Here is a 56,559-nt window from a genome sequence, read left to right as displayed (position 1 = left end):
GCCATTGTTCGCGCAGCCGGTATTGCATCTGCTCGAATACGCCTGCACCAACCCAGCGCGAAAACGCCTTGTAGACCGCCTGCCAGGGTGGGAACGTCTCAGGTAATAGTCGCCAAGCACAGCCTGTGCGCAGCACGTAAGAGCACGCATCCACGAGATCCCGGCGCCTGTAATCCACAGACGTGCCTCGCTGTCCCGGCGCACGATCGAACAAATCAGCGACCAGTTCCCAGTCGCCGTCTGTGAGGTTGGTGCTGTACGGAGATACGTCCTCGCGACGATGGGCTGCCGTGTAGCCATACCGCTTTACGACCTCGGCTGGCGTCGCGCACGCCCGCCGTTATGGATTTTGTCTACACCCTCTACGTATCGTTGACGTCCCGGCACCTGTCGCCAGCGTGTAGCAATGATGATTATGAAGAATTGTTTAGATGGAAACGGTCACACATTTCCTTCATCTCCGCCAAGTAAGCACACATCTGCTTCGTTAACAGTCACACGTTTCCTTCATCGGACGTCCGGGAAGCTTGATGGCGAGACGCTGGCGGTGGAATAACACGGCGCAGCGAAGAGAAAAAAAGACAGGCGGGAAGCAGTAAATCAGAAGCAATAAAATTTAATATCAGGGGCGCTAGCGGCGTCGTTCCGGGGAACAATTAAAGTATAATTAAAACAACACACACCAAACCTAGGGGATCAACATGAAAAACGTTAAAAAGTCGCTCAAGAACGCCGGCCTGTGCCTGGCGGCAGTGCTGCTGGCAGGCAGTGTCCAGGCCGCCGTCATTTTCACCCCAGGCGTCGCCCCAGCCCCGGCAACGGTGGAAAACGTGCGCTTCGATCCGACCAGGACGGGTGTCGTGAACGGACCGGGCACCACTGTCACCGGCGTCACCGCGCGCACCGACTACCTAGTCGATTTCTCCGCGGACGAACTCCTGATCGCCTTCGAGAACCCGGCCGCACTGCCGGCCGTACCGCCCACCGTACGCGCGACCGACGGCGCGCTGCGTTCCCTGGACATCGACGTCCGCGATGGTGCCTTCTCTACCGTGTTCTATAATCTGTTCGTCAGCGCAGTGGGGGGTAACCCGACCGGGCGCTTCGCCGACATCCTTGTCGGCAGCTTTGACGGCACCACCACGAGCTACCGTCAGCAACTGCGAAACGGTTTCAACCTGCTGACGATTACGGCCGACAACGAGACGCTGCTGCGCGACGTATCGATCTTCGCTAACTCGGACTTCGCCGATATCCGTCAGATCCGGTTCGGCGGCTTGCAGGCAGCGCCGATTCCGGAACCGGGCATCTTCATGTCGTTCAGCCTGGCGGGCTTTGCCCTTTGGCGTGTATGCGCGCGCCGCCGCAGCGGCCCGCGCGCCGATCATCACTTGGCGCAGGCGTAAGGCGCTGGCGTATTGACGACTAGGCCAGACGGTCGAGTATGTGGTGTCCGAACAATTGACGATTCACTTTGAAGAACAAAATGGATCATTCAACGGCACAGAAGCATATGACTGTCTACAAACGATTGGGCGAGGTCATCAATGAAGCGGATAGCATCGTTCACACGCTTCCTAACGCTGAGCGGGCTGAGCACTTACGCGGTCTGGGCAGCATGATAGGGGACCTTCGGTTTCAGCTTCAGCTTCCTATTGTGCGGGAGCATAAAGATCTGGATCCCGATGGTGATCGGTTCCAAAGCAAATCACTGGACGCGTAATTACGGTTGGCTGCTTCGGGGCGAAAGCGGTCTGTCGAGCTAGGCCCGGAATCGGCAGGGCAGGTCTTGACCGTGGCCCTGATCGACAAGGGCAGCATCGTGATCGCGCTGCTGCTGGTCTGGTTATTTCTGCAAGAGGCGCTCACTCCGGCCAGGCTGGCGGACAGCGGTTTCATCGTGGTGGGCCTGCCGGCAGTCGCGCGCGGATGAGCCGTTTGCGTGCTCAAGCCGTCCGGCGTGTCTGCTACACTGATTTGTTCATTAAACCAGCATAGTGCACCCGATTGATCCAGACTCCAGTCCCCCAGGGCCTGCCGCCCGTGCTTGCCGGTCCTATCCTGCGCCGCCTCGAGCCGGGCCGCCTGGTGCTATGGCTGGTCGGCAGCGCGCCGCTCGACTTGACCCTGGTGTTGGAGCCCAAAACAGGCGCGCCCCGGCGCTTGGCTCTTGACGCGCGCCGCTGTCGTGTGGTGCGCGTCGGCAGCCACGCCTGCGTGCACCTGATCGATGTCGCGCTGCCCGAGCCGCTGCCGCAAGACACGATCATCGAGTATGACCTGCTCGTCACGCAGGGCGATGGCAACGAGGCTGGCATCGCGCATTGGGCGCCGCACCTGCTGCATGCCGGCGCGACGCGGCCGAACATGGTGCTGCGCAGCCGCAGCGACAATATTCTGTTTGGCTCGTGCCGCAAGCCGCATCATCCCGCGCCTGACGGCCTGGCGCGCGCCGACGCCTTGTTGGCCGATCACGTCGAACGGGCCGACGAGCGGCCCGCCATGCTCATGCTGTGCGGTGACCAAGTGTATGCCGACGATGTGGCGGGCCCGATGCTGGCGGCGATCCACGCGCTGATCCGGCGCCTGGGCCTGTATGGCGAATGCCTGGACGGCGCGGTGGTCGCCGACAGCGAGGCGCTGTATCGCCATGAGGCCAGTTACTACCGGCGCGAAGAGCTGCTGCCGGCGTTCAAGTCCAACGATGCGCTGCGCGACCGCTTCTTCGGGGGCAGCGAAAAGCCAATCTTCACCACGGCCAGTGCGCACAACCACCTGGTAACCCTGGCCGAGGTGATGGCCATGTACCTGCTGGTTTGGTCGCCCGTGCCATGGCAGCTGGTGGCGGATGCGCCAGCGCCCCTGCTTGCGCCCAGACATGCAGACCGCTGGCGGCGCGAGTCTAAGGTACTCGTGGGCTTTTGCCGCGACCTGCCGCAGGCCGCCCGGCTGCTGGCGCACGTGCAGACCCTGATGATCTTCGACGACCATGACATCACCGACGACTGGAACCTGTCGGCCAAGTGGGAAACCACCGTCTACGAGCACCCATTCTCGCGCCGCATCGTGGGCAACGCGCTGATCGCCTATATGCTGTGCCAGGGCTGGGGCAACCGCCCCGACGTGTTCGAGACGGCGCTGGACGATATGGCGGTGCTGACCGCCACGGCCGCTCTTGATGACCGGCTGGACGCGCCGGTACAGGACGCGCTGATCAAGCGCCTGCTGTCTTTCCGCCAGTGGGATTTCGTCGTAAGGACCAAGCCCACGATCATCGTGCTCGATACCCGCACCCGGCGCTGGCGCAACCGGCGCCGGCCCGGGCATCCATCGGGCCTGATGGATTGGGAATCGCTGACCGAGCTGCAGCACGCGCTGCTGGACGAAACGGCCGCCGTCATCGTCTCGCCGACGCCCATGTTCGGGGTCAAGCTGATCGAGGTGGTGCAAAGGGTCGCCACCTTCGCCGGCCTGGCCTTGACCGTCGACGCCGAGAACTGGATGGCGCATCGCGGCGCGGCCAGCAGCATGCTCAATATTTTCCGCCATTCGCGCACGCCGGGCAATTACGTGGTCCTGTCGGGCGATGTGCACTACTCGTTCGCCTACGATGTCGAGGTGCGCGACTCGGACCGCACGCCGCATATCTGGCAGATCACCAGCAGTGGCATCAAGAACGAATTCCCGCGCCGCCTGCTCGACTGGCTCGATCGCCTCAATCGCTGGTTGTATTCTCCACGCTCGCCGCTCAATTGGTTCACCCAGCGCCGCGATCTCGCCCTCACGCCGCGCCTGCCCGACGCGCGCCAGCATGGGGAGCGCGTCTGGAACGGCTCGGGCATCGGCCAGGTGTGGCTCGACGCCCAAGGGCGTCCGGTGCGCATCATGCAGCACAACGCCGATGGCCGGCCGTCGACCCGCTTCCTGGCACCGGAACAGGAAGCATCCCTTGCGGCGGCTACCGAGCAGCCTTTAAGGAAGCACTGATTTATTCGTGGCGGTGGTCTCGGCCTGCAAAAAACGTCCTGCTGCGTTGCAAATCCTCGCAATACCACGCGGTACGGCTGTGGTTTTTGCCTTGCCGACCGCCTTTTCCATGGCCAATCCCATCGGCAGCCATGACGATTAGTTCAGCCCAAGCATCAGGCGACGAAACATGGAGTCACTGGCCGGCAACTTCTCGTAATGAATGCCTGATGGCTTGCCGATGAATCATCCCGCAGCAATGCCGATGCTATTTGCCGAAGCGAGCTCTGACCCTCCTGACGACGCTGCCCAATAGCCGCGTCGGGGAATTTCTGCCGCATCACTCGATATCGGCCGGCTATTCGTTGCCATTATGGAGACGTCAAGTCCAAGCCGAGCCTCCTGGCAAGGACGAAGGTGACGAGCACCAGGCCCAGGAGCGATAGCACGAAGACTGCGGCCACCTTGCTGGCCGCGCGTAGCACCGCGCGCTTCTCCTTCTCCTTTTCCTTCTTCCCTTGATCGTAATGCCACTTGATGGCGAAGAACATGCCCGTTCCTACCACGAGAATCTTGAACGTAACCAAGACTATAGGGATCCATTCCATCTTTTTGAGTATTTCCAGGCTCTTACTTGACACTATCATACAGCCTGCTGCGTTATATCCTTCCAGGTTGGCCACGCGACCTTGTCGCTACCCTTCCGCTCGAAGGCTATCTGTACGATAGCGACGCCTATGGCTTGGACGTGTGGGCGTTGAAACTAATGATGGAGCAGCGCATTCCGACCCGTGATGGACTTGAAGGCCTTGTGGCCGCGAGAGACTGGAAAATCGCCCGCTGTAAAGAGCACCTGAGTGTGCTCGCGAGCCTGGCTTCTTGAACGGGAAGCGCCGATGGCGTACTGAACCTCCGCTTCGGCTCGAACGCGGAGGTCCTGCGAATCACGCCAGCTTGGCCTTGAAAAACCCCACCGTACGGCTCCAGGCCAGCTTTGCCGCCGCCTCGTCATAGCGTGGCGTCGTGTCGTTATTGAACCCGTGCTCGGCGCCTTCGTACACAAAGTGCTGGTACTCCACCTTGTTTGCCTTGAGCGCCGCCTCGTACGCCGGCCAACCAGCCAGGATGCGCTCATCCTTGCCCGCATCGTGGATCATCAGGGGCGCTCGAATCCTGGGCACATCGGCAGCCGGTGCCTGGCTGCCATAGAAGGGCACGGCTGCGCCCAGATCGGGAATGACCGTAGCCAGATGGTTGGCGATGGCGCCGCCATAGCAGAAGCCGACCACGCCGACCTTGCCGGTCGACTGCGGGAGTGATGTGAGCGCACCCGCCGCGGCGACGAAATCGGCCCGCGATTTCACCTGGTCCAGTTGCTGGAACAGCACGCGTGCCTTGTCTTCCTCACCCGGATAGCCACCCAGCGGATGCAGCGCGTCCGGAGCGAAAGCGATGAAGCCCTCCAGTGCCAGGCGGCGCGTGACGTCCTCGATATGGGGATTCAGGCCACGATTTTCGTGGACCACCAAAATCGCAGGCAGCTTGCCTTTGGCATTGGCGGGAATGGCCAGATAGCCGCGTAGCGTGCCGTAACCTTGCGGCGAAGGAAACTGCTCGTGGCTTGTCTTCAAGCGGCTGTCGGATGGTGTGACCAGGGGCGCGGCGAAGGAGGGCGACAGTTGCGCCAGCAAGCCGGCCGCCGTCAGGCCTCCGACGGCATGGCGCGAAGCGGCGGCCAGGAATTCGCGGCGCGACAAGCGCCCATGGACGTAGCCGTCGAATAGTTTCAGTACCTCGGGGTCGAAATCTTTTGCTGTCAATCGCGTCATGTCAGTAGTCTCTCTGGTAGGGGATCGCCTCGCTAGCATACGTCCCCCGCTCGAGGATGTTCGATATTTTTATTGACATCGGCTGACAACGCGCCTACTGTATTAATCAACTAATACACTAGACGCCATGATCACCCACACCGCCCAGCTGTTTTCGATCACCACCGGCTCTTCCGAGCCGATCTACCGCCAGCTTGTCGAGCAGGTGCGGCGCCTGGTCGCCGCCGGCCAGATGGCGCCCGGCGACGGCATGCCGTCCGTGCGTGAAGTGGCGCAGGTGCTGACCCTGAACCCGATGACCGTCTCCAAGGCCTACAGCCTGCTCGAGATGGAAGGTCTGCTGACGAGAAAGCGCGGGATGGGGATGAGCATCGCCGAGCGCGCCGGCACCAAACACAACACCCACGAACGCGCCGAACTGCTGCGCCCGATCCTGGAGCGCGCCGCACACGAAGCACGCCAGCTCGAACTCGATCCCGATACCGTCCTGTCCCTCTTCACCCACATCCTGAAGGAACAAGCATGAACACCCCGATCGTCCAGCTTTCCTCGATCCGCAAGCAATTCGGCAGCGCACCCGTCCTTGATGGCCTGGACTGGCAAGTGATGCCGGGCCAGGTCATTGGCCTGCTGGGCCGCAACGGCGCCGGCAAGTCGACCCTGCTCGAATGCCTGCTGGGATTGCGCGAGCTCGATGGCGGCGCGGTGCGCATCTACGGCGAGGACGTGCGCAATCTGCTTGATGCGACCCGCGCCCGGATCGGCTATGTGCCGCAGAAATCGGACCTGTTCGACTGGCTGACGCCGCGCCAGATGCTCGACTACTTCAAGGCGCTGTACCCGCGCTGGAACGAGGCCAAGGTGAAGGGCCTACTCGAAGGCTGGGGCTTCGACGGGCTCATGCAGAACAAGGCGATCAGCAAGCTCTCGGGCGGCGAGCAGCAGCGCCTCTCGATCATCCGCGCGCTCGGGCCCGACCCGGAACTCCTGATCCTGGACGAACCGGTGTCGAGCCTCGACCCGGTCGGGCGGCGCGACTTCCTGCGCGAGCTGATCGACGGCGTCATCGAGCACGGCACGACGGTCGTGTTCTCGACCCACATCCTGTCGGACCTGGAGCGGGTGGCGCTGGATATCGCTTTCCTGAAGGACGGCAAGATCGCGCTGCAGGGCCAGCTCGACGAACTGCTGGAGGGCGCGCGCCGCGTGGTCGGTCCTGGCGCGGTGCTCGACGGCGTGAGGCTGGCCGGGGAAGTACGGCGCCAGCGCGGGCGCGACGGCTCGGTCAGCGTGGTCACGCACGGCGGCGCGGCGCTCGGCACGGTCGGAAGCCAGCCCGGCGTGCGCGTCGAGACCATGAGCCTGGAAGACCTGTTCATCGAGGTGACGGGATGAGCCCGGTACTGAACGATTTCGCTTTGCTGTGGCGCGCGGCGCTGGCGCGAAGCCATCGGCATGCGAATGTGTGGCTGTGCGGGGGTGCGCTGCTGCTTGCGCTCGCCGTTGGGGCGCTGGTGTTTTTGAAGTCGGAAGACATGCTTGACGCGCTGATGGTCGGACTGCGCGTCGCCTACCTCGTGCTGGCGTTCGGCTGGATCATGTATTTCATCCCCGGTGCGATCAAACTCAATACGCCGGCCAATGCCGCCCTGGTGCCGCGCATGCGCCGCCGGGCGCGCCAGTTGACGGTGCTGGCATGGATGTCGGCCACGGCCATCAGTACGCTGGTGGCGCTGGGAACCCCGATCCCGGCGCACATCGCCTTTCTCGGCGTCGGGGTCTGGCTGATCGCAATGGGCCTGACGAGCGCCGGTCACCGGGCCGGACCATGGATCCAGTTCATGCTGCCGATGCTGTTCATCGCCAGGCCCGCCATTCCACCGGCATGGCTGGCGCAGCTCGACAATCCGTTTGTGCTGACGGTGCTGACCCTGCTGATGCTGGCCCTCGGCGCCTATACGCTCGACACGATGTTCCCGCACGGCGGCGACCGCCATTTCAAGCTGCGCCAGGCCCAGAAGCGGGTGACGGACCAGATGACGATGGCGGGGCAGTTCCGGCAAGCGCGCATCCCGCGCCTGAGCATGCGGGCATATGGCGCAGCCCTGCGCCGCGATTGCGCCCGCCGCGATGGCGGCGCGCTGCTGATGCACGTGCTCGGCCCCAGCGTGCACTGGACGCAGCGATTCCTGGTACTGGCATCGATCGTCGGCGGCGCAGCTGTCTTCATGGTTTTCCTGCGCCACCGGGCAAGCGCCGAGACGCTGGCAGTGATCGCCGGCGGCAGCTGGATCGGCGTGTCGTGGGCGCTGGTGTTCCAGGTGTTCGACTACGAGCGGCGCCTGGTGCGCCTGTCGCTCACCCGCAACGAGCAGGGCCTGGTGCGCCTGGCGCCGCTCACCCCGGGTGCCCCGGCGGCGTTCAACCGCCAGTTCGGCAGGCGGCTGCTGTGCGCCGGGCTGGTCGAGTGGGCCGGCGTCTCGGGTGCCGTGCTGGCCGTCGTCGCCATCAACGGTGCGTCTGCCGAGATCGTCTGGATGCAGGCCTGCATCTGCTGCCTGACGCTACCCCTGCTCGCGTCGACGCTGCGCGACCACGCCCATCGCAGCGGCAGCGGCGGGTGGAGGCTGGTCCTGGGGCTGCTCGCGTCGCTGAGCGTGTGTTTCCTGGCCGGTGCAGTCGCCAGCCGCATTGTCGGCAGCGCGGTGCTGCCGGGGGCCGCGCTGGCATCGGTCGCGTTGGCGGTGCTTGCCATCGTCTGGCGCTGGCGCCGGCTGGTCCTCGCCCCACACGCCTTCCCGGTGGGCCGCCTGGCCTGATCAGTGTCCCTTGCGCTGCACCAGCGCACTGCCCACCCCGTGCCGCCGGCCTTCGCTGACCGCCGTCACGGTGCCGTCCGGATTGAAGACGATCGCATTCGCCGCGCCGATTTCTTCCGGCGGGTTTTCCCAGGTGTGTCCAAACGCCTCCAGCGCGCGCGCCTGCTGTGAACCCGCAAAGCCCGGTTCCACCGAGGTCGCAGCGCCGTTGCGCTCGGAGATGCGCGGCGCGTTGATCGCCGCATCCATCGGCATGCCGAAATCGATGTGGTTCACGATCGTCTGCAGGACAGTGGTGATGATGGTCGAGCCGCCCGGGCTGCCGATGGTGAAGGCCGGCTTGCCGTTCTTCAGGGCGATGGTCGGCGCCATGCTGCTGCGCGGACGTTTACCGGCTTCCGGCACGTTCGGGCGCGGACCGGAAAAGTCGAAATCCGTCATCTCGTTATTGAGCAGGAAGCCATAACCGGGCACCACTATGCCGCTGCCGCCCCAGGATTCGATGGTGAAGGTGTAGGACACGACATTGCCCTCCTTGTCGGAGACGGTGAAGTGGGTCGTATGCGCATTCTCGCGCTGCAGCATGCGCGGCTCCGGGCGCAGCGGGACGCTCTGGTCTTCCTGGTAGAGGTAAGGGTCGCCGGCGGCGACGTTGGCGCTAGCGCGTATCGGGTTGATCTGTGCGCGGCGCTGCGCCGCGAACTCCTTCGAGAGCAGGCCGGCCACCGGCGCATCCACGTATTCCGGATCGGCGAGATAGGCATTGCGGTCGGCAAAGGCGAGGCGGCTCGCTTCCAGGTACAGGTGCTCGGCGTTGGCACGCGGCATCGCCTTCAAATCGTAGCCTTCCAGGATATTCAGCGCCTCGGCCACGGTGACGCCGCCGCTGCTCGGCAGCGGCATGCCGTAGAGTTCATAGCCGCGGTAGGTGCTGACGACCGGCTGGCGGATGCGTGCCTCGTAGTTGGCCAGATCCGCCAGCGTCATGCGGCCGCCGCGCACCGCAGCGTCGCCCGCCACGGGTGGCTTGTTGACGGCGTCGACGATCGCGCGCGCCATCGGTCCCTCATAAAAAGCGCGCTGGCCGCGTACGGCGATCTCACGGTAGGCCTTGGCCATGTCCGGATTGCGCAACATCGTGCCGGCCGCAACAGCCTTGCCGCCCCTCAGGTAGAGCGCGCTGGTGCTGCCGAACTGCTGAAATTTTCTTTCATTTTCGCGCGTCAAATGAGAGAAAATTTCACTCACCATAAAACCTTTGGTGGCGACGTCGATGGCCGGCGCCAGTACCTGCTTGAAGTTCATCGTGCCGTAACGCTCGAGCGCCTCGTGCCAGCCGCGCACCGTGCCCGGCACGCCGACGGCCGCGCCACTGGCCACTGCCTTCTCGAAATCGATCTCCTTGCCGTTTTCCAGGAAGGTCGCCGGCGTGAATGCCGCCGGCGCCGTTTCGCGGTGGTCGATCGTGATCACGCGCTTGTCCCTGGCCAGGTAAATGACCATGAAGCCGCCGCCGCCGATGCCGCAGCTGAACGGGTCGGTCACGCCCAGCGTCGCCGCCGCGGCGACCGCCGCATCGATCGCATTGCCGCCCTTGTCGAGGATGGCGAGCGCCGACCGCGAGGCCTTTTCGTTGATGGTGGCGACGGCGCCGCCGCTGCCGGTGGCGACCGGCGTTTTGGCAAGCGCGAGCGGCGCTTGCAGGATGATGGAGAGGGTGAGTAGGGAGGTGAGGGCGGTGGCGGATCGGGTCATGGAGTGGTGGGCAAGTTGGAAGGGGCGATGCTGATGGTGGCGCGGTAGGTGATCGACGTGTCGGGTGCGGTCGGCGCGGGGATGGCCTGTTCGTCGAGGACGATGCGATGGCCGGCCAGGGCTGCCGGTAGCGCCTGCGGCTGTTCGGGTGAGAGCGTGAACATCTGTGGCGCATCGGCGCCGCGCCGGATGCTGAAGCGGTAACTCAGCTTGCCCGCCCAGACGCAGTGCACGCCTGGCGGGCAGCGGCTGTCCTCGATCGCTTCGAAGCGCAAGCTCACCCCCGGCGCGACCTCGACGGCTTGTCCACGCTCGAGCGTGAATGGGCCGCCAGGGCGCGGCGCTGCCGGGGCGGCGCAGGCGACGAGGGTGGCGCAGACGATGGGCAAGGCGAGGAGATGGCGCATCGGGAACATGGTCGTGTCGGTAGGGGGAGCATAGCAAAAACGCCACGCCGCGGGTGCATGTCAAAGCGTCATACAGCGGTCATATTCGGGGGCTAGACTGCGCCGGTCACTTAAATTAACTCAGCCCACCCCGGAGCCACGACAAAATGAAAATCAAGCACATGTTCAAAACGATGATTGCCGGTGCAGCTGCCGCGATGGTGATGTCCTCGTCCTTCGCCGCGGATGTGACGGGCGCAGGCGCCACCTTCCCGTACCCGATCTACGCGAAGTGGGCGGAAATGTACAAGGCAGCCACCGGCACCGGCATGAACTACCAGTCGGTCGGCTCGGGCGCGGGTATCAAGCAGATCAAGGCGAAAACGGTCGACTTCGGCGCCTCGGACATGCCATTGAAGGCCGCCGAACTCGAAGAAGCAGGCCTGATGCAGTTCCCGGCCATCATGGGCGGCGTGGTCGCGGTCGTGAACGTCGAGGGCCTGACGCCAGGCCAGCTCAAGTTGACCGGTCCGGTGCTGGCCGACATCTATCTCGGCAAGATCACCAAGTGGAATGCGCCGGAAATCGCCGCCCTGAATCCGGGCGTCAAGCTTCCGGGCGACGACATCACCGTCGTGCACCGCGCCGACAGCTCGGGCACCTCCTTCCTGTTCACCGATTACCTGTCGAAAGTGAACCCGGAGTTCCAGTCGAAAATCGGTGTCGGCACGGCCGTGAAATGGGCGACCGGCGTGGGCGGCAAGGGCAACGAAGGCGTGGCCGCCAACGTGCAGCGCATCAAGGGTTCGATCGGCTATGTCGAGTGGGCCTATGCCAAGCGCAACAAGCTGTCGCACACCCAGCTGAAGAACAAGGATGGCCAGTTCCTGCAGCCTGACGACGAAAACTTCAAGGCTGCCGCCGCCAGCGCCGAGTGGACCAAGACCCCGGGCTTCGCCGTGATCCTGACTGACGCCGCCGGCAAGAACAGCTGGCCGATCACGGGCGTGTCCTACATCCTGATGCACCGCGCACAGGCTGACGCCGCCAAGGGCAAGGAAGTCGTGAAATTCTTCGACTACGCCTACAAGAACGGCACCGCCGCCGCAGCCGAGCTGGACTACGTGCCAATGCCGGCATCGGTCGTCAAGCTGGTGCAGGGCGCCTGGAAAGCGCAGCTGAAGGACGCATCGGGCACGGCGATCTATTGATTCACAAGCGGGCGCAGGCCCGCATCGGCACGACAGGTAGCTTGACGGCGGTCTTCACAGGGACCGCCGTTTTTTTTATTGGTACAGGTGCCGAAGCTTTTATTTCATGCGTTATAGTCATCTTGACGGTGAGGCCACATGGATAAAGGTTGATGTGATGAAGAATCCTCTGCAAGGTGCGCGGCCTTCGTATGTTTTCTCCAGCCTGGCGATACTGGCTTTCTCAGCCTGCCCGCTGCGAACCTCCGCCCAGGCGCCGGATGCGGCCTGGGCCGCATTCCAACAGTCTCACTTCCCCGGCAAGCAACTGGAAGCCGCGCCTTTTATCCGCCTGACAGCGCCTGCGCGCGCGTCCAGCGGCGACCAGGTTCCTTTCGCTTTCAGCATCGATCATCCGATGACTGCACAACGGTACATCAAATCGGTCACCCTGTTCGTCGATGCCAATCCGGTGCCCTTGACGGCGGTGTTTCACTTTCATCCGCAGAGCGGAAAGGCCGAAATTTCCACCAGAATCCGCTTTGAATCGGAGTCGCCGGTGCACGTCGTCGCCGAATCGAACGATGGCCGCTTGTATGTGAATGCCATTACCGTGAAAGCATCCGGCGGTTGCGGTGGTACCAGCCTCGGCGACAATGCGGCGGCGATGGCGGCGGCAGGAAAAATGAAAATCGCGCTGGACGGGCCATTCAAACGTGGAGACGTCAACAAGGCCAGGCTGTTGATCAAGCACCCGATGTACACCGGTTTGCAGCGCGACCTGTCCACGAATGGATACCGGCCGGCTTGGTTCATCAACAAGATCGACATTACCTATAACGGCAAACCGGTCATGACGGCCGACACGTTCATCGGCATCAGCGAAGATCCCTCCATTCAATTCGGCTTCGTCGCCGACGGGCCCGGTGCCCTGCAAGTCGTCATCCGCGACAATGCAGGCGCCACTTTCCGCCAATCGCTGAATGTCGAGGGCTAGATGGGGCGGCTGCTCCACGTGGCCTGGCTGCTGGCAGCCGCCGCTGCCGCGCACGTTAGCGCAGCGCCACTGCAGGTCGAGCAAGTCGCGCCGGGCGTGTATGTGCACATCGGGCAGCACAAGGATTTCGAAGACGGTTACGACGGCGATATTGCCAACATCGGCTTTGTGATCGGCACCGACGCGGTCGCGGTGATCGATACGGGCGGCTCGTATGCAGTCGGCATGGCCTTGAAAGAAGCGCTGCGCAAGATCACCGGACTGCCCATTCGCTATGTGATCAATACGCATGGGCATCCCGACCACGTATTCGGCAACGCCGCCTTTATCGACGCCGGTCCTGCGGGGGCCGGCGCGCCGCCGCGATTCATCGGCCATGCCATGCTGCCTCAGGCGATGGCGTCGCGCGGCGACGCTTACCTGCGCAATGTGAAAAAACAATTGGGCGGCGCGGCTGAGAAAAGTACGCTGATTCCTCCAACTGAAACAGTCCAACATCGCTTGAGCCTGGATCTGGGAAATCGACAGCTGGAATTGACCGCCTGGCCGAAGGCGCATACGAACAATGACCTGACCCTGTTCGACGTCAGCAGCGGCACATTGTGGACGGGCGATTTGCTGTTCATCGAGCGCACGCCGTCCATCGATGGCGATGTCAAGGGCTGGTTCTCGGCCATGGAGGCACTAAAAAAAATAAAAGCTGTCACGACCATCCCCGGACACGGACCCCTTACCCGCGATAAAAACCGGGCGCTGGACAGGCAGGGCGCCTACCTGGCGACCTTGTTGCACGACGTGCGCACCAGCATTCGGCAGGGCACCGACATGACCGCGACGATGGCAACGGCGGCCGCCTCTGAACGAGCGCGTTGGCAACTCTTCGATGTCGTCAACCGGCGCAATGTCAACGTGATTTATCCGGCTCTGGAATGGGAGTGAGGATGCGCAGACGGGAGTTTATTCAGTTGGCGCTGGCCGGATCGGCCTGGTCATCGGGGGCCGCGGCATTCGGCAAACCCCTGGGGCGTCTCGTCGTCGTCGGCGCGGGCTATGGCGGCGCGACGGCGGCCAAGTATGTGCGCATGCTCAGCGGCGGGCGCATCGACGTCATCCTGGTCGACCAACACGCTGACTTTGTTTCTTGCCCGGTCAGCAACCGCGTGCTGGGCGGCCAAAAAACGCTCGCGCAACTCACTTTTGGCTACGATTTGCTGCGGCAACACCATGGCGTGAAATTCATGCGCGGCAGCGTAACGGCGATTGATGCGGGCAAGTCGCAGATCGTGATGGCAGGGCAAAAACTGGCGTACGACCGGCTGATTGTCGCCCCCGGCATCGACTTCATCTACGATGACTTTCCCATGCTCGCCGGCGCGCAGCAGCAGATTCCCCATGCGTGGAAAGCAGGGCCGCAAACGCGCAATCTGCAGCGGCAACTCATGGCGATGCCGAATGGCGGCGTCTTCACGATCGCTATTCCAGCGCAGCCTTATCGTTGCCCGCCCGCGCCCTATGAGCGCGCGTGCCTTGCCGCGTTTTACCTGAAGATGCACAAACCGCGGTCCAAAGTCATGGTGCTCGATGCCAACCCCGTCATTACCTCGAAACGCGCCCTGTTTGAGCGGGCGTGGCGCGATCTGTATCCGGGCATGATCGAGTACGTACCGGGCAGCGAGTTGCAGGGGGTCGAGGTGGCATCGAAGACCGTCAAGACCCCGTTCGATACGGTCAAATCCCATGTGCTGAACATCATTCCGCCCCAGCGGGCGGGCCGGATTGCCCAGGATTGCGGCCTGGCCAATGTCGAGCGGCGCTGGTGCGAGGTCGACTTCGTCAGTTACGCGTCAAAAGTCCTGCCGCGTGTGCATGTGATTGGCGATGCGATCGATTCCGGCTTGCCCAAATCGGCCCACATGGCCAATGCGCAGGCAAAGATATGCGCGCGCGCGGTCGTGGACCTGATGCTGGGACAGGCGCCCGACCCGCTACCCGCTTTTGCGAACACCTGCTACAGCTTTATCGACGACAAGCAGGCGATGCGCATATCGACGCTCTACCGCTATGATCCGGCTAAAAAGAGCATGGAAGCTGACGGCGGCAGTTTTCTGTCGGACCATCCATCAATACAAGAAGGGGGCGATGCCGATGCATGGGCGCAGGGGATCTGGGCCGATGTGCTGACTTAAAGTGCCTGTTACCGATACTTTCCGATAAAGCAATATGCGCCGTAGACCGAGCTCGACGAAGGATCGTTATCAGCCAGGGGCGGACCAAGGCCAGCCGCGAGTCTCGAATTTACGAACGGACCAAACCTAAGGTTTACCCTGTGCTGTTTCGACCAGTTCTACTATATTGGCTGGCTTTGTGAGGTGAACGTCGAAGCCAGCGGCATGGACTTTCTTACGCGACATTTCGTCACCCCACGCGGTCAACGCGACAAGCTTCACGCCTCGCAGCGTTTGATCCGCGCGAATGGCCTGAGCTACTTGGTATCCATCCATCACTGGCATGCCAATGTCGAGGAATATCACATACGGATGATTGGCGCGAGCAGCAGCCAAGCCTTCGGGTCCGCCATATGCAACTTGCACATCGAGTCCATACATCTGCAACAGTTGTGCAGTCATATCGGCAGCGTCAGCGTTGTCATCAACGACGAGAACTGTCTTACTTGATCTCTTGCTCATCTTTGGTTGTACTTTCCCGGCGCCCGGTAGCATGCTTGCTCATTCCGAACCAATTGTCACATGCCGTGGGAATTCTTGTCACAGATATTGTATTGCGCACTTACTTTGCCGGCAGTGACACAAGAATCTACAGCGGAGCAGGCAAAATGCTATCGTCCTGTTATTTACAAATTAGGCAGTCCAGCTGTCTTTCTCTACAATGCAAGATCTAACACGCGTCAGCAGCCATATCCCGGGCCTGGGCTTCGTTTCCGGCGGCGGCGACATGGGTGCGGTATTCCGCAGCTTCGATTGGGCTTCCACGCCGCTGGGCGCACTGGACGCTTGGCCGCAATCGCTGCGCACTGCAGTGAGCATCTTGCTCAATGCGCGTCACCCCATGTATATCGCGTGGGGTCCTGACCTGCTACTCCTCTACAACGACGGCTATCGCGAGATCCTTGGCGCCAAGGCTGCGGATGCGCGACAGGTGCTGGGCAAACCGTTCGACCAAATCTGGCCGGAAGTATGGGAGCTGGTGGGTCCTATGCTCGCGGCAACGTTGGAAGGGAAAACGTTCTGGTTCGAAGACCAGGAGTTCACATTGACGCGCAATGGGTTTGCGGAGCAAGTGTTCGCGAGCTTTTCGACCAGTCCGATTCGTGCGGAAGCCGGTGAGATCGCGGGAGTGCTCTGCATCTGCACTGAAACAACGGGGAAGATCCGTTCGCAGCAGGATCGCCTGCGCCTTCTGGACGCAATCGGCGAAGCGACCCGTCTTGCCGACGAGCCAAAAGCCATCATGGAGCACAGCACGCGTCTGCTCGGCGAGTACCTGAGCGTGACGCGCGTCGCCTACGCAGATCTGGAGCCGGACAATGACCGTTTCACGATCCGCCACGATTGGCGGGTCGACGGGGCAATCAGCACCGTCGGCGAGTATTCGCTCGACCTGTTCGGCTCGCGCGCGAGGTCCGACATGCGCCTTGGCCGCACGTTTCTGGTCCATGACGTTGACAGCGAACTGAACGCGCAAGACGGGGCCGACATGTTCAACCAAATCGGTATCAAGGCAATCATCTGCTGCCCCCTGGTCAAGCAGGGCCGGCTTGTGGCCATGATGGCGGTGCACCAGCAGCAGCCGCGTGCCTGGACGGCTGACGACGTCGCCCTTGTCGAGGCCGTCGTCGACCGGTGTTGGGCCCACATCGAGCGTGTGCGTTCGATGGAAGCGCTGCGTGAAGCCGACCGGCGCAAGTCCGAATTCCTCGCCACCCTGGCACATGAGTTGCGTAATCCGCTCGCGCCGATTCGCAATGCGCTCGAACTGCTGCGCCTGGCCGGCGACAAGCCGGCGATGCTCGAACGGGTACGCGGGACAATGGAGCGCCAGGTCGACCAGATGGTCCATCTCATCGACGATTTGATGGAGGTCGCACGCATCTCGAACGGCAAGATGGACTTACAGATCAAGCGCGTCGATTTGCAGTCCGTCATCGCGAGCGCAGTGGAAACCAGCCTTCCGTTGGTACAAGCCGGGGGGCACCAGCTCGCGCTCGATGTGCCGGACGAACCGCTGTGGATCAACGTCGATACGGTGCGCCTGAGCCAGGTGCTCAGCAATCTCCTGTCGAATGCGAGCAAATATACGCTCAAGCACGGCCGGATCAGCATTTCCGCCCGCACCAGCGGCGACACCGTCGTCATCGTCGTCGCCGATACCGGAATCGGGATCGCCAAACCGGATCTTGCTCGCGTATTCGATATGTTCTCCCAGGCGCCGAACAGCATCGTCATATCGAAGGGTGGCCTGGGTATCGGCCTGTCGCTGGTTCGCCATTTGGTCACCCTGCACGGCGGAAGCGTAACGGCATCCAGTGCAGGACCCGGGCACGGTAGCACCTTCACCATTTGCCTGCCGCAGGCGCCGGGAAACGACATGGACGCACCTGGCCTGCTCGAAGAGCCTGGCATCGCTGCGCCAGCCGACCGGTCGAAGCTGTCGGTACTGGTAGCCGACGACAATGTCGATGCCGCTGATACCTTGTCCTTCCTGTTACGCGAAAAAGGACATGAGGTGCGTGTGGCCTATGACGGCCAAGAGGCCATGCGTATCGCCGCCTCCTTCGCACCAGATCTGGCATTTCTCGACCTGGGCATGCCGCGCATGGATGGGTATCAGGTCGCGCGTGGCCTGCGCGCGCTTCCCGGGCTTGCAAACGTCAGGCTGGTCGCTTTAACCGGCTGGGGGGCACAAGAGGATCGGGCGCGGACGCACGCCGCTGGCTTCAACGACCACTTGCTCAAGCCCGCTTCGCTTGAGAGGCTCAATGAAGTGCTGGCATCCGCCTCGCGTCAGACCCCAAACTGGAATCGCCTGGAGTCTTTTTAGAATCGCTGCAGGCGCTGCATTCGTCAGGGACGCGACAAGCAGCGCTACCACTTGCGCTGGTAGCCACCCAGGAACAAAAAAAGCGGCCCTCGCGGGGCCGCCATGTCTTGCCTGATGCGGGCGCGTTACACGAACGCCGCCAGCGCACCTTTCATCTTCTTCAAGGCCGCCGACTCGATCTGGCGGATGCGCTCGGCCGACACGCCGAACTCTTCGGCCAGCGTGTGCAGCGTCGCACCGGAGCCGTCGTCGTTCGCCAGCCAGCGTGCTTCGACGATGCGGCGCGAACGCGGGTCGAGTTTACCCAGCGCCGTTTCGATGCCTTCGGACTGCAGGCGCGTGACCTGCTCGGCTTCCAGCACCTTGGTCGGCTCCTGCATATCCGACGACAGGTAGGCGATCGGCGAGAACTTGTCGTCTTCGTCGTCAGTCGGCGCTTCGAGGGCAATGTCGCGGCCCGAGAGGCGGGTTTCCATCTCGATCACTTCTTCGCGCTTGACGTCGAGCAGCTTCGCCAGGGCGTCGACCTGGGTCGGGGTCATCGCGTCCAGGCCCACTTTGTTGCTGCGCAGGTTGAAGAACAGCTTGCGCTGGGCCTTGGTCGTGGCGACCTTCACCAGGCGCCAGTTCTTCAGGATGTATTCGTGCATCTCGGCTTTGATCCAGTGCATCGCGTACGACACCAGGCGCACGCCCTGGTCCGGGTCGAAACGCTTCACTGCCTTCATCAAACCGATATTGCCTTCCTGGATCAGGTCGGCGTGCGGCAGGCCGTAGCCGAGATAGCCACGCGCAATCGACACCACCAGGCGCAGGTGCGACAGCACCAGATTCTGCGCGGCGTCGAGATCGTTCGCGTCGCGCAGCCGCTTTGCCAGCGAGACCTCTTCCTCGTGGGTCAGCATCGGCAGGCGGTTGACGGCGGAAATATACGCGTCAATATTGCCGAGCTGCCCGGTGAAACCGAGGTTCAGGGCACGATTGCTGGTCGGAACCAATGCGGATTGTGCGGACGTCATATCTTTTCCTCTAAATTAATCTTTGCGGCATCGTCAAGTCCACCGGGACATCCCGGAGGCTGACTGCACGACGTCGTGCTTGATGCGTGTCAGACCTTGTTTACCTTCGCTTGAGCACATATATTAGCACTCTCCATAGGAGACTGCCAGCGACCCGCCAGAAACGGCGGGGCGTTTAAGTTTCATTAAAGTATTTCCCTCAGGAATCTAAAAAATAGCTGATTTACTTTAGAGCAGAATCAAGCACAACTGTTGAGATAGCTCAAACGTGCTTCGGCTTGCGATGGCGGTCAAGGCCCAGATTACGGGGTCGGGATGCCCGTTTTCTGTTAGTTGCCGCACGGAGCAGGCAGGTCGGAGGCAGGTGCGCCACTGTCTGGCGTGGTAGCGGCGTGCATGCCTACACGCGGGGGCGTGAAGAATTGCGCAGAGTCACGATATGGAATAGACGGCCGCAAAAAAACGGGCGATACAGCCTCAGCCATACCACCCGTCCTGTTGCGTCAGGAAGCGCTCAGCGCATGCGCGCCAAGTGCCTTTGTACCGACAACAGTGCACCGGTCAGCCCCAGCCCGGCGCTAATGGCCAGCAAGCCGCCCACTTCCAGCGCGCCCAGCGGCGCCAGCTGGAATTCCGACGCATACAGCCGCGCGAACTCGGCAATCGCGCCGTTCAAAGGATTCAAGGCCAGCATCACCGCACCCAGGGCCACCGCGCCGGCGCACAGGCCGAGCAGGGCGCCGGTGTAATAGAACGGTCGGTGGATGAAGTTATCGGTAGCGCCCACTAACTTGGAGACGCCGATTTCCTCGCGCTGGGTCAGTACCTGCAGGCGGATCGTGTTGAATACGACGGCGATCACGACCACGCCGAGCGTGATGGCCAGCAGCAGCAGCGCCAGGCGCAAGATGGCGAGCAGGGCGGCCAGGCGCTTGACCCAGGCCGAGTCGATCTGCACCGTGTCGACCTGAGGCAGGGCGCTCATCTGTTCGACGAGGGCGTCGAGGTGCGCGGCGTTCAGGGCACTGGAAAAGCCGGCCAGCCTCATCACATAGCTGTCGGGCAGTGGATTGTCGCCCAGCGTATCGAGCGCCTCGGACAGGCCGCTGCGCTCCTTCAGGTCTTCGAGCGCCTTCTCGCGCGGCACGAACTCAATGCGGGCCTGGCTGCCTTGCAGGATCTGGCGCAACTGGGGTTCGAGCGACTGCGCATCCTCGCGCGTGGCGTTCGGCTTGACGAACAGGCTCACTTCCGGATCGACCGCGAGCTGCTCGGACATCGGACGCACGTTGTCGAGCAGGGTGATGCCGGCAAACGGCAGCGCCAGCGCAACGGCGACGACCAGCACATTGAACAGGAAGGTACCGGGCGCCTTGCGCACGGTGGAGAGCGCCGAGGCGAATGCGAAGCGGTGTTCGCGCAACCACGGGCTCATGCCGCACCTCCAACACGGCCAGTAGAGGCGCGCTCATGCGGGACCAGCTGGCCGTGTTCGAGCCGGATCACGCGCGCCGCGCCGTCCAGCACTTCCTCGTCATGGGTCGAAATCAGGCAGGTCACGCCCACCGAGTGGAAGGCGCGCAAGGCGTCGAGCACCTTGTCGGCCGCCACGCGGTCGAGGTTGGCCGTCGGCTCGTCGGCCAGGATGATCTGCGGCCGGTTGACGATCGCGCGCGCGATCGCCACGCGCTGCTGCTCGCCGCCGGACAGTTCCAGCGGATGCGCCTTGGCTCTGTCCAGCAAGCCGACTTTATCGAGCGCGGCGCGTGCGCGCTGTTCGGCGCCCGCTTTCGGCGCGCCCGAGACCAGCAGCGGCAGCATCGTGTTGGCCAGGATGCTCCGGTCGTTCAGCAGGCGCTGCTGCTGAAAAATAAGCCCTAATTTGCGCCGCAGGAAAGGGATGCCGGGCTTTTTCAGCTGACCGATGTCCTGGCCGAACACGATCACGCGCCCGCTGCTGGGACGCTCGATGGCGGCGATCATTTTCATGAGCGTCGACTTGCCGGCGCCGGAGGGACCGGCGAGATACACCAGTTCGCCCTTATTGATGTTCAGGGACACCTCGCGCAGGGCGCTGGCTTCCTGGGAATATTTCTTGGAGACGGAGTGGAATTCGATCATTGGCCGCGATTCTTATCTGTTAACCCAGCAGCGCTTCAACGAACTCTTCTGCATTGAACGGCTGCAGGTCGTCCAACTTTTCGCCGACACCGATGAAGTACACCGGCACCGGACGCGTGCGGGCGATCGCGGCCAGCACGCCGCCCTTTGCCGTACCGTCGAGCTTGGTAATCACGAGGCCGGTCAAGGCCAATGCGTCATCGAATGCCTTCACCTGGGCCAGTGCGTTCTGGCCGGTATTGCCATCGATGACGAGCACGAGCTCGTGCGGGGCATCCATCATGCCCTTGCCGATGACGCGCTTGATCTTTTTCAGCTCTTCCATCAGGTGCAGCTGGGTCGGCAGGCGGCCGGCGGTATCGACCATGACGACATCGACGCCGCGCGCCTTGCCGGACTGGACTGCGTCGAACGCGACTGCCGCCGGGTCGCCCGAGGCTTGCGAGATCACGGTGACGTTGTTGCGCTGGCCCCAGACCATCAATTGTTCGCGCGCGGCGGCGCGGAAGGTGTCGCCCGCGGCGAGCAGCACCGACTGGCTTGATCGCTGCATGTGCTTGGCGAGCTTGCCGATGGTGGTGGTCTTGCCGGCGCCGTTGACGCCCGCGATCATCATCACCAGCGGCGCATGGCGTCCCAGTTCGAGCGGCTTTTCCAGGGGCTGCAGCATCTCGATCATCAGCGTTTTCAGCGCGGCCTTGACGGCGGCGGCGTCGAGCAGCTTGTCTTCCTTGACCCTGCGGCGCAGGCTGTCGAGCAGGAACTGGGTCGCGTCCATGCCGGCGTCCGACATCAGGAGCGCGGACTCGAGTTCCTCGTACAGGTCTTCGTCGATGCGCGCGCCGACGAACAGCAGCGACAGGTTGTTCGACGTCTTCGACAGCCCGGCCTTCAGGCGCGTCATCCAGGACTTTTTCTTCTCCGCCTCGCTGATCGGGCGCTCGGCCGTCTCTTCGATGAAGAGCTCGGCTTCAGGCACAGCTTGCGCAATGGGTGCGGGGGCAGGCGTGGGCGCCGGTGCGGGAAGGGGGGGGGCGGGCGCAGGAACAGGTACCGGCGCGGCGGATGCCGGCAGTAGCTCGCTTGGCGCCGTTTCGGGACCGGCTTTTTTTCTCTTAAAGAAACTAAACATGGATTGAGTGGTGGAGGGTAGTGCATGCACATGCCGGGTTCGATCACCGGCACGACGAAATGGGTCGCGCGTATTTTACCAGAGGGGCGTACTGACGAATCGACAACGAATGGGTGCGGCCAGGCCATCGCCTTGGCTTTCATCGCGCTGGTAGCGCTATTTCTCACGCATCCCACGGCCGAACTGGAGCCGCTGCTTCCTGAACACTGAGGGGGCCGTCCTTATTGACGGTTGCGGACCCACCAGTTGCCCTTCTTTTCCGCCACGACGGGGCTCAGGCGCCAGACACCGTAGGGATTGTTGAAGAGCGAGCCCGGACCGTAGTCGATCGCCGGGACCTGTTCGACCCGGTACACCTGCTTGCCCTCGCTGACCGAAAACGTATGGCCGTCAGCCAGGGCCGGCGCATGTTCGAGCAGGTAGCGCGTGAAGAAGCGCAGCATATCGGCAGCCTGTGTCTTGTCGTCCGCACTGGTGATCGCTTCCGGCAAGCCGAAGTTGTGCATGCCGCAGGAGTACACGTCGGCGCCGGCCACATACACCACCAGCGCCCGGTGCGCGCTCAATTGCTCGAGCTGCTCGCACATGTCGATCCAGTAGGCGGGGGCATGGGCGATGCCGGTGCTGTCCACCTTCACGCCCAGGCCGGCGGCGTCGATGACTGCCGCGCCGGCGCGCATCATCGCATCGGCCGCGGCGCGCGAGCCGCCCGGTCCCATCAGGTAGGCCACCGTCCTGTGCGTGTCGATATCGGCCATGGCTTCGGTGGCGGCCCAATGCGGGCCAGCCTTAGCAAAGTCGGTTGCCAGCTCCGGGTCGGCCCTTTGCAGCACGAGTTCGCAGGTAAATCCGGTTTCGGTGTCGCGCAATACAGTTCCGTCAAGCGTGTATCCGGTGCCGCTGGCGATGATTTCTTCGGCCAGGGCGCTGCTGCTGTCCCACGGGCCGGGAATGCATAAAACCACTTCTGGGGTGTTGCTCACGGTGCTACGTCTCCTTTTTATTCTGCGTCGGCGCCCTTGAGAGGCGCATGATTGCTGCTGGAATGGGCTGTACCATAACGACTTGCCTGTTTGCAAAGCAGCCTGCCCGTCGAGCAGCATAGCTTGTTCGGCGTAATGATGCTCTTGGCAATTGGAGCAGGGGTGTGGGGCATGCAGGCGGCGTGGTCAGGCCCGGATCATGCGTTCCGGCGCGAGCGTGGCCGCCTCGAGCTTGGGCCTCGGTTGTACCCAATGTCCGCCGTTGTCCAACCGGGTAACGAGGTCCGGATACGTCTGGACCATATCCAGCAGGCCCGTGTGGCCGCATTGTTGCGGTGAAAAGCCGGGATCTGTACGCCGCATGTACTGGCCGAGTGCACCGAGGCCTACCCAGCCTTCCGCCGTTTCGGCCGCTAGCAGGGAGACCGCCGCCAGCAGCGCGCGCGGTCGGCGTTTTACGATCTTGGGCGGCTCGCTTTTCGCCTGCTCGGGTTGCGCCGCCGCGTATTCGAAGAATTGGTCCGAGGCATTGCGCAACGCGTCCGGCGTCTTGGCTTCGCCGACGATGCACACACTGGCGCCACGCCCGCGCAGCTTGCGGCAGAGATAGGCGAAGTCGGAATCGCTGGTGACGATGCAGAAGGTGTCGACCCGGCCATCGAACATGAACTCCAATGCGTCGAGCGCCAGCGCGATATCCGCAGTGTTCTTTCCCGGCGCATATTGGTATTGCAAGCATGGCGTGAACGCCGATCGCAACAGCGCGTCCTGCCACTTGTTCGCCAGCGTCGTATGGTTGCCATAGCCTTGGCGTACGACGACACGGCCGAACTGCGCGCACATTTTTAGCGCGTAATCGAGTATGTCGGGACCGGTATTGTCGCAATCGACAAGCACTGCGACACGCCCTGCGGCCTTTAACTGTTCCGGCATTAGCTTATCTGTCCTTACTGGTGAATAAATGGCTGTTCAATGAAATGGCTTTCAAACCGAACGCTGATTTCAAAATATATCTCAAGCAGGAGCACGGCAGTCGATAATATGGCTTCAACAATCCTTTGCGAACGAATGTCGACCGACTCCTACCAATCCGTCTACCGCGAAAAACTGCTTGAACACCTGCTCGTCGGGGAGTTGTTGAAGTATTCGTGGTTTGAGCACGGCGCCTCGCTCGAAGTGTCGCAGCCGGCAATCGACCGCGCGGGCCACGATATCGTCCTGGAAGCGAATGGCGTTACCCGCCATGTCCAGTTGAAGACGTCGTCGACGGTTGCAACAACAGGGCGGCAGAACGTGCATCTGGGCCTTGCCCAAAAGCCGTCAGGATGTGTGATTTGGGTACGCTTCGATCCAGCCTCGATGGTCCTTGGGCCTTTCCTGTTCTTCGGTTCCGCCCCGGGCGCGGCTTTGCCGGCGCTCGATGGCTTTAAAGTGGCCATGCATACGAAAGGCAATGCACAAGGCATCAAAGCACAGCGGCATGGCCTGCGGGTAGTGCCGCTGTCGAAGTTCAAGGCAGTGGACACGATCGCTGCGCTCTACGCCACGCTGTTTGGCAAGCCCGGCCACGACAAAGCCCCTGCAATGCAGGGGCCGCCTGTCGAACCGCGTTGCGTACTCAGCCAGCCTTCGCCACTGTCAGGCCTGGATTGATCACGCGTGCGCCGCTTGCCGGTCTTTGCTGCCCTCGACGGCGAGGATCTTGCCCGCCGGGGCCAGGCGCGGTGAGCTTGCCGGCTGCAGCTCCGCCACACTGCACTGTCGACACCGCGAACTCTTCTGTCAGATTTTCGCAACGATTCCGACCACGAACTGCAGAGTTATGAGTGAACGTGACCAGAATTTTCATACAATGTAACAATTGGCGAATGTTGGTTACTGACGCTTCAATGCTGGAACCAGCCAAGATCAGGAGAGCGATGAAATTATCTAAAACAATACTTGTCGTTGACGATAATGCCGACGCTGCCGATATGACCGCGCAAGTCCTGCAGTGTTATGGGTTTACGGTACAGGTCGCCTATGGGGGACCAGAGGGCCTTGCCGCTGCGCGTATCCAGCATCCTGCGCTGATTTTTCTCGACATCGGCATGCCTGTGATGGACGGCTATGAAGTAGCGAAGGCCGTTCGCGCCGATAAAACGCTTGGCGAGGTGAAGCTCGTCGCGCTGACGGCCTGGGGCGATGAGGCCTCACGTGTCAAGGCCAAGGCAGCGGGATTCGACATCCATCTGTTGAAGCCCGCAAACCCAATGCGGCTCGTCGAAATAGCAGACACCGGCTTGTAAGCAGACAGTCTTCTATGTTGCACGGCATCCACAACTGATGGTGCCACGAGGACAGATTTAGTAAACTGAGCGCGCATCGTATTGACGTTCGTCCTCCTACACCGCCTGCCATCACAGTATGCATGGCAACATGACAAGCCAGCAATGACATTCGCAACAGACCAACAACTCAATCACGATAGCCTGTCCCGTACATCACGGGCCGTGCTGGCCATACGTACCGCTGTTTTCGACCAATGGGAACACGAGGTGCGCGCCCGGGTGGAAGGGGCGGCGCAGCTGCTGCGCCCCATTTTGATCAACACGATGCCGGCCTTCTACGACAACCTTGCCGAATCTCTCACGCCGGACTATCCGCGGGCGAATGCAACCAGCAACACGAACGTTGCAGGGGTTCATGGGAACGAGCGCGCGCGCACGACCACGTACAGTGCGGCCCAGGTCATCCACGAGTATCAAATCCTGAAAGAAGTCCTGTTCCGGGTTGCGTCCCAGTCCGGGATTGCCTTTCAGGCCAGTGAGTCGCAGGTTATCGAAGTGTCGATCAATCTGGCCATGCGTGACGCGGTACGCGAGTTTTCTCACATGCATGAGGGACTGCGTCATCGGCTGGCGGCCACGCTCACCCACGACATGCGGACGCCTTTGTCAGTCGTGCTCAACGGCTCCCGCTTGATTGAGAAAACGACCAGTCTCGATCACGCGCAGATGGCGGCGAGCAAGATACGGGACCAGGCCGCTCGGTTAAGCGAAATGATTACCAGCCTTGTCGATGCGTTAACCTACGACCAGGCCGACCATTTAACACTTGCGCCATCGACCTTCGATATGCACGCATTGGCCCTGGAGGTAAAGGACCAGTACAGCGATGCCTACACAGGCGGATTTGAAGTGATCGGCACCCCGGTCACAGGGTTCTGGGATCGCGATTTGATCCGGCGTGCCCTTGAAAATTTGGCGAACAACGCCGTGAAATATGGTGACGGCGGCTGTGTGCGCATTACAGTCAAGGAGTACCGGGAACGGATGATGCTGGGCGTTCATAACAGCGGCATTGCCATCCCTGTCGACATGCAGAGCCGCTTGTTCGATTACCTCAGGCGTGGCCCGACCGGAGGCGTGCAGGGGTGGGGAATTGGCTTGCCTTATGCCAAAAACGTTGCGGAAAGCCACGGTGGCAGCATTGCCGTCGATAGCTCGAAAGAGTCCGGTACCACCTTTGTCATCGATATTCCTGTCGATTGCAAGCCGTTTATCAGATCCTGATTCAGCCAAGGCCCGCGTCAAGTCGGGCCTTGTGTCGCCAACGTTCGCGTCAGCCAGCCTTTGCCGCCTGCGCCGCCGCGCGCAGCGTTTCCAGCGTCGCATTCGGCGTAATCAGGTTGCCGTCGTAGCGCAGCTCGATCAACGCCGGCAGATGCTTGCCGTTTGCATGCGCCAGGGCCCGTTCGAGTGCCGGTGCAAAATCGGCCGTCTTCTCGACGACTTCGCCGTGGGCGCCATAGGCCTGGGCCAGCGCCGCGAAATCCGGGTTGTGCAAGGTGGTGCCCGAGACGCGGCCCGGATAGGTTTTTTCCTGGTGCATGCGGATGGTGCCGAACATGCTGTTGTTGAAGACGACGATGATGACCCCGGCCTTGTACTGCACGGCGGTGGCCAGTTCCTGGCCGGTCATCATGAATTCGCCGTCGCCGGCAAAGGTGACGACGGTGCGCTGCGGATCGACGATTTTTGCCGCCACGCCCGACGGCACGGCATAGCCCATCGCGCCATTCGTCGGCGCCAGCTGGGTGCGCATGCCGCCGTAGCGGTAGAAGCGGTGTGCCCAGGAAGCGTAGTTGCCGGCGCCGTTCGTGATGATCGCGTCATGCGGCAGCGCGGCCATCATGTCCTGCACCACTTGCCAGAGGTCGAGCGGAGCATCGCCATTCTTGAAGATCGGCGGCTGTTCCTGGAAGGCCATCAGATCGGCCCGCGCTTCGGCCACCGTGTGGCGCCAGGCGCTCGTATCGACCGGTTCCATCGTGGCCAGCATGCCCGTCGCCTGCGGCGCGCCGCTGGCGATCATCAGGTCGGCCTGGTAGACGCTGCCCAGTTCTTCGGGATCGGCGTGGATATGGACCAGGCGCTGATGCGGGACGGGTGAGGCGAGCAGGGTGTAGCCGCCGGTCGTCATCTCGCCCAGGCGCGGGCCGATGGCTATCACCAGATCGGACTCTTTCACGCGCGCGGCCAGCTTCGGGTTGATGCCGATGCCGACGTCGCCGATGTAGTTCGGATGCGCGTTGTCGAGCAGATCCTGGAAGCGGAAGGTGCAGGCCACCGGCAGCGCGTTCGTTTCGGCGAAGGTTTGCAGGTCGGAGCAGGCTTGCGCATTCCAGGTGCCGCCGCCAAGCAGCACGATCGGGCGCTTTGCTTCGGCGAGCATCGCGCGCAGGGTCTCGACCTGGCTTGCCGCGGGCGCAGCCTGCACCGGCTGGTAGCGGCGTGTATCGGCCACTTGCGCGGTCTCGATCAGCATGTCTTCCGGCAGCGCGAGCACCACCGGGCCTGGACGGCCGCTGGTCGCGACCTGGAACGCGCGCGCGATGTATTCGGGGATGCGGTCGGCGCGGTCGATCTGGGCCACCCACTTCGCCATCTCGCCGTACATGCGGCGGTAGTCGATTTCCTGGAAAGCTTCGCGGTCGATGAAGTCGTTGCCCACCTGGCCGATGAACAGGATCAGCGGCGTCGAGTCCTGGTAGGCCGTGTGCACGCCGATCGAGGCATTCGTCGCGCCGGGGCCGCGCGTGACGAAACAGATGCCGGGTTTGCCGGTGAGTTTGCCGTACCCCTCGGCCATGAAGGCCGCGCCCCCTTCCTGGCGGTTGATGACGAAGCGAATGCTCGACTCGTGCAGCGCGTCGAGCACGTCGAGATAGCTTTCGCCGGGCACGCCGAAGGCGGTGTCGACGCCGTGGATGTGCAGTGCATCGACCAGGATCTGGCCGCCGGTACGGGAAGGGTGCGTCATGTGTCGGTTGTCCTCATCAAGTGACCCGGGCCGCGCCGGGCATCGTGGCATTCTATGCAATCGATGGCGGCCGGGCTTTTCAAATGGCGACACCAAATTTCAGAAATCTCGTTTGTTACCCCTATCGGTTACAATGCTCACCGTGAAGCAGGCCAGACAGCCGCTGGCTGGCACTCTCAAGGTGCTGGCGGGAGGAAGGTCCGGACTCCATAGAGCAGGGTGACGGTTAACGGCCGTCCGCTGAAAGCTTACTCGGCGCAAGCCGAGGGGGTATAAGGCGAGGAACAGGGCCACAGAGACGAGCGTATTAAGTTACGGTGAAACGCGGTAACCTCCACTCGGAGCAATTCCAAATAGGCACGCGTTGATGTTGCTCGCGGAGCGTGCGGGTAGGAAGCTTGAGCGCCGGAGTAATTCGGCGCCTAGAGGAATGGCTGTCATAACGGGCAACCGTCGTAACAGAATCCGGCCTATCGGCCTGCTTTACACTGAATATAAAAACAGCAGGGGGACCCGTGCCTCGATACATCCTTGCTCTCGACCAGGGAACGACCAGTTCCCGCGCCATCCTGTTCGATCGCCAGGGGCAGGTCTTCGCCTGCGCCCAGCAGGAATTTCCCCAGCACTTCCCGCAACCCGGATGGGTCGAGCACGACGCAATCGACATCTGGAACAGCCAGCTCGCCTGCGCACGGCAGGTGTTATCCGATAGCCGTGTTCCCGCCTCCGACATCGCCGCCATCGGCATCGCGAACCAGAGAGAGACGACGGTCGTCTGGGACCGCGCCACGGGCGAACCGATCGCGCGCGCCATCGTCTGGCAGGACCGACGCACGGCCGGCGCCTGCGACCGCCTGCGCGAAGCGGGCCATGCGCGCCAGATCAGCCGCAGCACCGGGCTCGAACTGGACGCTTATTTTTCCGCCACCAAACTGCAATGGCTGCTGGAAAACGTGCCGGGCGCGCGCGAACGGGCAGGGCGCGGCGAGCTGTGCTTCGGCACGGTCGACAGCTGGCTCGCCTATCGACTGTGCGGACGGCATGTCACGGATGTGAGCAACGCCTCGCGCACGATGCTCTACAACATCCACACGATGCGCTGGGATCCGTTTCTGCTCGACCTGTTCGGCGTGCCCGAGGCGATGCTGCCGGAAGTGGTGCGCAGTTCGGGCCAGGTCGGCAGGGCGCATGCCGAATGGTTCGGCGCGCCGATTCCCTTATCCGGTATCGCCGGCGACCAGCAGGCCGCCACGTTCGGGCAAGCCTGCTACGACAAGGGGATGGTCAAGAATACCTACGGCACCGGCTGCTTCATGCTGATGCATTCGGGTTACGTGCCGCCGGTCTCGCGCAACCGCCTGCTCGCCACCATCGGCTGGAAGGTCGACGGCCGCACCGACTACATGCTCGAGGGCAGCGTGTTCATGGGCGGGGCGACCGTCCAATGGCTGCGTGACGGCCTCGGCATCATCAAGGAGTCGAGCGATGTCGAAGCGCTGGCGACGTCGGTGCCCGACAGCGGCGGGGTGATGCTGGTGCCGGCCTTTGTCGGCCTGGGCGCGCCGCACTGGGACCCGTATGCACGCGGCACGATCGTCGGCATGACGCGCGGGACGACCAAGGCGCACATCGCGCGCGCGGCCGTCGAGGCGATCGCCTACCAGAGCGCCGAGCTGCTGGCGGCGATGCAGAAGGATGCCGCCTGCCCGGTGATGGAAGTGCGCGCCGACGGTGGCGCCTCGCGCAACGATTTACTCATGCAGTTCCAGGCCGATTTGCTGGGCGTGCCGGTGGTGCGCCCGGCCGTCACCGAGACGACGGCGCTGGGCGCGGCCTACCTGGCTGGCCTGGCGCAAGGCTTCTGGAGCTCGCGCGAAGAAATCGGCGCCCTGTGGCGCGCCGAGCGCCGCTTCGAGCCCGACATGCCGGCCGAGCGCCGCGCCGAACTGCGCACGCGCTGGGCACGGGCTGTCGAGCATGCCAAGGGCTGGGTCGAACACTGATGGTTTTTCAGTAAGAAGCCCGGCTCGGCACGCGCAGCACCCGCATCAGCCTGGCGGCACTACGCGCCGCACGCCAGGGGTATCAGGCCTTCTCGACGATCTCGAGGTCGAATTCGTCCACGCCCGCCACCTCGCCGTGCACCCGGTCGCCCGGCTGCAAGGCGCCCACGCCGCCCGGCGTGCCGGTGAAGATCAAGTCGCCCGGCGCCAGCGTCACCAGGCGCGACAGGTGGCTGATGATGTCGGCGATCGGCCAGATCATCTCGTTCAGGGCGCCGTTCTGGCGCACTTCGCCATTGACCAGAATCCGGATGCAGGCATCCTCGGATGGATGGCCGAAGGCACTCACCGGACGCAGCGGCGTGCAGGGCGCCGAGGCGTCGAAACCCTTGGCCATATCCCACGGCCGGCCGGCTTCTTTTGCTGCTGCCTGCAAGTCGCGCCGCGTCAGGTCGATGCCCACGCCATAGCCCCACACCTTGGCCAGTGCCTCGTCCGCCGGAATGTCGGCGCCGCCCGAGCGTAGTGCCACGACCAGCTCGATCTCGTGGTGCAGGTCGTTCGTCGCCGGCGGGTAGGGCAGCGCGCCCCCGGCCGGGACCACGGCGTCGGCCGGCTTGGTGAAGAAGAAGGGTGGCTCGCGGTCCGGGTCGCTGCCCATTTCGCGTGCGTGGGTCGCATAATTGCGGCCGACGCAGAAGACGCGGCGGATCGGGAAGCGGACACTGCTGCCGAAAACGGCAAGCGAGGGGGTGGCGGGCGGTGTAAAAGCGAATTCGCTCATGAGGCTCTCTGGTTGACGATATGACCTCATTCTAGCGCGAACCCGGCGCGTTTTTCAGAAGCCGATCCGCCCCCGCCCCGGCAGCGCGCGCAGGCGCACATCGCCTGCTGTGACATGGGCGCGTCCATCGGCCAGCGCATAGCCCAGGCTGTCGAGCAGGGTCTTGCGCAGGTCGCGCGGTGCCACTGGCGCCAGCCTGTCGAGGACAGGATCAGCCAGGCGCGCATCGAAACCGGACAGATTCAGTTCCACCAGTAGCGCCGCATACATGCGCTGGGCGATTCCCGCCGCCTGTTCGGGCGTAGGTGCCGGCACTTCATACACCGCCATCCGGTTCAGCAGGGGCGCCGGGATGCCTGCGGTCGAATTGGCCGTCAGTACCCAGAAGATCTGGCTGGCGTCGATCTCGACATCGATGAATTCATCGCGGAACGCGCGCGAGGTTTCCGGTTCCAGCAGCTGGTAGAGCGCGGCCAGCGGATCGGACTGCGAGGAGCCCGTCGCCTTTTCGACTTCGTCGAGCACGACGAGGGGATTGGCGTACTGGCCGCGCACCAGGCGCTCGGCAACCTTGCCGCACTTGGCGCCGCGCCAGCTGGCCGAGCTGCCGGTGATGACGAAGCCGGCCGACAGGGCGTTCATGCTGATCAGCTCGCAGTCGGTGCCCATCGCGCGCGCCAGGCGCTTGGCGAAATGGGTCTTGCCGACACCCGGCCCGCCCAGCAGCAGGATCGGCATCACATTGAATCCCTTGTTGCCGGCATGGGCGAGACGCAGGTAGCGCGCCAGGTCGTCGAGCACGGTATCGAAATTCGGACATTCGTCGAACAGCGGGGAGAGGGCGTCGATCGATGAAGGAGTGGTCACGAAACGCTCGGGCCCGGTGGCGAGCATGCGTTCGTAGAATGCATCGAGCTCCGGCGAGCGCCCGCGGCTGCGCTCGAGGGCGTCCTGCACCTCGAGCAGGTCATACACGGCACGGGTTCGGGCCAGCGTCAGACTCACGATCATCTCCTTGCGGGCGATGAGAAATCCTAACCCGTCGCGCATGAATTCGCAATTTTCCGCTGTGCAGTGCGGGTGTGTTCCGTCAGGTAGGACGCAGCGGTCAAATGGGAATAAATTTTCCAAATTGCAACGATGTCCCGGGTCTGTCCAGATGAGGTAAGACTTTCACACTCGGAGCTAAGTGCTTAATTTTCCTTGAGATTTTGGTTTGACACTACTTCAGCGTTGCGCGCTAAGTCCTTCATTTCATTAGAAAAATTCAGGTTTTTCCTACTGGAATTCGCTTGACCAGTAACAACGCTTCCTCTAAAGTGGGAAACGGTGTGAAAAAGTGCAGTTTTGTGGGAGAAGTTCAGTTCTCCCGGCGCCTAAAACAAGTCAACTGATAACTCTCCAAAGCTAGGTATCTACGTGTTTCAAGGCGCGTCTGCGATCAATCTCGATGCGAAAGGCCGGATGTCGATTCCGGCGAAGCATCGTGACGCCCTCGCGCTGCAATGCGAAGGCCGCCTCACGCTGACCCGCCACCCGCACGGCTGCCTGTTGTTCTTCCCCCGTCCCGTCTGGGAAACCCACCGCGACCAGATCGCCGCCTGGCCCATGTCGGCGCGCGCCTGGCAGCGTATTTTCCTTGGTAACGCCTGCGATGTCGAGATGGACAGCGCCGGGCGCGTCCTCATCTCGCCCGAACTGCGCGCCGCCGTCGGCCTGGAAAAGGAAGTGATGATGCTCGGCATGGGCAGCCACTTCGAAATCTGGGACGCCGCCAAGCTGGCCGCCGATGAAGCATCCGCCGTTGCCGGCGGGATGCCCGATGGTCTTTCCAATTTCTCTTTCTGAGGCACGGATGACGATTGCCACTCCGATGCCTGAATTGCAGCATCGCACGGTGCTGCTTGACGAAGCGATAGATGCGCTCAACCTCGAAGAGGGTGAGCGCAAGAACGGCCTGTATATAGACGGCACCTTCGGGCGCGGTGGCCACAGCCGCCTGATCCTGTCGCGCCTGGGTCCGAATGGCCGCCTGGTCGCCTTCGACAAGGACCTGCAGGCGATTGCTACCGCGCAGCAGATCGCCGACCCACGATTTTCGATCGTCCACGACAGTTTCGCCACCATGGGCTCGGCACTTGCCGGGCAGGGCGTCACGCACGTGGACGGCATCCTGCTCGACCTGGGTATTTCCTCGCCCCAGGTCGACGACGCCACGCGGGGCTTCAGCTTCCGCAACGACGGCCCGCTCGACATGCGGATGGACACGACACGCGGACTCTCGGCCGCCGAATGGATTGCCACGGCGACCGAACAACAACTGGAAAAGGTGATACGGGATTATGGGGAAGAACGGTTTGCTTTTCAGGTTGCAAAGGCGATTGTTGCTCGCCGGGCAATCGAACCAATTTCAAGCACACGCCAGCTTGCCGCAATCGTGGCAGACGCGGTCAAGACTCGGGAAAAAGGCAAGGATCCGGCCACCCGCACCTTTCAAGCTATCCGGATTTTCGTCAATAAAGAGCTTGAGGACCTCGAGGCAGGGCTGACGGCTGCCTACGCCATGCTCGCGCCCGGCTCGCGCATGTCCGTGATCAGCTTCCACTCGCTCGAAGACCGCATGGTCAAGCAATTTTTCGCCAGCAAAGCCAAGGTGCCGCAGCCGGACCGCCGCCTGCCGATCCGCGCCGTCGACCTGCCGCAGCCGCTGATGAAGCTGATCGCCAAGATCAAGCCATCGGATGAGGAAATCGCAGGTAATCCGCGCGCCCGTTCGGCGGTGCTGCGCGTGGCCGAGCGCCTCGAGGATGTGGTGCGATGAGCAACAAGCTCAACATCGTGCTCGCTGCCGGCCTGATCGCCTGCGGCCTCACGCTCGTGAACGCGCGCTACCAGGCGCGCCACCTGTTCATCGAACTTGAACGCCTGCAGCAGAGCTCGCGCCAGCTCGACATCGACTGGGCCCAGCTGCAGCTGGACCAGTCCACGCTCGGCAAGAACGAACGCATCGAACAGATCGCCCGTACTGAACTGAACATGACGCCGCTGACCCCGGCCCGTACGCAGTACCTGACCACGGAGAACGCGCAATGAAGCGCGACAAGCCGTTTACCACCGGGCGCGTCGCCGCGGCCAAAGGCATGGCCTTCTCGAAAAGCCCGGTGCTGGCCGTGCGCCTGCCGGACTGGCGCTCGCGCGTCGTGCTGTTCGTGCTGTTCGCGGCCTTTGCCGCACTCGGCGCGCGCGCTATGTGGCTGCAGGCGATGTCGACCCAGTTCCTGCAAAAGCAGGGCAAGAGCCGCTACGAGCGCACGCTGGAGTTGCCCGCCACGCGCGGCAAGATCATGGACCGCAATGGCCAGGTGCTGGCGTCGTCCTTGCCGGTGAAGGCCGTCTGGGCGATTCCCGAAGACGTGCTGGCCTCGCCGCCGGAAAAGCTGACCGAACTGGCGCGCCTGCTCGAGATGCCGGAAGCGGAGATGCGCAAGAAGCTCGATTCGGACCGCACCTTCGTCTACCTGAAGCGCCAGGTCGAGATGGACGTCATCGCCAAGATCGACAAACTCAAGATTACGGGCCTCGATACGCGCAAGGAATACAAGCGCTTCTACCCGCAGGGCGAAGTCATGACCCATATGGTCGGTTTCACCAACGTCGAAGACGTGGGCCAGGAAGGCATGGAACTGGCCCAGCAGAAGTCGCTGGTCGGCGTGCCGGGCAGCCGCCGCGTGATCAAAGACCGCCTGGGCCGCATCGTCGAAGACCTGGGCTATTCGCGCGCGCCGCACGACGGCAAGGACCTGACGCTGTCTGTCGACAGCAAACTGCAGTACATCGCCTTCACCAGTATCAAGAATGCGGTCGAGAAGTTCAATGCCAAGGCCGGCGCCGCCGTGGTGCTGGATGTGCACACGGGCGAGGTGCTGGCGCTGGCCAACTACCCGACCTACAACCCGAACGACCGCAAGAAGCTCACCGGCGAACAGCTGCGCAACCGCGTCATCACCGACACCTACGAGCCGGGTTCGATCATCAAGCCGTTCACGGTGGCCCTGGGCCTGGAGAAAAAGATCATTACCCCGAACACGGTGTTCGATACCGGTTCCGGGCGCATCACGATTGGCGGGCGCACCATGCGCGACTCGCACCCGAAGCCGATGCTGACCACCAGCGGCATCGTCCAGAAGTCGTCGAACGTCGGCGTGATCAAGATCGCGCAGATGATCCCGCCGCAGGAAATGTGGGAGCTGTACACGAAACTCGGTTACGGCCAGGCCCCGCGCTTCGGCTTCCCGGGCCCGGCCGCCGGCCGCGTGCGTCCCTGGAAATCCTGGCGTCCCGTCGAATACGCGAACATGGCCTTCGGCCACGGCCTGTCGGTCTCGCTGCTGCAGATGGCGCGGTCGTACATGATCTTTGCCCGCAACGGCGACATGATCCCGCTCTCGTTCGTGAAACTGAACGAAGAGCCGCCCGGCCAGCAAATCATCTCCCCAAAAACGGCAGCCCAGGTACGCACCATGCTCGAATCGGTGGTCAGCCCGGAAGGCACGGCTTCGCGCGCCCAGGTGGCGGGTTACCGCGTCGGCGGCAAGACCGGCACCGCGCAAAAGGTCGTCGACGGGCGCTACTCGCAGACCAGCTATGTCGGCTCCTTTGTCGGCATCGCGCCGATGTCGAAACCGCGCTTCGTGATCGCCGTGATGATCGACGATCCGAAAGGCGCCGTCCACACCGGCGGCGGTGTCGCAGCGCCGACCTTCGCCGACCTGGCAGCGAGCGCGCTGCGGGCCGATAACATTCCGCCGGATTCGTCCGTCACCGACATCATCATTCCGGAAATCCCACTCGAGGAGAGCTTGTGATGGCAACAGGTTACCGCGACATCTGTAAGTGGGTAGTCGCCGCCGCACCAGGCGGCAAACTCGTTTCAGATTCGCGCCAGGTCGTACCCGGCGACGTCTTCTTCGCTTATCCGGGCGATGCCGGCGACGGCCGCCGCTTCATCAAGGCTGCAATCGAGGCCGGCGCCGCGGCCGTCGTGTTCGATCCGTGCGATTTCGACTGGGATGCCTCGCTCGCCGTGCCGCACCTGGCCGTGCCCGAGCTGAAACGCCAGGCCGGCACCATTGCGCATGCCGTTTTCGGCCAGCCCGATATCGACATGTTCACCGTCGGCGTGACCGGCACCAACGGAAAAACCTCGTGCGCCGTCTGGCTCGGCCAGGCGTTTGCGAAACTGGGCGAGACCGCCGCCGTCATCGGCACCCTCGGTGTCGCCATGTTCAAAGGCCGCAGCGAGCCCGAATACCAGGTCACCGGCTATACGACGCCCGACGCGGTGCTGCTGGCCAGCCGCCTGGCCGCTGTGCGCGAAGCGGGCGCCCGGACGCTGGCGATTGAAGTTTCGTCGATCGGGCTGGAACAGCAACGCACGGCCGGCATGCATTTCGACGTCGCCATCTTTACCAACCTGACGCGCGACCACCTCGACTACCACGGCGACATGGAAGCGTACGAAGCGGCCAAGATCAAGCTGTTCGAATGGCCGGGCTTGGCGACCGCCGTGGTGAATCTCGATGACGCCGCCGGCCAGCGCCTGGTCGCGCACCTGCGTGCGACCAGGCCTGCGCTCGCGATTACCGGCTACACCCTGAACGATGAAGCGGTCCAGCCGGCGATCGAGGGCGTGGCCATCCTGCGCGCATCGAACAAACGCAGCCGCCCGGCGGGCAGCGAATTCCAGCTCGAAGCGCCCCAGGGCAGCCTGCCGGTGAAAACCCGGCTGGTCGGCCACTTCAACATCAGCAACGCGCTGGCCGTGCTCGGCGCGCTGCTGGCGAAAGGCGTGGAGCTCAAACCTGCGGTCGATGCGATCGAAGCGCTGCTGCCGGCCCCGGGCCGCATGCAGCAGGTCGGCGGGCAGGATGCGCCGCTGGTCGTGATCGACTACGCCCACACGCCAGACGCGCTGGAGAAAACGCTCCTCGCGCTGCGTCAGGTAGCATGCGAGCGCGGCGGCCATCTGTGGTGCGTGTTCGGCTGCGGCGGCGACCGCGATCCGGGCAAGCGTCCGCAGATGGGCGCGATCGCACAAGCTGCCGACCAGGTCATCGTCACCAGCGACAATCCGCGCAGCGAAGAGCCGGGCGCGATCATCGCCCAGATCGTGGCGGGCATGAACGCTGAACACGGGAGTTCGCGCCACCAGGCGATCGAGGACCGCGCCACCGCGATCCTGGCCGCTGTGAAGCAAGCCGGCAAGCAGGACGTGATCCTGCTGGCCGGGAAGGGCCACGAGCCCTACCAGGAAATCAAGGGCAAGAAGCTGCCGTTTTCCGACGCCGACCACGCCGCGCTTGCCTTGAGCGCGCGGCTCACCATGATGAGGACTCACTAGAATGCGCGGTACGCTGGCCCAATTGACCGCCTCGATGCCCGGCTCGCAGCTCCTTGCCGACGCCAGTTTCGACAAGGTCTCGACCGACAGCCGCACGGCAAACGCCGGCGCGCTGTTCGTCGCATTGCGCGGCGAAATTTTTGATGCCCACGACTTCCTGCCGCAAGTGGCAGGCAATGGCGCGGCCGCGGTCGTCGCCGAACGCCTGCCGCAAGGCTGGACCCTGCCGGCGATCATCGTGCCCGATACGCTGACCGCGCTGGGACAGATTGCCAGTGGATGGCGCCGGCAGTACGCGATCCCGCTGATCGGCGTCACCGGCAGTAATGGCAAGACCACGGTCAAGGAAATGATCGCGGCGATTTTGGCAGAGGCCTTTGGTGAAGACGCACGCCTGGCCACGCAGGGAAACCTGAACAACGAGATCGGCGTCCCGCTGACGCTGATGCGACTCGAAGCATCGCACCGCGCGGCCGTGGTCGAACTGGGCATGAATCATCCGGGCGAGATCGCGCGTCTGGCGGCGATTGCCCAGCCAACGGTCGCGATGGTGAACAACGCCCAGCGCGAGCACCAGGAATTCATGCACACGGTGGAAGCGGTGGCGCTGGAAAACGGCGCCGTGCTCTCCTCCTTGGCGGCCGACGGCGTGGCCGTCTATCCCGGCGACGACACCTATACCGCGTTGTGGCAGGGTTTGTCACGCCACTGCCGCAGCATGACCTTCGGCTTGAGCGAGACCTGCGACGTGCGCGCGACGTATGTCGGCACGGGATTCGGTAACAATTTGAAAGTGACGGCACCGGGCGGCGCGTTTGACCTGAAACTGGCGGCAGCGGGCGAGCACAATGTGCGCAACGCGCTGGCCGCCGTTGCTTGCGCGCTGGCGGCCGGCATCGACCGGGACCTGATCGTGCGCGGGCTGGAAAGCTTCGCGCCGGTGGGCGGCCGCCTGCAGCAGAAGCGGGCCGCGAATGGCGCGCTCGTCATCGACGACACGTATAACGCGAACCCGGACTCGATGCGCGCCGCGATCGACGTGCTGGCGAGTTACCCGGCCCCACGCATCCTGGTGGTCGGCGATATGGGCGAAGTCGGCACGCAGGGACGCGAGTTCCACGAAGAGATTGGCGCGTATGCGCACAGCCGCGGCATCGAGACGGTGCTGGCGACGGGTGAGCTGTCGCGCTACCTGACCGCAAGCGGTGCAGTACATGTAGAGCAGTTTGACGATTTATTGGCAGCACTGGACGGGAAACTAGGCGGCAATTCTGATGCAACTGTGTTGGTGAAAGGCTCGCGCTTCATGAAGATGGAACGCGTCGTCAATCACCTGATCGGATCCACACACACTGGCAAGGATGCCCACTAAATGCTTCTCTGGCTTGCACAATACCTGCAGGACTACATCGGTCCGATGCGTGTCTTTAACTTCATTACCTTCCGCGCGGTGTTCGCCACGATCACCGCGACCGCGCTCGGCCTGTTCACGGGCCCCGCCGTCATTCGCAAACTGACGGAGATGAAGGTTGGACAGGCAGTGCGTACGCAGGGTCCGCAGACCCACCTGAAAAAACACGGCACCCCGACCATGGGCGGCGTGCTGATCCTGATTTCGATCGCCATTTCGACGCTCCTGTGGTGTGATTTGTCGAACCGCCTGATCTGGCCGGTGCTGGTCGTCACGCTCGGCTTCGGCGCCGTGGGCTGGGTCGACGATTACCGCAAGGTGGTCTACCAGGACCCGGAAGGCATGCGCTCGCGCGAAAAATACTTCTGGATGTCCTTGGTCGGCATCGCCGCCTCGCTCTACCTGGCGTTCTCGGTCTCGGCGTCGTCTCCTTGGGGCGTGGCCCAATTGTTCTGGGCCTGGGTGCAATCGGGCTTCTCGCTCGACCTGCCGCCGAAAGCCGACCTGATTGTTCCGTTCTTCAAGACCATCAGTTATCCGTTGGGCGTCTGGGGCTTCATCGCGCTGACCTATTGCGTGATCGTCGGCACTTCGAACGCGGTCAACTTCACCGACGGCCTCGATGGCCTGGCGATCATGCCGACCGTAATGGTCGGCGCCGCGCTCGGCCTGTTCGCTTATCTCACCGGTAACGCCACGTTTGCGAAATACCTGTTCATCCCGCATATCGAAGGCGCCGGCGAACTCCTGATCTTCTGCGGCGCGATGGCCGGTGCCGGCCTGGCCTTCCTCTGGTATAACGCACACCCCGCCCAGATGTTCATGGGCGACGTCGGCGCGCTGGCGCTCGGTGGGGCACTCGGCACCATCGCCGTCATCGTGCGCCAGGAAATCGTCCTGTTCATCATGGGCGGCGTGTTCGTGGCCGAAACGCTGTCGGTGATCATCCAGGTGGCATGGTTCAAGTACACCAAGAAGCGCTACGGTGTCGGTCGCCGCGTATTCCTGATGGCGCCCCTGCACCACCACTTCGAACAAAAAGGCTGGAAGGAGACCAAGGTCGTGGTCCGCTTCTGGATTATCACAATGGTCCTGGTCCTTGTCGGCCTGTCCACCCTGAAGCTGCGTTGATGAACTACGAAGGCAAACTCGCCCTGGTCCTGGGGCTCGGAGAATCCGGGCTCGCGATGGCGCAATGGTTGCGCCAATGCGGGGCGCGCGTGCGCGTGGCCGATACACGTTCCGAGCCGCAGCGCCTGGCCGCCTTGCGCGAGGCCGTGCCGAACGCTGAATTCGTCGGCGGCGAGTTCACGACGCAGCTCATCGACGGCGTCGATTTCGTGGCCGTCAGCCCGGGCCTGGCGCCGAATGGGGAACTGGCAAGCATCATGCCGGCCGCCTCGGAGCAGAACATCCCCGTCTGGGGCGAGATCGAGCTGTTCGCGCAAGCCCTGGCGGCGCTGAAGCACGAACGCGGCTATGCGCCGAAAGTCATCGCGATCACCGGCACCAATGGCAAGACCACCGTCACCAGCCTGACCGGCTTGCTGTGCCGCCGCGCCGGTCTCGAGACTCGCCTGGCCGGCAACATCAGCCCGGCCGCGCTCGACGTGCTGCGCGAAGCGCTTGCTGACGACAAGCTGCCGCAAGCCTGGGTGCTCGAACTCTCCAGCTTCCAGCTGCACACCACCTTCAGCCTGAACGCCGATGCCGCGACGGTACTGAACATTACGCAGGACCACCTCGACTGGCATGGCGACATGGCAGCGTATGCGCTTGATAAGGCGCGCATCTTCGGTCTTGACACGACCCGCGTGCTGAATCGCGACGATGCCATCGTCATGAGCATGGCCGCGCCCGGCGTGCCGCAGCTGACCTTTGGCACGGGCGAGCCGCAGGAAGCGAACAGCTTCGGTCTCGTCAACGAGCGCGGCGTGCTGTGGTTATCCACCGCCGTCGCCGGCGAAGCGAGCGAGAAAAAACTGAAAAAAGGCGAAGTCGCACCAGCCGTCGAGACGGCCGTGAGCCGCCTGATGCCGGCCGACGCCCTGAAAATCCGCGGCTTGCACAATGCCTCGAACGCGCTCGCTGCCCTGGCCCTGTGCCGCGCCGCCGGCCTGCCGCTCGCGCCGCTGCTGCATGGCCTGCGCGAATACGCGGGCGAGCCGCACCGCGTGGAACTGGTCGCCACCATCGACGGCGTCGATTACTACGACGACAGCAAGGGCACGAATGTCGGCGCCACCGTCGCAGCGCTCCAGGGTCTCGGAAAAGCGTTTACGGGCGAAGACCAGCAGATCCTCTTGATCGCGGGCGGCGACGGCAAGGGCCAGGACTTCACGCCGCTGGCCGAACCCGTGTCGCGTTATGTGCGTGCGGTGCTGCTGATCGGGAAAGATGCCCCGGCCGTCAAAGCCGCGATCGAGCCGTCCGGCGTGCCGTGCTTCGATCTCGATGATTTGCCGCAGGCCGTGCGCCGCGCAGCAGGTCTGGCACGCGTCGGCGACAGCGTGTTGCTGTCGCCTGCTTGCGCCAGCCTCGACATGTTCACCAACTACGCGCATCGCGCGCAGGTGTTCGTCGACGCGGTGCGCGAGATCGCGCTGGATAAGGGAGTGGAGCTCTGATGGCCCTCCAGCTTCCGTTCAAGTTCTCAAGCAAAAACAGCGAGGCCGGCATCGCCGAACGTTCGCGGCCGTCCAAAATGATGGACTACGACCAGCCGCTGGTCTGGGTCACCCTGATCCTGATGCTGTTCGGGATGGTGATGGTGTATTCGGCCTCGATCGCCCTGCCGGATTCGCCCAAGTTTGCCCACCTGCTGGGGCGCCACGAATACTTCCTGTACCGCCAGGCCGGCTTCATCGCGGTCTCGATCGCCGCCGCCTTCTTCGTCTTCCGCATCCCGGTGGCCGTGTTGCAGAAGCTGGCGCCGATGCTGTTCGTCGCTACCCTGGTGCTGCTGATGCTGGTCCTGATTCCCGGCATCGGCGTGTCGGTCAATGGTGCGCGCCGCTGGCTGTCATTAAAAGTGTTCAACCTGCAGCCGTCCGAGATGATGAAGATCGTCGCGGTACTGTACGCCGCCGATTTCACGGTGCGCAAGCAGCAGTACATGCACAAGCTGACCAAGGGCTTCATGCCGATGGCGTTTGCGATCGGCGTGGTCGGCATGCTGCTGCTGCTCGAACCCGACCTCGGCGCCTTTGGCGTGATCGTCTGCATCGCCATGGGCATCTTGTTCCTGGGCGGCTTCAACATGATCTGGTTCGGCGGCATCGGCGCCATCCTGGTCTGCATTTTCACCGCGATCATCGCGCTCTCGCCATTTCGCCGCGCGCGCATGTTCGCCTACCTCGACCCGTGGCAGGAAGACAATGCGCTGGACAAGGCGTACCAGTTAACCCATTCATTGATCGCGTTCGGGCGCGGCGAAATCGCCGGCGTCGGCCTCGGCAACAGCGTCGAGAAGCTGCACTACCTGCCGGAAGCGCATACCGACTTCATCATGGCCGTGATCGGCGAGGAGCTGGGCCTGATCGGCGTGCTGGTGACGCTGGCGATGTTCTACTGGCTGGTCAAGCGGGCCTTCGACATCGGCCGCCAGGCGATCGCGCTCGACCAGTTCTTCGCAGGCCTGACCGCGAAAGGCATCGGCATCTGGATCGGCGTGCAGACCTTCATCAACATGGGCGTGAACCTGGGCCTGCTGCCGACGAAAGGCCTGACCTTGCCCCTGATGAGCTATGGCGGCTCGGGCGTCGTCATCAACTGTATCGGCCTGGCGATCCTGCTGCGCATCGACTACGAAAATCGCGTCCAGATGCGGGGAGGGCGCGTATGAACAAGCCTGTGAAGAAGTTGATGATCATGGCGGCCGGCACCGGTGGCCATATCTTCCCCGGTGTGGCGATCGCACAGACCATGCGCGAGCGCGGCTGGAGCGTCACCTGGCTCGGCACGGCGCACGGCATGGAACGCGAGTTCGTGCCGCAGCACGGCATCGAGATGGACACCATCGATTTCGCCGGCCTGCGCGGCAAGGGCATCAAGCACACGATTACCGGTGCGTTCAAGATGGCGGCCTCGTTTGCTGCCTGCCTGCGTTATCTTCGTCAACGCAAACCCGACGTCGTGCTCGGGATGGGGGGTTACGTCACCGTGCCCGGCGGCCTGATGGCGCGCACGCGCGGCATTCCGCTGGCGCTGGTGAATGCCGACGCGGCCCTGCTGTTGTCGAACAAGACCTTGACGCCGCTTGCCAGCCGCGTGCTGTTCGGCTTCCCGGCCGACTTCGGCAATGCCGCAGGCAAGGCCGTCGTGACCGGCAACCCGGTGCGCCAGGCGATCCTGGACTTGCCCTTGCCCGCCGAGCGCTTCGCCGGCCGCAGCGGTCCCTTGCGCGTACTGGTCGTCGGCGGCAGTCTCGGCGCGAAGGTCTTGAACGACAGCGTGCCGGCGGCGCTCAGCCTGATCGACGCGAATGTGCGTCCGGTCGTGACCCACCAGTCGGGCAAGAAGAACATTGAAGCATTGCGCGCGGCCTACACGCAGGCGGGCGTGGAAGCGAATGTGGTCGATTTCATCGACGACATGGCCGGGGCGTATGCCCAGGCCGATCTCGTGATCTGCCGCGCCGGCGCGATCACCGTGTCGGAACTCACAGCGGCCGGCGTGGCCAGCGTGCTGGTACCGCTCGTGGCCAGCACGACGAGTCACCAGCGCGACAACGCGCGCTGGATGGCCGGACAAAAAGCGGCAATCCACCTGGCGCAGGGCGAACTGTCCGCGCAGCGGGTGGCCGAACTGCTGCAAGGGATGAGCCGCGCGAGCTGCCTGGCGATGGCGCAGGCGGCGCATGGCGTGGGCAAGCGCAATGCAAACAAGGAAATTGCGGACGTGCTGGAACAACTGGTGAAGAGTAAACAATAACAATGAAACACAAGATCAAACACATTCACTTCGTCGGTATCGGCGGCAGCGGCATGAGCGGCATCGCCGAGGTGCTGCTCAACCTCGGCTATAAAGTCTCGGGCTCGGACCTGGGCAGCAATGCGGCCAGCCAGCGCCTGAAGGATTTGGGCGCGCGCGTCTATCTCGGCCATGCGGCCGACAACATCGTCGGCGCCGATGCGGTGGTCACCTCGACCGCGGTGAATGAAGCCAATCCCGAAGTCATGGCCGCACGCAGCGCCCAGATTCCGGTGGTGCCGCGCGCGATCATGCTCGGCGAACTGATGCGCTTGAAACGCGGCATCGCGATTGCCGGCACCCACGGCAAGACCACGACGACCAGCCTGGTGGCGTCGGTACTGGCGCAGGGCGGGCTGGATCCGACCTTCGTCATCGGCGGCAAATTGAACAGCGCCGGCGCGAATGCGAAACTGGGCACCGGCGACTACATCGTGGCCGAAGCGGACGAGTCGGACGCCTCGTTCCTGAACCTGTCGCCGATGATCGAGGTGATCACGAACATCGACGCCGACCACATGGAAACCTACGAGCACGATTTCGAGAAGCTCAAGGGCGCGTTCGTCAACTTCACCCACCGCCTGCCGTTCTATGGCCGCGTGATGCTGTGCATCGACGACCGCCACGTGCGCTCGATCCTGCCGCAGGTGACCAAGCCGGTCACCACCTACGGCTTCTCGGAAGACGCGCAGGTACGCGCCCTGGATGCTTACGCGGACGGCGTGTACATGCACTTCACGGTGCGCCAGGAAGGCTATCCGGACACGAAATTCGTGCTGAACCAGCCAGGCATGCACAACGTACTGAATGCCTGCTCGGCCATTGCGATCGCACGCGAAATCGGCATCGACGATGCGGCGACCGCCCAGGGCTTGCTGGAATTCCGCGGCGTCGGTCGGCGCTTCACGCGCTGCGGCGAGGTGGCCCTGAAAGACGGCGGCAGTTTTACCCTGGTCGACGACTTCGGCCACCACCCGGTCGAGACCGAGGTGACGCTGGCCGCGGCGCGCGCCGCCTACCCGGGCCGGCGCCTGGTGCTGGCCTTCCAGCCGCACCGCTACAGCCGCACGCGCGACCTGTTCGAGGACTTCGTCAAGGTCCTCTCCGCACCCGACGTACTGCTGCTGGCGGAAGTGTATCCGGCCGGCGAAACGCCCATCGTCGCGGCCGATGGCCGGGCTCTCGCGCGCTCGCTGCGCGCCGGCGGCAAGATCGAGCCGATTTTCGTGGAAACGATCGCCGAGATGCCCGCCGCGATCCTCCAGGCAGTGAAAGACGGCGACGTCGTCCTGACCATGGGCGCGGGCTCGATCAGCGGCGTACCAGGTCGATTAACTGAGCAACTCACTTCTGAAAAGGTTTCATCGTGAGCGACACCATCACCAACTTCGGCAAGGTCGGCGTGCTGTACGGCGGCCGTTCCGCCGAGCGCGACGTCTCCATCATGTCCGGCACCGGCGTGCTGCAGGCTCTGAAGAGCCGCGGTATCGACGCCCACGGTTTCGATCCGGCCGAACGCTCGCTGGCCGACCTGGCGGCTGAACAATTCGACTGCGTCTTCATCGCGCTGCACGGCCGCTACGGCGAAGACGGCAGCCTGCAGGGCGCGCTCGAGCAGCTCGGCATTCCCTACACCGGCAGCGGCGTGATGGCCTCGTCGGTCGGCATGGACAAGATCACGACCAAGATCATCTGGCTCTCGAAAGCCATCCCGACCCCGCGCTACGCCACCGTCGCCCCAGGCGACGACCTCGACGCGATCGTGGCCGAACTTGGCCTGCCGCTGATCGTCAAGCCGCCGCTCGAAGGCTCGACCATCGGCATCACGAAAGTAAACGAGGCCGAACAGTTCGAAGCTGCCGTGGCCCTGGCCCTGGGTTTTGACGAGACCGTGCTGGCCGAGGAATTCGTCACCGGCCGCGAGTTCACGGTCGCCGTGCTCGGCTCGGGCAAGCATGCGCGTGCGCTGCCGATCGTCGAGATCGTCGCCCCCGAAGGCAACTACGACTACCAGAACAAGTATTTTACGGACGACACCAAGTACCACTGCCCGGCAGACCTGGACGCCGCCCTGACCGCGGAGATTCAGCAGCACGCGGTCGACGCTTACCGTGCGCTCGGCTGCGAAGGCTGGGGCCGGATCGACGTGCTGGTGCGCGAGAGCGACATGCGGCCGTTCTTATTGGAAGTAAATACTTCGCCGGGCATGACGAGTCACTCGCTGGTGCCGATGGCGGCCCGCGCGGAAGGGATCAGCTATGAAGACCTGTGCATCGAGATCCTGCGCTCTGCGCGCTGCAAGATGGTGAAGGCACAAGGCTGAACCATGTGGCATGACGCGCGCGCCCTCAACGCTACTGCCAGCACAATGCTGGCAGCGACGCTGCTCGCCGGTATTGCATCGGGGGTGTGGTGGCTGTCGCAGCGGCCGATGTTTACGCTGCGCGAAGTGCGGGTCGAGAGCATCTACCGCATCGACCTGAAGCACGTGAACGAACTGACGGTCCGGAACAGCGTCATCGGGAAAATTCGCGGCAACTTCTTCACGACCGACCTGGAGCAGGTTCGCTCGACCTTCGAGGCGGTGCCCTGGGTGCGCCGTGCAACGGTGCGCCGCGAATGGCCGCATGGCCTGATCGTGGAAGTCGAAGAGCACGAAGCGCTCGGTACCTGGGGCGAGGGACGCCTGCTGTCGGTGAAGGGCGATGTCTTTACCGCCAACCTCGCCGAGGCCGACGACGACCACGAGTTGCCAGCCTTCGTGGGCCCGGCCGGCAGCGAGAAGGATGTGTTGGCACGCTTTGCCGAACTGCGTTCCTGGTTCGCACCGGTGAAGTTGGTGCCGCAGCAGCTGGCGCTGTCCTCGCGTTATGCCTGGACCGTCAAGCTGGACAACGGCATGAGCGTTGAGCTCGGCCGCGAGCAGGACAAGAATTCCGTCAAGGCGCGCGTGCAGCGCCTGGTCGGGGTCTACCCGCAGCTGGTCGCCCGGCTGCAGGAAGGCCGCATCGATACGATCGACATGCGCTATCCGAATGGACTGGCGCTGTCTTCCGCGGCCTTGAGTGTGCCGGCGGATGCCACCAAGCCTGTGAAGGCCGCGGCGAAGAAGAAAAAACCTCCTACTAACAAGACAACAAAGAACATCTAAGCAGGCGAGCAATGACAAAAGACGCGAAAAACCTGATCGTCGGCCTCGACATCGGCACCTCGAAAGTGGTGGCGGTCGTGGCCGAGGTGATGTCCGACGGACGCCACGAGGTCATCGGCCTCGGTCAGCACGAGTCGAAGGGATTGAAGAAGGGCGTTGTGGTGAACATCGAGGCCACCGTCGAATCGATCCAGCGCGCGCTCGAGGAGGCCGAGCTGATGGCCGACTGCAAGATCCGGAATGTCTACGCAGGCATCGCCGGCAGCCATATCCGCTCCTTCAATTCGAGCGGCATGGTCGCGATCAAGGACAAGGAAGTCACCGCCACCGACGTCGCGCGCGTGATCGAGACGGCCAAGGCGGTCAACATCCCGACCGACCAGCAGCTGCTGCATACGGTGCCGCAGGAGTTCATCGTCGACAGCCAGGAGGACGTGCGCGAGCCGATCGGCATGAGCGGCATCCGCCTCGAAGTGAAGGTGCACATCGTCACCGGCGCCGTGTCGGCGGTGCAGAACATCGTCAAGTGCGTGCGCCGCTGCGGCCTCGAAGTGTCGGACCTGATCCTGCAGCCGATGGCCTCGGCCGATGCGGTGCTGACGAACGACGAGAAGGAACTCGGCGTGGTTCTGATCGACATCGGCGGCGGCACCACCGACATCGCGGTGTTTTCCGACGGTGCGATCCGCCACACGGCCGTGATCCCGATCGCGGGCGACCAGATCACCAGCGACATCGCGATGGCATTGCGCACCCCGACCGGCGAAGCCGAAGAAATCAAGCTGCGCTATGGCGTGGCCAAGCAGGTGATGGCCGATCCGGGCGAGACGCTCGAGGTCCCTGGCCTGGGCGACCGCGGTCCGCGTTCGCTCTCGCGCCAGGCGCTGGCCGCCGTCATCGAGCCGCGCGTCGAAGAGCTGTTCGCGATGGTGCACCAGGTGGTGCGCGAGTCCGGCTACGAGGGCGTGCTCTCGTCGGGCATCGTCCTCACCGGCGGCACCTCGATGATGCCGGGGATGATCGAGATGGCGGAAGACATCTTCCTCAAGCCGACCCGATTGGGCACGCCGGACTACCGCGGCCAGCTGGCCGACGTCGTGCGCAGCCCGCGTTACGCGACGGTATTGGGGCTGTTAATGGAAGCGAAAAAGCAGTATTTGCGGGGCCACATCGTCACGCGTCAGGATGGCTCGGTAAAGGCGGTCTGGCAGCGCATGAAGGAATGGTTCCTCGGGAATTTCTAAACAGTAACAAGCGTCTTTGATTCGGTACAAAACACAGTTTTTTTTATAATACTAAGCAGTATCCATGCGCCAGGCCTGATAACCTTGTGAGGTTTGGTGCATGGATATAGCACTTTGAAAATTAGGAGTCACATCATGGATTTCAGTATGGTCGATAACGCAGCACTGGGAACGGTGATCAAGGTCGTCGGTGTCGGTGGTGCAGGCGGCAACGCGGTGCAGCACATGATCAACAAGGGTGTGTCGGGCGTGGAGTTCATCGCCGCGAATACGGATGCCCAAGCGCTTGCGGTGTCGAGTGCGGACAACATCATCCAGATCGGCGAGTCCGGCCTGGGTGCCGGCATGCGTCCGGAAGTCGGCCGCCAGCTGGCCGAACAAACCCGTACCCGCATCGAGGATTCGCTGCGCGGCGCGCACATGGTCTTCATCGCTGCCGGCATGGGCGGCGGCACCGGTACCGGCGCCGCGCCGATCGTGGCCGAAGTGGCCAAGTCGATGGGCGCCTTGACGGTGGCGGTGGTCTCGAAGCCGTTCTCGTACGAAGGCCAGAAGTGCATGGACGTCGCCGAGGCAGGCCTGGAAGAACTGTCGAAGCACGTCGACTCCCTGATCATCATCCTGAACGAAAAGCTGGAAGAGATCTACGAAGACGAATCGATGCTCGACTGGATGAAGCATGCCGACGACGTGCTCAACAACGCCGTGGCCGGTATCGCCGAGATCATCAACGTGCCGGGGCATATCAACGTCGACTTCAACGACGTCAAGACGATCATGAGCGAGCAGGGCAAGGCCATGATGGGCACCGCGACCGCGTCCGGCGTGGACCGCGCGCGCATCGCCGCCGAGCAGGCTGTCGCTTCGCCGCTGCTCGACGGTATCGACCTGTCGGGCGCCAAGGGCGTGCTGGTGAATGTCACCGCCAGCCGTGGCCTGAAGGGTAAGGAGATCAAGGAAGTCATGGCCGCCGTGCGCGCCTTCGCCGCACCGGATGCGTCGATCGCACAGGGCATCGCCTACGACGACGCGATGGGCGACGAGATCCGCGTGACGGTCGTTGCGACCGGCCTCGGTAAAGCCAAGAAGATGCAGCTGGTGCAGCCGCAGCAGGTGCTGCGCACCGGTACCTACAATGCGCCGATGATGGCCGGCACTGCTCAAGTCACCGCCGGCGTGCAGATGGGGCACACAAGCACCGCCGCCGCCGACGTCGGCATGAAGCAGCCGGCCGTGTGGCGCCGCGAGCAGGCATCGGAGCAGGTACAGGCGATGCAGCGCAATGGTGTCGAGACCTACGACATTCCGGCTTTCCTGCGCAAGCAAGCCGACTAAGCTTTAGCGCTTGAATAAAAACCGGGATCGGAGCTTTTGCTCCCGTCCCGGTTTTTTATGTTGCTGCGTTTTCAGCGGCAGATGACGTGGCGCAGAAGCAGGCGTTCGATGGCGTTCAGGAGATCGTACACCGGCGCGAAATCGGCGAACAGTGTCGCATTGTCGGGCAGCGGGCTGCGGCCGGCGAGGCCGGCGCGCACCTGGTTGAAGATCTCCCCGAAAGTGCGCATGCCATCAATGTGGCCGAGCACCTGGCCGGCGTACAGGCCGGCGTCGACCGCCGCCGTCAGGCCCAGGTGCGGGTGGGCCAGGATCGTCAGCGCGCCGTGCTTCGGTTCGAACATTTTTGCCAGCGCCTTCGGGTCGAGCGGCTCATGGAAATAGAAGGGAATGAAGTCGGCCTGTCCGTACAGCGCCTGCGCATCGGCGTCCGGCGTCAGGTACAGGTTGTGGCGGATGATGTCGCCCATTAGCAGCTCGGACATCGCATGGCGCGCCCGTTCGCTCATCGACGGCAGGCGCGCGCGCAACTGGCGCGCCTCGCGTCCCAGCGTCAGTTCTGGCAGGTAGGGAAAGCGCCCGCGGTTCACGTCCGACAGCGCGAGGGTGAAACCGTGGCCGTCGCCCAGCCAGGCGTGGAGTTCCTCGATCGTGTACGCCCGGTCCTGCGTGTGCAGGAGCGAATCGTAAATGCCGGCATCGGTATCGTTGTCTCCATACAGGTCGCCCGCACGGTGGTACCAGTTGCCGTTGGGAAGCGCGTTCAGGACTTCCTTGGCTTGCCTGACCTTGTCCTCTTCGCCGCAGCCTTCGTTGGCGAGGCGCAGTAATTGCTGCATGTGGTACACGCCGGTGCGGCCGATGGCGCCGTATACCATCAGCGCGATCGCACCACGCTCGGCCAGCACGCTCTCGAGCGCGCGCAGGCCGGCGTCCGGATCGGCCAGGTGATGGAGCACGCCGGAGCAGTTGATGTAGTCGAAGCGGCCCAGGTCCAGGTGAGGCAGGTTCAAGATCGAGTCGTTCACCCAGCGGATATTCGTCAGGCGCCGGATCTGGGCGCGCTGCTGCGCCAGCTTGATGCTGGCCATGCTGAGGTCGAGGTGGACGATCTCGGCATTCGTCGCTCGCAGCTGTTCGGCCAGGAAGATGGTCGCGTCGCCGGTGCCGCCGCCGGCTACCAGCACCCGGAAGCCGCGCGTGAAGGTCTGCCTGCCGCCGAAGCAGTAGTGGTTGATCATCGGCAGGTCTTCCAGCCAGGTGCGCTGCAGGCGCCTGTGCTCGTCCAGCGGATTCACGGGAGGGTAGGGCAGCCGTTCGTACTGCGCCTTCACGTCGGGAAGGTAGTTCTGGTTGTTCATCTGGAAGCCGGGCAATGAGGTGCCCGCCATCTTGCAAGCAAATGTTTAAATATGCAAGATGGAGCAGGCAATGGCGTTCTGGCGGGCCTGTGCAGGCCGACCCCGGATCGGGCATACTGGCGAGATTCCAAAACAACACCCGAGGACGACAGCATGACCATCAAGATTGGCGACCGCCTGCCGGAAGGCACCCTGGCTGAATTCATCGAAACCGAAACCGAAGGCTGCGCGCTCGGTCCGAATACCTTCCAGGTCACGGAACTGGCGAAGGGCAAGAAGATCGCCATCTTCGGCCTGCCGGGCGCATTCACGCCGACCTGCTCGGCCAAGCACGTGCCGGGTTATGTCCAGAACGCAGACGCACTGAAGGCCAAGGGCGTCGACGAAATCTGGTGCATCTCGGTGAACGACGCTTTCGTCATGGGCGCCTGGGGCCGCGAACAAAAGTCGACCGGCATCGTGCGCATGATGGCCGACGGGAATGCCGCTTTTTCCAAGGCCCTCGGCCTGGACGCTGACTTCTCGAAGCACGGCATGGGTACGCGCTCGCAGCGCTACTCGATGCTGGTGGAAGACGGCGTCGTCACCCAGCTCAACGTGGAGCAGGCCGGCGGTTTCAACGTTTCGAACGCCGAAACGATGATCGCGCAACTGGGCTGATCGACCGCCTTTGTTTTACCCGACGGCGCCTCGGCGCCGTTTTTTGTCTGTAAGCCATGCATATCGAACTCGAAACCCCCGACCAGCCGCAAGTGGCTGCCCTGCTCGCGCAGCTGCGTGCGCTGCACACCGCGCTGTATCCGGCGTCGCGCCATGCGCCGCTCTCGCTCGCCGCCTTGCAGGAGCCGGACGCGCGCTTCCTCGTCGCACGCGACGACACGGGCCGGGCCGCCGGCTGCATCGCACTCAAACGCCACGCAGGCTATGGCGAGGTCAAATGCATGGTCGTCGACGCGGCTGCGCGCGGGCAGGGCATCGGCGGCGCGCTGCTCGACCAGCTGGCGCTGCACGCGCTGGCGGCCGGGGTCCACGAACTCAAACTGACGACCGGAACCCGCCAGAGCGAGGCGATCGCCTTGTACGAGCGCTTCGGCTTCACCCGCTGCGCGCCATATGCCGGAGCCATCGGCGAGGACGACATCTGCATGGAGAAGCGCCTGTGAGCCCTGCAAGCGGCAACCTGCGCAGCATCTACGCGATGCTGATCGCGGTCTTCATGTTCTCCTTGATGGACACCGCGATGAAGCTGCTCGCGGCGCACTATCCGTCGATGCAGGTCGCGGCCTTGCGCGCACTGTCCTCCTTGCCGCTGGTGTGCGCCTATGTCGCCTGGCGCGGCGGCTTCGGCACCATGCTACAGGTGCGCTGGCCGCTGCATCTGCTGCGCGGCGCGCTGGGTATCGGCATGCTGGCGCTGTTCGCCTTCGGGCTGAAAAAGTTGAGCCTCGCCGAAGCGTATTCGATCTTCTTCATCGCGCCGGCGCTGATCACGGCGATGTCGGTGTTCTTTTTAAAGGAGACCGTCAACCTGGCGCGCTGGATCGCGATCTTCGTGGGCCTCCTTGGCGTGCTGGTCGTGCTGCGCCCCGAAGGCGAGGGCATGCTGACTCTCGGCGGCCTGGCCATCCTCGGTTCGGCCGTCTGCTACGCCATTTCGGCCATCGCCGCGCGGGTCCAGGCGCGCACCGATACCACGCGCCAGATGATGTTCTGGCTGATGCTGTTGATGGCGATCGGCGCCACCACGCTTGCCGCGCCGAACTGGGTGGCGCTCGACCCGTCCCACGTCTGGCTGCTGATCGGCCTGGCGATCAGCGGCTTTTTCGGCCAGCTGGCGATCACCGAAGCCTTCAGCCACGGCGAAGCCTCGGTAGTCGCCCCGTTCGAGTATTCGGCCCTGGCATGGGGCGTGGCGATCGACTGGCTGCTGTGGCAGACGCTGCCCGACCAGTACACCCTGATCGGCGCGGCGATCATCATCGGCAGCGGTATCTATTTGATTCGGCACGAAAAAGTGCATGCCGAGGCAGAGCATCCCTGAGGCAGATATAATCGATCCATGCTCAAACAACGAACCATCAAAGAACTGGTGCGCACGACCGGCGTCGGGCTGCACTCGGGCCGCAAGGTCGAACTGACGCTGCGCCCGGCTGCCGTCGATACCGGCATCGTGTTCCGCCGCGTCGACCTCGATCCGGTGGTCGAATTCCCGTCCAGCGCCGAGGTCGTGGGCGACACGCGCATGGCGTCGGTGCTGATCAAGGGCGACGCGCGCGTCTCGACCGTCGAACACCTGATGTCGGCCTGCGCCGGCCTGGGCATCGACAACCTGTACATCGAAGTCACGGCCGAGGAAATCCCGATCATGGATGGCTCGGCCTCGTCCTTCGTGTTCCTCCTGCAACAGGCCGGTGTGCAGGACCAGGCTGCGCCGAAAAAATTCATTCGCGTGCTGAAGGAAGTCGAAGTGCGCCAGGGCACGGGCAACAGCGAGAAGTGGGCGCGCCTGACACCGCACGACGGCTTCAAGCTCGACTTCTTTATTGAATTCAACCACCCGGCGGTCGACGGCACGATGCAGAACGCCACGGTCGATTTCGCGAAGGTGTCATATGTGCACGACGTGGCGCGCGCGCGCACCTTCGGCTTCATGCAGGACGTGGAAAGCCTGCGCGGCATGGGCCTGGCCCGTGGCGGCTCGCTGGAAAACGCGATCGTGATGGACGAGTACCGCATCCTGAACGCGGACGGCCTGCGCTACGACGACGAGTTCGTGCGCCACAAGATCCTCGATGCGATCGGCGACCTGTACCTGGTCGGGCACCCGCTGCTGGCAGCCTACGAGGCGCACAAATCCGGCCATGCGCTCAACAACGACCTGCTGCGCGCACTGCTGGCGCGGCCAGATGCGTACGAGATCGTGTCGTTTGGTGCGACGGAGACGGCGCCGGCGTCGTATGTGAAGCAGATGCAGCAGGAGTGGGCGCAGACGTAGCGCGTGCGAAAACACCTCCATGGCTGCGTTGATCGTCTCGTCGTACTTGCGTACTGTCTTCGACGATGCGCCTTGCCCTGAAGGTGTTTTCACACGCTCCAGGTAGGCGTCCATCTACCGCCGCTTCGCCGCCAATCGCTTGATCGCCGCCACCAGCGCCGCATTCTGGGGCGTGTCGGGCAAACTGTCTCCCAGTTCCTCGAACGCATCGACCGCCGTCGGCGGCAATTCCAGCACACGCGTCTGCACCTGCGGCGGCATCGCCCGCGTCACCTGCACCTTCAGGCGCAGCGTGGTGATGTGCCAGCCGCGCGCCAGTAAGGTGCTTTGCAACTTGGGCAAGTTCTGCTTCAGGCGTGCTGCGACGGCCGAGCTCGGCACGGCAAGGATCAGCAAGCCGTCCTGGAACGAAAGCACGTCGCAATTGCCCGCAATCGACGGCAGGGCGACCCCGACGTCGCGCTGCAGGTCGGCCATGCGCAGCGCGGTCGGCAACAGGCTCGCCATCCGTTCGTTCGAACGCAGGAAATCCGTGACGTCGAACGAGGTCTTGCGGTTGCGGGTGCCGTAGATGTGCATCGAGCGGGAAGAAAAAAGTGGGCTACAGGGCCGCAACATACCATATGCGCATAGTCGGCGCGGTAAAGTGTCGCAATCGAGCCAATTTGACAACATTCTTTCGAGCACGACACTTGTTATCCTGCCTATCATCCCCAAGTGTGGCCGCATCGCATGATAAAATCACTCGCTTTATGCCACCGTCGGTCTTGAGTAGGTATCGTTTTTGATATCATCCCTGGCTCTTTTTGCGGCGTCTTTTTAAGAAACTTAGCATGTCATTACTGACCCAGATTTTCGGTAGCCGCAACCAGCGGCTGCTCAAGCAATATCAAAAAACCGTGCGTCAGATCAGCGCGCTCGAGCCGCAAATGGAGGCGCTGTCCGACGCCGACCTTCAGGCCAAGACCCCCGAATTCAAGGACCGTGTCGCCAAGGGCGAAACGCTCGACGCCATCCTGCCGGAAGCCTTTGCCGTCTGCCGCGAAGCCGCCAAGCGCGTGTTGAAGATGCGTCACTTCGATGTCCAGATGATCGGCGGCATGGTCCTGCACGAAGGCAAGATCGCCGAGATGGGCACGGGTGAAGGTAAAACCCTGATGGCAACCCTGCCGGTCTACCTGAATGCGCTGTCCGGCAAGGGCGTGCACGTCATTACCGTCAACGATTACCTGGCGCAGCGCGACGCCGACTCGATGGGCCGCCTGTACGGCTGGCTGGGTTTGACGACGGGCGTGAACCTGTCGCAGATGGACCACGACACCAAGCAGAGCGCTTACGGTTCCGATATCACCTACGGTACCAACAACGAATTCGGTTTCGACTACCTGCGCGACAACATGGTCTACGAAGCGCGCGAACGCGTGCAGCGGACCCTGAACTTCGCCGTGGTCGACGAGGTCGACTCGATCCTGATCGACGAGGCGCGTACGCCTTTGATCATCTCCGGCCAGGCCGAGAATCATACCGACCTGTACCACCGCATCAATGAAGTGCCGCCGCAGCTGGTCCAGCAAATTGGCGAAGAAACCTCGGACGGCAAGGGCGTCATCGAAGTCCCGGGCGACTACATCAAGGACGAAAAAGCGCACACCGTGCTGCTGACCGAGGCCGGCCACGAGAACGCCGAGGCCATCCTCACCAAAATGGGCCTGCTGCCGGAAGGCGCGTCCTTGTACGACGCAGCCAACATCACGCTGATCCACCACCTGTACGCGGCGCTGCGCGCCCACGTCCTGTACCACAAGGACCAGCACTACGTGGTGCAGAACAACGAAGTCGTGATCGTCGACGAATTCACCGGCCGCCTGATGACGGGCCGCCGCTGGTCCGACGGCCTGCACCAGGCCGTCGAAGCCAAGGAAGGCGTGCGCATCCAGAACGAGAACCAGACCCTGGCCTCGATCACCTTCCAGAACTACTTCCGCATGTACAGCAAGCTGTCCGGCATGACCGGTACGGCCGACACCGAAGCCTACGAGTTCCAGGAAATCTACGGCCTCGAGACCGTCGTCATCCCGCCGAACCGTCCGTCGCAGCGCAAGGACCGCCAGGACCAGGTGTACAAATCGGCGCAGGAAAAGTACAACGCGATGTTGATGGACATCCAGGATTGCTACGAGCGCGGCCAGCCTGTGCTGGTCGGCACGACTTCGATCGAGAACTCGGAAATGCTCTCCGGTATCCTGACCGGTGCCAGCCTGCCACACAACGTCCTGAACGCCAAGCAGCACGCCAGGGAGGCGGAAATCATCGCCCAGGCGGGCCGTCCGAAGATGATCACGATC

53 protein-coding genes, 1 other RNA gene and 1 pseudogene (2 of these 55 running past the window's edge) are annotated in these 56,559 nt (G+C 63.2%); 38 read left to right on the top strand and 17 right to left on the bottom strand.

The annotated features are described in order from the left end of the window. Positions 1-328, bottom strand: a pseudogene (locus tag ACHAC9_RS09530) (transposase) (its annotated part extends 167 nt beyond the left edge of the window); the annotation flags it as partial. A 373-nt stretch (positions 329-701) separates the two neighbouring features. On the opposite strand from ACHAC9_RS09530, the gene ACHAC9_RS09525 reads away from it, so the two are divergent. From ACHAC9_RS09525 to ACHAC9_RS09510, 4 genes are all read left to right on the top strand, one after another. Beyond that, positions 702-1,406 carry a hypothetical protein gene (locus ACHAC9_RS09525; protein ID WP_435759455.1) on the top strand — a complete coding sequence of 235 codons (705 nt, stop codon included), beginning with the start codon at positions 702-704 and terminating at the stop codon, positions 1,404-1,406. Between the two features lie 80 nt (positions 1,407-1,486). Further along, entirely contained in the window at positions 1,487-1,723 is a 237-nt protein-coding gene (locus ACHAC9_RS09520) for a hypothetical protein (protein WP_435759453.1), read from the top strand. A gap of 72 nt (positions 1,724-1,795) precedes the next feature. Beyond that, positions 1,796-1,933 (top strand): hypothetical protein, encoded by a 138-nt coding sequence (locus ACHAC9_RS09515; RefSeq protein ID WP_435759451.1) that lies wholly within the window; start codon positions 1,796-1,798, stop codon positions 1,931-1,933. Between the two features lie 110 nt (positions 1,934-2,043). Continuing rightward, a complete protein-coding gene (locus tag ACHAC9_RS09510) occupies positions 2,044-3,987 on the top strand; it encodes an alkaline phosphatase family protein (protein WP_435759480.1) in 1,944 nt (647 codons plus the stop codon). A 350-nt stretch (positions 3,988-4,337) separates the two neighbouring features. Here the strand turns inward: ACHAC9_RS09510 and ACHAC9_RS09505 are convergent, their stop codons facing one another. Continuing rightward, positions 4,338-4,574: a hypothetical protein gene (locus ACHAC9_RS09505; RefSeq protein ID WP_435759478.1), complete on the bottom strand. Its 237-nt coding sequence runs from the start codon at positions 4,572-4,574 to the stop codon at positions 4,338-4,340. Between the two features lie 336 nt (positions 4,575-4,910). Next, positions 4,911-5,795 carry a dienelactone hydrolase family protein gene (locus tag ACHAC9_RS09500; RefSeq protein ID WP_435759449.1) on the bottom strand — a complete coding sequence of 295 codons (885 nt, stop codon included), beginning with the start codon at positions 5,793-5,795 and terminating at the stop codon, positions 4,911-4,913. A 127-nt stretch (positions 5,796-5,922) separates the two neighbouring features. Between ACHAC9_RS09500 and ACHAC9_RS09495 the strand changes: the two genes are divergently transcribed. From ACHAC9_RS09495 to ACHAC9_RS09485, 3 genes are read left to right on the top strand one after another with little or no spacing between them, the layout of a single operon-like run. Next, complete coding sequence (locus ACHAC9_RS09495) at positions 5,923-6,321, top strand: GntR family transcriptional regulator (protein ID WP_435759447.1); 399 nt, start codon at positions 5,923-5,925, stop codon at positions 6,319-6,321. After that, positions 6,318-7,190 carry an ABC transporter ATP-binding protein gene (locus ACHAC9_RS09490; protein ID WP_435759445.1) on the top strand — a complete coding sequence of 291 codons (873 nt, stop codon included), beginning with the start codon at positions 6,318-6,320 and terminating at the stop codon, positions 7,188-7,190. Before ACHAC9_RS09495 ends, ACHAC9_RS09490 begins: the two co-directional genes overlap by 4 nt. After that, positions 7,187-8,614 (top strand): hypothetical protein, encoded by a 1,428-nt coding sequence (locus tag ACHAC9_RS09485; RefSeq protein WP_435759443.1) that lies wholly within the window; start codon positions 7,187-7,189, stop codon positions 8,612-8,614. Before ACHAC9_RS09490 ends, ACHAC9_RS09485 begins: the two co-directional genes overlap by 4 nt. On the opposite strand, the gene ggt is transcribed toward ACHAC9_RS09485, so the two are convergent. Continuing rightward, complete coding sequence (ggt, locus tag ACHAC9_RS09480; protein ID WP_435759441.1) at positions 8,615-10,369, bottom strand: gamma-glutamyltransferase; 1,755 nt, start codon at positions 10,367-10,369, stop codon at positions 8,615-8,617. Then, positions 10,366-10,776 carry a hypothetical protein gene (locus ACHAC9_RS09475; RefSeq protein WP_435759439.1) on the bottom strand — a complete coding sequence of 137 codons (411 nt, stop codon included), beginning with the start codon at positions 10,774-10,776 and terminating at the stop codon, positions 10,366-10,368. Before ACHAC9_RS09475 ends, ggt begins: the two co-directional genes overlap by 4 nt. Before the next feature lie 146 nt (positions 10,777-10,922). Here ACHAC9_RS09475 and pstS point away from each other — a divergent pair, with 146 nt between their 5' ends. The 4 genes from pstS to ACHAC9_RS09455 all read left to right on the top strand — a co-directional run bounded on the left by pstS (position 10,923) and on the right by ACHAC9_RS09455 (position 15,128). After that, positions 10,923-11,966 (top strand): phosphate ABC transporter substrate-binding protein PstS, encoded by a 1,044-nt coding sequence (pstS, locus tag ACHAC9_RS09470; protein WP_435759437.1) that lies wholly within the window; start codon positions 10,923-10,925, stop codon positions 11,964-11,966. A gap of 106 nt (positions 11,967-12,072) precedes the next feature. Further along, complete coding sequence (locus tag ACHAC9_RS09465) at positions 12,073-12,942, top strand: quinoprotein dehydrogenase-associated SoxYZ-like carrier (RefSeq protein WP_435759435.1); 870 nt, start codon at positions 12,073-12,075, stop codon at positions 12,940-12,942. Next, positions 12,943-13,881: a quinoprotein relay system zinc metallohydrolase 2 gene (locus ACHAC9_RS09460; protein ID WP_435759433.1), complete on the top strand. Its 939-nt coding sequence runs from the start codon at positions 12,943-12,945 to the stop codon at positions 13,879-13,881. It abuts the gene before it with no gap. A 2-nt stretch (positions 13,882-13,883) separates the two neighbouring features. Next, on the top strand, positions 13,884-15,128 hold the full coding sequence (locus ACHAC9_RS09455) for an FCSD flavin-binding domain-containing protein (RefSeq protein ID WP_435759431.1): 1,245 nt from the start codon (positions 13,884-13,886) through the stop codon (positions 15,126-15,128). Between the two features lie 126 nt (positions 15,129-15,254). On the opposite strand, the gene ACHAC9_RS09450 is transcribed toward ACHAC9_RS09455, so the two are convergent. Beyond that, positions 15,255-15,662, bottom strand: coding sequence for a response regulator (locus ACHAC9_RS09450; protein WP_435759429.1), 408 nt, complete (start codon positions 15,660-15,662; stop codon positions 15,255-15,257). A 232-nt stretch (positions 15,663-15,894) separates the two neighbouring features. Between ACHAC9_RS09450 and ACHAC9_RS09445 the strand changes: the two genes are divergently transcribed. Further along, positions 15,895-18,000: an ATP-binding protein gene (locus tag ACHAC9_RS09445; protein ID WP_435759427.1), complete on the top strand. Its 2,106-nt coding sequence runs from the start codon at positions 15,895-15,897 to the stop codon at positions 17,998-18,000. Between the two features lie 125 nt (positions 18,001-18,125). Here the strand turns inward: ACHAC9_RS09445 and rpoH are convergent, their stop codons facing one another. From rpoH to ftsY, 4 genes are all read right to left on the bottom strand, one after another. Continuing rightward, the gene (rpoH, locus tag ACHAC9_RS09440) at positions 18,126-19,019 is read right to left on the bottom strand and encodes an RNA polymerase sigma factor RpoH (RefSeq protein ID WP_435759425.1); all 894 of its coding nucleotides are present in this window, start codon (positions 19,017-19,019) and stop codon (positions 18,126-18,128) included. Between the two features lie 514 nt (positions 19,020-19,533). Next, on the bottom strand, positions 19,534-20,454 hold the full coding sequence (gene ftsX, locus ACHAC9_RS09435) for a permease-like cell division protein FtsX (RefSeq protein WP_435759423.1): 921 nt from the start codon (positions 20,452-20,454) through the stop codon (positions 19,534-19,536). After that, positions 20,451-21,140, bottom strand: coding sequence for a cell division ATP-binding protein FtsE (locus ACHAC9_RS09430; RefSeq protein ID WP_435759421.1), 690 nt, complete (start codon positions 21,138-21,140; stop codon positions 20,451-20,453). The genes ftsX and ACHAC9_RS09430 overlap by 4 nt, the downstream gene beginning before the upstream one ends. Before the next feature lie 19 nt (positions 21,141-21,159). Then, positions 21,160-22,272 carry a signal recognition particle-docking protein FtsY gene (ftsY, locus tag ACHAC9_RS09425; RefSeq protein ID WP_435759419.1) on the bottom strand — a complete coding sequence of 371 codons (1,113 nt, stop codon included), beginning with the start codon at positions 22,270-22,272 and terminating at the stop codon, positions 21,160-21,162. Between the two features lie 24 nt (positions 22,273-22,296). On the opposite strand from ftsY, the gene ACHAC9_RS09420 reads away from it, so the two are divergent. Then, positions 22,297-22,482 carry a hypothetical protein gene (locus ACHAC9_RS09420; RefSeq protein WP_435759417.1) on the top strand — a complete coding sequence of 62 codons (186 nt, stop codon included), beginning with the start codon at positions 22,297-22,299 and terminating at the stop codon, positions 22,480-22,482. An 11-nt stretch (positions 22,483-22,493) separates the two neighbouring features. On the opposite strand, the gene ACHAC9_RS09415 is transcribed toward ACHAC9_RS09420, so the two are convergent. Further along, positions 22,494-23,255 (bottom strand): DUF4261 domain-containing protein, encoded by a 762-nt coding sequence (locus ACHAC9_RS09415; RefSeq protein ID WP_435759415.1) that lies wholly within the window; start codon positions 23,253-23,255, stop codon positions 22,494-22,496. 186 nt (positions 23,256-23,441) lie between these two features. Beyond that, the gene (locus ACHAC9_RS09410; RefSeq protein ID WP_435759413.1) at positions 23,442-24,188 is read right to left on the bottom strand and encodes an NYN domain-containing protein; all 747 of its coding nucleotides are present in this window, start codon (positions 24,186-24,188) and stop codon (positions 23,442-23,444) included. Between the two features lie 135 nt (positions 24,189-24,323). Between ACHAC9_RS09410 and ACHAC9_RS09405 the strand changes: the two genes are divergently transcribed. The 3 genes from ACHAC9_RS09405 (at position 24,324) to ACHAC9_RS09395 (ending at position 26,809) form a co-directional block, all read left to right on the top strand. Beyond that, complete coding sequence (locus ACHAC9_RS09405) at positions 24,324-24,908, top strand: hypothetical protein (protein ID WP_435759411.1); 585 nt, start codon at positions 24,324-24,326, stop codon at positions 24,906-24,908. Between the two features lie 266 nt (positions 24,909-25,174). After that, on the top strand, positions 25,175-25,543 hold the full coding sequence (locus ACHAC9_RS09400) for a response regulator (RefSeq protein ID WP_435759409.1): 369 nt from the start codon (positions 25,175-25,177) through the stop codon (positions 25,541-25,543). Positions 25,544-25,687: 144 nt separating this feature from the next. Continuing rightward, on the top strand, positions 25,688-26,809 hold the full coding sequence (locus ACHAC9_RS09395) for a sensor histidine kinase (RefSeq protein WP_435759407.1): 1,122 nt from the start codon (positions 25,688-25,690) through the stop codon (positions 26,807-26,809). 49 nt (positions 26,810-26,858) lie between these two features. Here the strand turns inward: ACHAC9_RS09395 and ACHAC9_RS09390 are convergent, their stop codons facing one another. Beyond that, positions 26,859-28,559, bottom strand: coding sequence for a thiamine pyrophosphate-binding protein (locus tag ACHAC9_RS09390; protein WP_435759405.1), 1,701 nt, complete (start codon positions 28,557-28,559; stop codon positions 26,859-26,861). Between the two features lie 144 nt (positions 28,560-28,703). Between ACHAC9_RS09390 and rnpB the strand changes: the two genes are divergently transcribed. Together rnpB and glpK are read left to right on the top strand one after the other, a co-directional pair. Continuing rightward, positions 28,704-29,048, top strand: an RNA gene (rnpB, locus tag ACHAC9_RS09385) — RNase P RNA component class A. A 26-nt stretch (positions 29,049-29,074) separates the two neighbouring features. Further along, positions 29,075-30,562: a glycerol kinase GlpK gene (glpK, locus tag ACHAC9_RS09380; protein WP_435759403.1), complete on the top strand. Its 1,488-nt coding sequence runs from the start codon at positions 29,075-29,077 to the stop codon at positions 30,560-30,562. An 82-nt stretch (positions 30,563-30,644) separates the two neighbouring features. On the opposite strand, the gene ACHAC9_RS09375 is transcribed toward glpK, so the two are convergent. Together ACHAC9_RS09375 and ACHAC9_RS09370 are read right to left on the bottom strand one after the other, a co-directional pair. After that, on the bottom strand, positions 30,645-31,346 hold the full coding sequence (locus tag ACHAC9_RS09375; RefSeq protein ID WP_435759400.1) for a fumarylacetoacetate hydrolase family protein: 702 nt from the start codon (positions 31,344-31,346) through the stop codon (positions 30,645-30,647). Positions 31,347-31,400: 54 nt separating this feature from the next. Beyond that, complete coding sequence (locus ACHAC9_RS09370) at positions 31,401-32,357, bottom strand: AAA family ATPase (protein ID WP_435759476.1); 957 nt, start codon at positions 32,355-32,357, stop codon at positions 31,401-31,403. Between the two features lie 408 nt (positions 32,358-32,765). Here ACHAC9_RS09370 and mraZ point away from each other — a divergent pair, with 408 nt between their 5' ends. The 15 genes from mraZ to ftsZ all read left to right on the top strand — a co-directional run bounded on the left by mraZ (position 32,766) and on the right by ftsZ (position 49,858). Next, entirely contained in the window at positions 32,766-33,194 is a 429-nt protein-coding gene (gene mraZ, locus ACHAC9_RS09365) for a division/cell wall cluster transcriptional repressor MraZ (RefSeq protein ID WP_435759398.1), read from the top strand. A gap of 7 nt (positions 33,195-33,201) precedes the next feature. Beyond that, complete coding sequence (gene rsmH / locus ACHAC9_RS09360; RefSeq protein WP_435759396.1) at positions 33,202-34,167, top strand: 16S rRNA (cytosine(1402)-N(4))-methyltransferase RsmH; 966 nt, start codon at positions 33,202-33,204, stop codon at positions 34,165-34,167. Beyond that, complete coding sequence (gene ftsL / locus ACHAC9_RS09355) at positions 34,164-34,439, top strand: cell division protein FtsL (protein WP_435759394.1); 276 nt, start codon at positions 34,164-34,166, stop codon at positions 34,437-34,439. Before rsmH ends, ftsL begins: the two co-directional genes overlap by 4 nt. Further along, positions 34,436-36,211, top strand: a complete 1,776-nt coding sequence (locus ACHAC9_RS09350; protein WP_435759392.1) for a peptidoglycan D,D-transpeptidase FtsI family protein — start codon at positions 34,436-34,438, stop codon at positions 36,209-36,211. The genes ftsL and ACHAC9_RS09350 overlap by 4 nt, the downstream gene beginning before the upstream one ends. After that, the gene (locus tag ACHAC9_RS09345) at positions 36,211-37,746 is read left to right on the top strand and encodes a UDP-N-acetylmuramoyl-L-alanyl-D-glutamate--2,6-diaminopimelate ligase (protein WP_435759389.1); all 1,536 of its coding nucleotides are present in this window, start codon (positions 36,211-36,213) and stop codon (positions 37,744-37,746) included. Before ACHAC9_RS09350 ends, ACHAC9_RS09345 begins: the two co-directional genes overlap by 1 nt. Before the next feature lies 1 nt (position 37,747). Beyond that, the gene (locus ACHAC9_RS09340; RefSeq protein WP_435759387.1) at positions 37,748-39,118 is read left to right on the top strand and encodes a UDP-N-acetylmuramoyl-tripeptide--D-alanyl-D-alanine ligase; all 1,371 of its coding nucleotides are present in this window, start codon (positions 37,748-37,750) and stop codon (positions 39,116-39,118) included. Beyond that, complete coding sequence (gene mraY / locus ACHAC9_RS09335; protein ID WP_435759385.1) at positions 39,119-40,288, top strand: phospho-N-acetylmuramoyl-pentapeptide-transferase; 1,170 nt, start codon at positions 39,119-39,121, stop codon at positions 40,286-40,288. After that, positions 40,288-41,784: a UDP-N-acetylmuramoyl-L-alanine--D-glutamate ligase gene (gene murD / locus ACHAC9_RS09330; RefSeq protein WP_435759383.1), complete on the top strand. Its 1,497-nt coding sequence runs from the start codon at positions 40,288-40,290 to the stop codon at positions 41,782-41,784. The genes mraY and murD overlap by 1 nt, the downstream gene beginning before the upstream one ends. Further along, the gene (gene ftsW, locus ACHAC9_RS09325; RefSeq protein WP_435759381.1) at positions 41,784-43,001 is read left to right on the top strand and encodes a putative lipid II flippase FtsW; all 1,218 of its coding nucleotides are present in this window, start codon (positions 41,784-41,786) and stop codon (positions 42,999-43,001) included. Before murD ends, ftsW begins: the two co-directional genes overlap by 1 nt. Further along, a complete protein-coding gene (murG, locus tag ACHAC9_RS09320; RefSeq protein ID WP_435759379.1) occupies positions 42,998-44,089 on the top strand; it encodes an undecaprenyldiphospho-muramoylpentapeptide beta-N-acetylglucosaminyltransferase in 1,092 nt (363 codons plus the stop codon). Before ftsW ends, murG begins: the two co-directional genes overlap by 4 nt. A gap of 2 nt (positions 44,090-44,091) precedes the next feature. After that, positions 44,092-45,498, top strand: a complete 1,407-nt coding sequence (gene murC, locus ACHAC9_RS09315; protein ID WP_435759377.1) for a UDP-N-acetylmuramate--L-alanine ligase — start codon at positions 44,092-44,094, stop codon at positions 45,496-45,498. After that, positions 45,495-46,451, top strand: a complete 957-nt coding sequence (locus tag ACHAC9_RS09310; RefSeq protein WP_435759375.1) for a D-alanine--D-alanine ligase — start codon at positions 45,495-45,497, stop codon at positions 46,449-46,451. Before murC ends, ACHAC9_RS09310 begins: the two co-directional genes overlap by 4 nt. 3 nt (positions 46,452-46,454) lie before the next feature. Next, the gene (locus tag ACHAC9_RS09305) at positions 46,455-47,279 is read left to right on the top strand and encodes a cell division protein FtsQ/DivIB (protein WP_435759373.1); all 825 of its coding nucleotides are present in this window, start codon (positions 46,455-46,457) and stop codon (positions 47,277-47,279) included. Between the two features lie 11 nt (positions 47,280-47,290). Further along, positions 47,291-48,523: a cell division protein FtsA gene (gene ftsA / locus ACHAC9_RS09300; RefSeq protein WP_435759371.1), complete on the top strand. Its 1,233-nt coding sequence runs from the start codon at positions 47,291-47,293 to the stop codon at positions 48,521-48,523. A 135-nt stretch (positions 48,524-48,658) separates the two neighbouring features. Then, positions 48,659-49,858: a cell division protein FtsZ gene (ftsZ, locus tag ACHAC9_RS09295; protein ID WP_435759369.1), complete on the top strand. Its 1,200-nt coding sequence runs from the start codon at positions 48,659-48,661 to the stop codon at positions 49,856-49,858. Between the two features lie 71 nt (positions 49,859-49,929). Here the strand turns inward: ftsZ and ACHAC9_RS09290 are convergent, their stop codons facing one another. Then, the gene (locus ACHAC9_RS09290) at positions 49,930-51,249 is read right to left on the bottom strand and encodes a class I SAM-dependent methyltransferase (RefSeq protein WP_435759367.1); all 1,320 of its coding nucleotides are present in this window, start codon (positions 51,247-51,249) and stop codon (positions 49,930-49,932) included. Positions 51,250-51,372: 123 nt separating this feature from the next. On the opposite strand from ACHAC9_RS09290, the gene ACHAC9_RS09285 reads away from it, so the two are divergent. The 4 genes from ACHAC9_RS09285 to lpxC are packed head-to-tail and all read left to right on the top strand — an operon-like array spanning position 51,373 to position 54,214. Next, positions 51,373-51,879, top strand: a complete 507-nt coding sequence (locus tag ACHAC9_RS09285; RefSeq protein WP_435759365.1) for a peroxiredoxin — start codon at positions 51,373-51,375, stop codon at positions 51,877-51,879. Positions 51,880-51,935: 56 nt separating this feature from the next. Continuing rightward, on the top strand, positions 51,936-52,382 hold the full coding sequence (locus ACHAC9_RS09280; protein WP_435759363.1) for a GNAT family N-acetyltransferase: 447 nt from the start codon (positions 51,936-51,938) through the stop codon (positions 52,380-52,382). A gap of 35 nt (positions 52,383-52,417) precedes the next feature. After that, positions 52,418-53,260, top strand: a complete 843-nt coding sequence (locus ACHAC9_RS09275) for a DMT family transporter (protein ID WP_435759474.1) — start codon at positions 52,418-52,420, stop codon at positions 53,258-53,260. A gap of 18 nt (positions 53,261-53,278) precedes the next feature. Next, a complete protein-coding gene (gene lpxC / locus ACHAC9_RS09270) occupies positions 53,279-54,214 on the top strand; it encodes a UDP-3-O-acyl-N-acetylglucosamine deacetylase (RefSeq protein WP_435759361.1) in 936 nt (311 codons plus the stop codon). A gap of 114 nt (positions 54,215-54,328) precedes the next feature. On the opposite strand, the gene ACHAC9_RS09265 is transcribed toward lpxC, so the two are convergent. After that, the gene (locus tag ACHAC9_RS09265; protein WP_435759359.1) at positions 54,329-54,793 is read right to left on the bottom strand and encodes a DciA family protein; all 465 of its coding nucleotides are present in this window, start codon (positions 54,791-54,793) and stop codon (positions 54,329-54,331) included. A gap of 254 nt (positions 54,794-55,047) precedes the next feature. Here ACHAC9_RS09265 and secA point away from each other — a divergent pair, with 254 nt between their 5' ends. Then, on the top strand, positions 55,048-56,559 hold the 5' portion of the coding sequence (gene secA, locus ACHAC9_RS09260; RefSeq protein WP_435759357.1) for a preprotein translocase subunit SecA. The gene runs 1,269 nt beyond the window's last position; 1,512 of the gene's 2,781 nt are visible here — the first part of the coding sequence; its start codon is at positions 55,048-55,050; the stop codon falls past the right edge of the window.

Origin of the sequence: Massilia sp. CMS3.1 (assembly GCF_051262535.1) — a bacterium.
Classification (GTDB): domain Bacteria; phylum Pseudomonadota; class Gammaproteobacteria; order Burkholderiales; family Burkholderiaceae_D; genus Telluria.
This window is presented reverse-complemented; position numbering and strand designations above follow the sequence as displayed.

Coding starts and splice junctions, on each gene's coding strand:
- ACHAC9_RS09525 (WP_435759455.1), top strand. CDS start 702: ATGAAAAACGTTAAAAAGTCGCTCAAGAACGCCGGCCTGTGCCTGGCG.
- ACHAC9_RS09520 (WP_435759453.1), top strand. CDS start 1,487: ATGGATCATTCAACGGCACAGAAGCATATGACTGTCTACAAACGATTG.
- ACHAC9_RS09505 (WP_435759478.1), bottom strand. CDS start 4,574: ATGGAATGGATCCCTATAGTCTTGGTTACGTTCAAGATTCTCGTGGTA.
- ACHAC9_RS09500 (WP_435759449.1), bottom strand. CDS start 5,795: ATGACGCGATTGACAGCAAAAGATTTCGACCCCGAGGTACTGAAACTA.
- ACHAC9_RS09495 (WP_435759447.1), top strand. CDS start 5,923: ATGATCACCCACACCGCCCAGCTGTTTTCGATCACCACCGGCTCTTCC.
- ACHAC9_RS09490 (WP_435759445.1), top strand. CDS start 6,318: ATGAACACCCCGATCGTCCAGCTTTCCTCGATCCGCAAGCAATTCGGC.
- ACHAC9_RS09485 (WP_435759443.1), top strand. CDS start 7,187: ATGAGCCCGGTACTGAACGATTTCGCTTTGCTGTGGCGCGCGGCGCTG.
- ggt (WP_435759441.1), bottom strand. CDS start 10,369: ATGACCCGATCCGCCACCGCCCTCACCTCCCTACTCACCCTCTCCATC.
- ACHAC9_RS09475 (WP_435759439.1), bottom strand. CDS start 10,776: ATGCGCCATCTCCTCGCCTTGCCCATCGTCTGCGCCACCCTCGTCGCC.
- pstS (WP_435759437.1), top strand. CDS start 10,923: ATGAAAATCAAGCACATGTTCAAAACGATGATTGCCGGTGCAGCTGCC.
- ACHAC9_RS09465 (WP_435759435.1), top strand. CDS start 12,073: ATGCGTTATAGTCATCTTGACGGTGAGGCCACATGGATAAAGGTTGAT.
- ACHAC9_RS09460 (WP_435759433.1), top strand. CDS start 12,943: ATGGGGCGGCTGCTCCACGTGGCCTGGCTGCTGGCAGCCGCCGCTGCC.
- ACHAC9_RS09455 (WP_435759431.1), top strand. CDS start 13,884: ATGCGCAGACGGGAGTTTATTCAGTTGGCGCTGGCCGGATCGGCCTGG.
- ACHAC9_RS09450 (WP_435759429.1), bottom strand. CDS start 15,662: ATGCTACCGGGCGCCGGGAAAGTACAACCAAAGATGAGCAAGAGATCA.
- ACHAC9_RS09445 (WP_435759427.1), top strand. CDS start 15,895: ATGGGTGCGGTATTCCGCAGCTTCGATTGGGCTTCCACGCCGCTGGGC.
- rpoH (WP_435759425.1), bottom strand. CDS start 19,019: ATGACGTCCGCACAATCCGCATTGGTTCCGACCAGCAATCGTGCCCTG.
- ftsX (WP_435759423.1), bottom strand. CDS start 20,454: ATGAGCCCGTGGTTGCGCGAACACCGCTTCGCATTCGCCTCGGCGCTC.
- ACHAC9_RS09430 (WP_435759421.1), bottom strand. CDS start 21,140: ATGATCGAATTCCACTCCGTCTCCAAGAAATATTCCCAGGAAGCCAGC.
- ftsY (WP_435759419.1), bottom strand. CDS start 22,272: ATGTTTAGTTTCTTTAAGAGAAAAAAAGCCGGTCCCGAAACGGCGCCA.
- ACHAC9_RS09420 (WP_435759417.1), top strand. CDS start 22,297: ATGCACATGCCGGGTTCGATCACCGGCACGACGAAATGGGTCGCGCGT.
- ACHAC9_RS09410 (WP_435759413.1), bottom strand. CDS start 24,188: ATGCCGGAACAGTTAAAGGCCGCAGGGCGTGTCGCAGTGCTTGTCGAT.
- ACHAC9_RS09405 (WP_435759411.1), top strand. CDS start 24,324: ATGTCGACCGACTCCTACCAATCCGTCTACCGCGAAAAACTGCTTGAA.
- ACHAC9_RS09400 (WP_435759409.1), top strand. CDS start 25,175: ATGAAATTATCTAAAACAATACTTGTCGTTGACGATAATGCCGACGCT.
- ACHAC9_RS09395 (WP_435759407.1), top strand. CDS start 25,688: ATGACATTCGCAACAGACCAACAACTCAATCACGATAGCCTGTCCCGT.
- ACHAC9_RS09390 (WP_435759405.1), bottom strand. CDS start 28,559: ATGACGCACCCTTCCCGTACCGGCGGCCAGATCCTGGTCGATGCACTG.
- ACHAC9_RS09375 (WP_435759400.1), bottom strand. CDS start 31,346: ATGAGCGAATTCGCTTTTACACCGCCCGCCACCCCCTCGCTTGCCGTT.
- ACHAC9_RS09370 (WP_435759476.1), bottom strand. CDS start 32,357: ATGATCGTGAGTCTGACGCTGGCCCGAACCCGTGCCGTGTATGACCTG.
- rsmH (WP_435759396.1), top strand. CDS start 33,202: ATGACGATTGCCACTCCGATGCCTGAATTGCAGCATCGCACGGTGCTG.
- ftsL (WP_435759394.1), top strand. CDS start 34,164: ATGAGCAACAAGCTCAACATCGTGCTCGCTGCCGGCCTGATCGCCTGC.
- ACHAC9_RS09350 (WP_435759392.1), top strand. CDS start 34,436: ATGAAGCGCGACAAGCCGTTTACCACCGGGCGCGTCGCCGCGGCCAAA.
- ACHAC9_RS09345 (WP_435759389.1), top strand. CDS start 36,211: ATGGCAACAGGTTACCGCGACATCTGTAAGTGGGTAGTCGCCGCCGCA.
- ACHAC9_RS09340 (WP_435759387.1), top strand. CDS start 37,748: ATGCGCGGTACGCTGGCCCAATTGACCGCCTCGATGCCCGGCTCGCAG.
- mraY (WP_435759385.1), top strand. CDS start 39,119: ATGCTTCTCTGGCTTGCACAATACCTGCAGGACTACATCGGTCCGATG.
- murD (WP_435759383.1), top strand. CDS start 40,288: ATGAACTACGAAGGCAAACTCGCCCTGGTCCTGGGGCTCGGAGAATCC.
- ftsW (WP_435759381.1), top strand. CDS start 41,784: ATGGCCCTCCAGCTTCCGTTCAAGTTCTCAAGCAAAAACAGCGAGGCC.
- murG (WP_435759379.1), top strand. CDS start 42,998: ATGAACAAGCCTGTGAAGAAGTTGATGATCATGGCGGCCGGCACCGGT.
- murC (WP_435759377.1), top strand. CDS start 44,092: ATGAAACACAAGATCAAACACATTCACTTCGTCGGTATCGGCGGCAGC.
- ACHAC9_RS09305 (WP_435759373.1), top strand. CDS start 46,455: ATGTGGCATGACGCGCGCGCCCTCAACGCTACTGCCAGCACAATGCTG.
- ftsA (WP_435759371.1), top strand. CDS start 47,291: ATGACAAAAGACGCGAAAAACCTGATCGTCGGCCTCGACATCGGCACC.
- ftsZ (WP_435759369.1), top strand. CDS start 48,659: ATGGATTTCAGTATGGTCGATAACGCAGCACTGGGAACGGTGATCAAG.
- ACHAC9_RS09290 (WP_435759367.1), bottom strand. CDS start 51,249: ATGGCGGGCACCTCATTGCCCGGCTTCCAGATGAACAACCAGAACTAC.
- ACHAC9_RS09285 (WP_435759365.1), top strand. CDS start 51,373: ATGACCATCAAGATTGGCGACCGCCTGCCGGAAGGCACCCTGGCTGAA.
- ACHAC9_RS09280 (WP_435759363.1), top strand. CDS start 51,936: ATGCATATCGAACTCGAAACCCCCGACCAGCCGCAAGTGGCTGCCCTG.
- ACHAC9_RS09275 (WP_435759474.1), top strand. CDS start 52,418: ATGCTGATCGCGGTCTTCATGTTCTCCTTGATGGACACCGCGATGAAG.
- lpxC (WP_435759361.1), top strand. CDS start 53,279: ATGCTCAAACAACGAACCATCAAAGAACTGGTGCGCACGACCGGCGTC.
- ACHAC9_RS09265 (WP_435759359.1), bottom strand. CDS start 54,793: ATGCACATCTACGGCACCCGCAACCGCAAGACCTCGTTCGACGTCACG.